The sequence below is a fragment of the Aminobacter sp. SR38 genome (assembly GCF_014843375.1).
GTDB lineage: Bacteria > Pseudomonadota > Alphaproteobacteria > Rhizobiales > Rhizobiaceae > Aminobacter > Aminobacter ciceronei.
In genome coordinates, this window is the sequence record NZ_CP062115.1 from 57672 (window position 1) to 113828 (window position 56157).

Annotated in this window: 54 protein-coding genes and 7 pseudogenes (3 of these 61 only partly in view); 39 read left to right on the forward strand and 22 right to left on the reverse strand. The window is 58.2% G+C overall.

Annotated features, from left to right (window positions below):
* The 8 genes from ureC to IG197_RS31300 all read left to right on the forward strand — a co-directional run.
* Positions 1–1259 carry the 3' portion of an urease subunit alpha gene (gene ureC / locus IG197_RS31265; protein ID WP_192320917.1) on the forward strand. The gene continues 457 nt to the left of window position 1, outside the view, so only the last 1259 of its 1716 coding nucleotides appear in the window; its start codon lies beyond the left edge, outside the window; the stop codon is at positions 1257–1259.
* Between the two features lie 9 nt (positions 1260–1268).
* Positions 1269–1889, forward strand: coding sequence for an urease accessory protein UreG (gene ureG, locus IG197_RS31270; RefSeq protein WP_192320919.1), 621 nt, complete (start codon positions 1269–1271; stop codon positions 1887–1889).
* Positions 1890–1961: 72 nt separating this feature from the next.
* Complete coding sequence (locus IG197_RS31275; protein WP_192320921.1) at positions 1962–2729, forward strand: urease accessory protein UreD; 768 nt, start codon at positions 1962–1964, stop codon at positions 2727–2729.
* 5 nt (positions 2730–2734) lie between these two features.
* Positions 2735–3229, forward strand: coding sequence for a hypothetical protein (locus IG197_RS31280; protein WP_055980179.1), 495 nt, complete (start codon positions 2735–2737; stop codon positions 3227–3229).
* Positions 3222–3929 carry an urease accessory protein UreF gene (locus IG197_RS31285; RefSeq protein ID WP_192320923.1) on the forward strand — a complete coding sequence of 236 codons (708 nt, stop codon included), beginning with the start codon at positions 3222–3224 and terminating at the stop codon, positions 3927–3929. The genes IG197_RS31280 and IG197_RS31285 overlap by 8 nt, the downstream gene beginning before the upstream one ends.
* A gap of 15 nt (positions 3930–3944) precedes the next feature.
* Entirely contained in the window at positions 3945–5141 is a 1197-nt protein-coding gene (locus IG197_RS31290) for a transporter substrate-binding domain-containing protein (protein ID WP_192320925.1), read from the forward strand.
* Positions 5131–5751, forward strand: coding sequence for an ANTAR domain-containing response regulator (locus IG197_RS31295; protein ID WP_192320927.1), 621 nt, complete (start codon positions 5131–5133; stop codon positions 5749–5751). Before IG197_RS31290 ends, IG197_RS31295 begins: the two co-directional genes overlap by 11 nt.
* Positions 5748–7307 carry an ABC transporter substrate-binding protein gene (locus IG197_RS31300; protein WP_055980166.1) on the forward strand — a complete coding sequence of 520 codons (1560 nt, stop codon included), beginning with the start codon at positions 5748–5750 and terminating at the stop codon, positions 7305–7307. Before IG197_RS31295 ends, IG197_RS31300 begins: the two co-directional genes overlap by 4 nt.
* A 17-nt stretch (positions 7308–7324) precedes the next feature.
* Here the strand turns inward: IG197_RS31300 and IG197_RS31305 are convergent, their stop codons facing one another.
* Positions 7325–7504: a hypothetical protein gene (locus IG197_RS31305; RefSeq protein ID WP_192320929.1), complete on the reverse strand. Its 180-nt coding sequence runs from the start codon at positions 7502–7504 to the stop codon at positions 7325–7327.
* Positions 7505–7916: 412 nt separating this feature from the next.
* On the opposite strand from IG197_RS31305, the gene IG197_RS31310 reads away from it, so the two are divergent.
* Positions 7917–8306: a hypothetical protein gene (locus tag IG197_RS31310; protein WP_192320931.1), complete on the forward strand. Its 390-nt coding sequence runs from the start codon at positions 7917–7919 to the stop codon at positions 8304–8306.
* A 151-nt stretch (positions 8307–8457) separates the two neighbouring features.
* Here the strand turns inward: IG197_RS31310 and istB are convergent.
* Positions 8458–9015: pseudogene (istB, locus tag IG197_RS31315) on the reverse strand (IS21-like element helper ATPase IstB); the annotation flags it as partial.
* Between the two features lie 1238 nt (positions 9016–10253).
* On the opposite strand from istB, the pseudogene IG197_RS31320 reads away from it, so the two are divergent.
* Positions 10254–10477: pseudogene (locus IG197_RS31320) on the forward strand (2-oxoglutarate decarboxylase); the annotation flags it as partial.
* A 99-nt stretch (positions 10478–10576) separates the two neighbouring features.
* On the opposite strand, the gene IG197_RS31325 reads toward IG197_RS31320, so the two are convergent.
* A complete protein-coding gene (locus tag IG197_RS31325; protein WP_192320933.1) occupies positions 10577–11977 on the reverse strand; it encodes a short-chain fatty acyl-CoA regulator family protein in 1401 nt (466 codons plus the stop codon).
* A gap of 124 nt (positions 11978–12101) precedes the next feature.
* On the opposite strand from IG197_RS31325, the gene IG197_RS31330 reads away from it, so the two are divergent.
* The 4 genes from IG197_RS31330 to IG197_RS31345 all read left to right on the forward strand — a co-directional run bounded on the left by IG197_RS31330 (position 12102) and on the right by IG197_RS31345 (position 15800).
* Positions 12102–13694, forward strand: coding sequence for an isocitrate lyase (locus tag IG197_RS31330; RefSeq protein WP_192320934.1), 1593 nt, complete (start codon positions 12102–12104; stop codon positions 13692–13694).
* A gap of 60 nt (positions 13695–13754) precedes the next feature.
* Positions 13755–14882: an S-(hydroxymethyl)glutathione dehydrogenase/class III alcohol dehydrogenase gene (locus tag IG197_RS31335; RefSeq protein ID WP_192320936.1), complete on the forward strand. Its 1128-nt coding sequence runs from the start codon at positions 13755–13757 to the stop codon at positions 14880–14882.
* 55 nt (positions 14883–14937) lie between these two features.
* Positions 14938–15510: an S-(hydroxymethyl)glutathione synthase gene (gfa, locus tag IG197_RS31340; RefSeq protein ID WP_192320938.1), complete on the forward strand. Its 573-nt coding sequence runs from the start codon at positions 14938–14940 to the stop codon at positions 15508–15510.
* 122 nt (positions 15511–15632) lie between these two features.
* Positions 15633–15800 (forward strand): hypothetical protein, encoded by a 168-nt coding sequence (locus tag IG197_RS31345; protein WP_192320940.1) that lies wholly within the window; start codon positions 15633–15635, stop codon positions 15798–15800.
* 183 nt (positions 15801–15983) lie between these two features.
* Here the strand turns inward: IG197_RS31345 and IG197_RS36390 are convergent.
* Positions 15984–16298 (reverse strand): annotated as a pseudogene (locus tag IG197_RS36390) (integrase core domain-containing protein); the annotation flags it as partial.
* 236 nt (positions 16299–16534) lie between these two features.
* On the opposite strand from IG197_RS36390, the pseudogene IG197_RS31355 reads away from it, so the two are divergent.
* Positions 16535–17819, forward strand: a pseudogene (locus IG197_RS31355) (IS110 family transposase).
* Positions 17820–18048: 229 nt separating this feature from the next.
* Here the strand turns inward: IG197_RS31355 and IG197_RS31360 are convergent.
* Positions 18049–18636 (reverse strand): annotated as a pseudogene (locus IG197_RS31360) (DDE-type integrase/transposase/recombinase); the annotation flags it as partial.
* Positions 18637–18734: 98 nt separating this feature from the next.
* On the opposite strand from IG197_RS31360, the gene IG197_RS31365 reads away from it, so the two are divergent.
* Positions 18735–18935 carry a hypothetical protein gene (locus IG197_RS31365; RefSeq protein ID WP_192320946.1) on the forward strand — a complete coding sequence of 67 codons (201 nt, stop codon included), beginning with the start codon at positions 18735–18737 and terminating at the stop codon, positions 18933–18935.
* 82 nt (positions 18936–19017) lie between these two features.
* Here the strand turns inward: IG197_RS31365 and IG197_RS31370 are convergent, their stop codons facing one another.
* From IG197_RS31370 to traC, 7 genes and pseudogenes are all read right to left on the reverse strand, one after another.
* Positions 19018–19137, reverse strand: a complete 120-nt coding sequence (locus IG197_RS31370) for a BA14K family protein (RefSeq protein ID WP_192320948.1) — start codon at positions 19135–19137, stop codon at positions 19018–19020.
* 156 nt (positions 19138–19293) lie between these two features.
* Positions 19294–19593 carry a hypothetical protein gene (locus tag IG197_RS31375; protein ID WP_192320950.1) on the reverse strand — a complete coding sequence of 100 codons (300 nt, stop codon included), beginning with the start codon at positions 19591–19593 and terminating at the stop codon, positions 19294–19296.
* A gap of 225 nt (positions 19594–19818) precedes the next feature.
* Positions 19819–20248 (reverse strand): annotated as a pseudogene (locus tag IG197_RS31380) (transposase); the annotation flags it as partial.
* Between the two features lie 32 nt (positions 20249–20280).
* Entirely contained in the window at positions 20281–20562 is a 282-nt protein-coding gene (locus tag IG197_RS31385) for a WGR domain-containing protein (protein WP_192320952.1), read from the reverse strand.
* 144 nt (positions 20563–20706) lie between these two features.
* On the reverse strand, positions 20707–22629 hold the full coding sequence (traG, locus tag IG197_RS31390; protein ID WP_192320954.1) for a Ti-type conjugative transfer system protein TraG: 1923 nt from the start codon (positions 22627–22629) through the stop codon (positions 20707–20709).
* On the reverse strand, positions 22616–22831 hold the full coding sequence (gene traD / locus IG197_RS31395; protein WP_192320956.1) for a type IV conjugative transfer system coupling protein TraD: 216 nt from the start codon (positions 22829–22831) through the stop codon (positions 22616–22618). Before traD ends, traG begins: the two co-directional genes overlap by 14 nt.
* A 4-nt stretch (positions 22832–22835) precedes the next feature.
* Positions 22836–23132 (reverse strand): conjugal transfer protein TraC, encoded by a 297-nt coding sequence (traC, locus tag IG197_RS31400; RefSeq protein WP_192320971.1) that lies wholly within the window; start codon positions 23130–23132, stop codon positions 22836–22838.
* 257 nt (positions 23133–23389) lie between these two features.
* Between traC and traA the strand changes: the two genes are divergently transcribed.
* The 4 genes from traA to IG197_RS36965 all read left to right on the forward strand — a co-directional run bounded on the left by traA (position 23390) and on the right by IG197_RS36965 (position 28211).
* Positions 23390–26701, forward strand: a complete 3312-nt coding sequence (traA, locus tag IG197_RS31405; RefSeq protein WP_192320957.1) for a Ti-type conjugative transfer relaxase TraA — start codon at positions 23390–23392, stop codon at positions 26699–26701.
* Between the two features lie 81 nt (positions 26702–26782).
* The gene (locus IG197_RS31410; protein WP_192320960.1) at positions 26783–27853 is read left to right on the forward strand and encodes a conjugal transfer protein TraB; all 1071 of its coding nucleotides are present in this window, start codon (positions 26783–26785) and stop codon (positions 27851–27853) included.
* Between the two features lie 14 nt (positions 27854–27867).
* Entirely contained in the window at positions 27868–28077 is a 210-nt protein-coding gene (locus IG197_RS31415; protein ID WP_371746601.1) for a hypothetical protein, read from the forward strand.
* A complete protein-coding gene (locus IG197_RS36965) occupies positions 28059–28211 on the forward strand; it encodes a hypothetical protein (protein ID WP_371746594.1) in 153 nt (50 codons plus the stop codon). The genes IG197_RS31415 and IG197_RS36965 overlap by 19 nt, the downstream gene beginning before the upstream one ends.
* Before the next feature lie 157 nt (positions 28212–28368).
* Here the strand turns inward: IG197_RS36965 and IG197_RS31420 are convergent, their stop codons facing one another.
* Positions 28369–28617, reverse strand: a complete 249-nt coding sequence (locus IG197_RS31420; protein WP_371746595.1) for a multiprotein-bridging factor 1 family protein — start codon at positions 28615–28617, stop codon at positions 28369–28371.
* A 142-nt stretch (positions 28618–28759) separates the two neighbouring features.
* On the opposite strand from IG197_RS31420, the gene IG197_RS31425 reads away from it, so the two are divergent.
* The 6 genes from IG197_RS31425 to IG197_RS31450 all read left to right on the forward strand — a co-directional run bounded on the left by IG197_RS31425 (position 28760) and on the right by IG197_RS31450 (position 33659).
* Positions 28760–29464 carry a hypothetical protein gene (locus IG197_RS31425; protein WP_192320729.1) on the forward strand — a complete coding sequence of 235 codons (705 nt, stop codon included), beginning with the start codon at positions 28760–28762 and terminating at the stop codon, positions 29462–29464.
* A 111-nt stretch (positions 29465–29575) separates the two neighbouring features.
* The gene (gene ehuB, locus IG197_RS31430; RefSeq protein ID WP_246765473.1) at positions 29576–30463 is read left to right on the forward strand and encodes an ectoine/hydroxyectoine ABC transporter substrate-binding protein EhuB; all 888 of its coding nucleotides are present in this window, start codon (positions 29576–29578) and stop codon (positions 30461–30463) included.
* Complete coding sequence (locus IG197_RS31435; RefSeq protein ID WP_192320731.1) at positions 30460–31119, forward strand: amino acid ABC transporter permease; 660 nt, start codon at positions 30460–30462, stop codon at positions 31117–31119. The genes ehuB and IG197_RS31435 overlap by 4 nt, the downstream gene beginning before the upstream one ends.
* Complete coding sequence (locus tag IG197_RS31440; protein WP_192320733.1) at positions 31109–31768, forward strand: amino acid ABC transporter permease; 660 nt, start codon at positions 31109–31111, stop codon at positions 31766–31768. Before IG197_RS31435 ends, IG197_RS31440 begins: the two co-directional genes overlap by 11 nt.
* Positions 31769–31856: 88 nt before the next feature.
* Positions 31857–32606 carry an amino acid ABC transporter ATP-binding protein gene (locus IG197_RS31445; protein WP_192320735.1) on the forward strand — a complete coding sequence of 250 codons (750 nt, stop codon included), beginning with the start codon at positions 31857–31859 and terminating at the stop codon, positions 32604–32606.
* 12 nt (positions 32607–32618) lie between these two features.
* On the forward strand, positions 32619–33659 hold the full coding sequence (locus tag IG197_RS31450; RefSeq protein WP_192320737.1) for a succinylglutamate desuccinylase/aspartoacylase family protein: 1041 nt from the start codon (positions 32619–32621) through the stop codon (positions 33657–33659).
* A 252-nt stretch (positions 33660–33911) separates the two neighbouring features.
* On the opposite strand, the gene IG197_RS31455 is transcribed toward IG197_RS31450, so the two are convergent.
* The 5 genes from IG197_RS31455 to IG197_RS31475 form a co-directional block, all read right to left on the reverse strand.
* A complete protein-coding gene (locus IG197_RS31455) occupies positions 33912–35369 on the reverse strand; it encodes an NAD-dependent succinate-semialdehyde dehydrogenase (protein WP_192320975.1) in 1458 nt (485 codons plus the stop codon).
* 377 nt (positions 35370–35746) lie between these two features.
* A complete protein-coding gene (locus IG197_RS31460) occupies positions 35747–36004 on the reverse strand; it encodes an N-acetyltransferase (RefSeq protein WP_192320739.1) in 258 nt (85 codons plus the stop codon).
* Entirely contained in the window at positions 36004–36246 is a 243-nt protein-coding gene (locus IG197_RS31465) for a hypothetical protein (protein WP_192320741.1), read from the reverse strand. The genes IG197_RS31460 and IG197_RS31465 overlap by 1 nt, the downstream gene beginning before the upstream one ends.
* Before the next feature lie 19 nt (positions 36247–36265).
* The gene (locus IG197_RS31470; RefSeq protein ID WP_192320743.1) at positions 36266–36919 is read right to left on the reverse strand and encodes an acyl-homoserine-lactone synthase; all 654 of its coding nucleotides are present in this window, start codon (positions 36917–36919) and stop codon (positions 36266–36268) included.
* 42 nt (positions 36920–36961) lie between these two features.
* Complete coding sequence (locus tag IG197_RS31475; protein ID WP_192320745.1) at positions 36962–37729, reverse strand: autoinducer binding domain-containing protein; 768 nt, start codon at positions 37727–37729, stop codon at positions 36962–36964.
* Between the two features lie 374 nt (positions 37730–38103).
* Here IG197_RS31475 and IG197_RS31480 point away from each other — a divergent pair, with 374 nt between their 5' ends.
* The 5 genes from IG197_RS31480 to queC all read left to right on the forward strand — a co-directional run bounded on the left by IG197_RS31480 (position 38104) and on the right by queC (position 44746).
* Positions 38104–38634 (forward strand): molybdopterin-dependent oxidoreductase, encoded by a 531-nt coding sequence (locus tag IG197_RS31480; protein ID WP_192320747.1) that lies wholly within the window; start codon positions 38104–38106, stop codon positions 38632–38634.
* 12 nt (positions 38635–38646) lie between these two features.
* Positions 38647–41064 carry a bifunctional diguanylate cyclase/phosphodiesterase gene (locus tag IG197_RS31485; RefSeq protein ID WP_246765474.1) on the forward strand — a complete coding sequence of 806 codons (2418 nt, stop codon included), beginning with the start codon at positions 38647–38649 and terminating at the stop codon, positions 41062–41064.
* Positions 41065–42854: 1790 nt separating this feature from the next.
* A complete protein-coding gene (queE, locus tag IG197_RS31490) occupies positions 42855–43487 on the forward strand; it encodes a 7-carboxy-7-deazaguanine synthase (RefSeq protein WP_192320749.1) in 633 nt (210 codons plus the stop codon).
* Positions 43488–43544: 57 nt separating this feature from the next.
* Positions 43545–44027 carry a 6-carboxytetrahydropterin synthase gene (locus tag IG197_RS31495; protein WP_192320751.1) on the forward strand — a complete coding sequence of 161 codons (483 nt, stop codon included), beginning with the start codon at positions 43545–43547 and terminating at the stop codon, positions 44025–44027.
* Complete coding sequence (queC, locus tag IG197_RS31500; protein ID WP_192320753.1) at positions 44027–44746, forward strand: 7-cyano-7-deazaguanine synthase QueC; 720 nt, start codon at positions 44027–44029, stop codon at positions 44744–44746. Before IG197_RS31495 ends, queC begins: the two co-directional genes overlap by 1 nt.
* 521 nt (positions 44747–45267) lie before the next feature.
* Here queC and IG197_RS31505 read toward each other — a convergent pair.
* From IG197_RS31505 to IG197_RS31515, 3 genes are all read right to left on the reverse strand, one after another.
* Positions 45268–46059, reverse strand: coding sequence for a hypothetical protein (locus tag IG197_RS31505; protein WP_192320755.1), 792 nt, complete (start codon positions 46057–46059; stop codon positions 45268–45270).
* Positions 46060–46291: 232 nt separating this feature from the next.
* Complete coding sequence (locus tag IG197_RS31510) at positions 46292–46771, reverse strand: transcriptional regulator (protein ID WP_192320756.1); 480 nt, start codon at positions 46769–46771, stop codon at positions 46292–46294.
* 120 nt (positions 46772–46891) lie between these two features.
* Entirely contained in the window at positions 46892–47599 is a 708-nt protein-coding gene (locus IG197_RS31515; protein WP_192320758.1) for an autoinducer binding domain-containing protein, read from the reverse strand.
* A 757-nt stretch (positions 47600–48356) separates the two neighbouring features.
* Between IG197_RS31515 and repA the strand changes: the two genes are divergently transcribed.
* The 4 genes from repA to IG197_RS31535 all read left to right on the forward strand — a co-directional run bounded on the left by repA (position 48357) and on the right by IG197_RS31535 (position 52493).
* A complete protein-coding gene (repA, locus tag IG197_RS31520) occupies positions 48357–49559 on the forward strand; it encodes a plasmid partitioning protein RepA (protein WP_192320760.1) in 1203 nt (400 codons plus the stop codon).
* Positions 49559–50608 (forward strand): plasmid partitioning protein RepB, encoded by a 1050-nt coding sequence (gene repB / locus IG197_RS31525; protein WP_192320762.1) that lies wholly within the window; start codon positions 49559–49561, stop codon positions 50606–50608. Before repA ends, repB begins: the two co-directional genes overlap by 1 nt.
* 155 nt (positions 50609–50763) lie before the next feature.
* Positions 50764–51972, forward strand: coding sequence for a plasmid replication protein RepC (gene repC, locus IG197_RS31530; RefSeq protein WP_192320764.1), 1209 nt, complete (start codon positions 50764–50766; stop codon positions 51970–51972).
* A gap of 227 nt (positions 51973–52199) precedes the next feature.
* Complete coding sequence (locus IG197_RS31535) at positions 52200–52493, forward strand: DNA-binding transcriptional regulator (protein WP_192320766.1); 294 nt, start codon at positions 52200–52202, stop codon at positions 52491–52493.
* A gap of 93 nt (positions 52494–52586) precedes the next feature.
* Here IG197_RS31535 and IG197_RS31540 read toward each other — a convergent pair whose 3' ends face one another.
* Positions 52587–53990 (reverse strand): site-specific integrase, encoded by a 1404-nt coding sequence (locus tag IG197_RS31540; RefSeq protein ID WP_192320768.1) that lies wholly within the window; start codon positions 53988–53990, stop codon positions 52587–52589.
* A gap of 19 nt (positions 53991–54009) precedes the next feature.
* Between IG197_RS31540 and IG197_RS31545 the strand changes: the two genes are divergently transcribed.
* Entirely contained in the window at positions 54010–55134 is a 1125-nt protein-coding gene (locus IG197_RS31545) for a DUF1403 family protein (protein WP_371746596.1), read from the forward strand.
* Positions 55135–55139: 5 nt separating this feature from the next.
* A complete protein-coding gene (locus IG197_RS31550; protein ID WP_192320770.1) occupies positions 55140–55829 on the forward strand; it encodes an SMC-Scp complex subunit ScpB in 690 nt (229 codons plus the stop codon).
* 116 nt (positions 55830–55945) lie between these two features.
* A pseudogene (locus tag IG197_RS31555) lies at positions 55946–56157 on the forward strand (IS3 family transposase); its annotated part runs 13 nt beyond the window's last position; the annotation flags it as partial.
* On the forward strand, positions 56127–56157 hold the beginning of the coding sequence (locus IG197_RS31560) for a tyrosine-type recombinase/integrase (protein WP_192320771.1). The gene runs 788 nt beyond the window's last position; the window shows 31 of its 819 coding nt (coding positions 1–31); its start codon is at positions 56127–56129; its stop codon lies beyond the right edge, outside the window. The pseudogene IG197_RS31555 and the gene IG197_RS31560, both read left to right, overlap by 44 nt.

Below are 56157 nucleotides of genomic sequence, written 5' to 3' on the forward strand. Positions count from 1 at the left end.
TGGCCAGTGGCATCACTACCCTGTTCGGCGGTGGTCTTGGGGCCACCACCGTTCCGATCGCCTCCACCGGCACAGTGAACCTCGGACACATGCTTCAGGCAGCAGAAGCGTTCCCGCTCAATTTCGGCTTTTTGGGAAAGGCGGCCTCGGATAATCATAAGCCCCTGATCGAGCAGCTCGAGGCAGGCGCCGCAGGGCTAAAAATTCATGAGGATTGGGGTGCCACAACTGCCGCGATCCATTCAGCACTGGTGGCTGCTGACGAGGCGGACGTGCAAATCCAATTGCACACCGACACGCTGAATGAGTTTGGGTTTCTCGAGCGAACCTTGAAGGCAATCGACGGCCGTACCATTCACGCCTACCACGTCGAAGGCGCCGGCGGGGGCCATGCCCCAGACATTATCAAGGTGTGTGGGTACGGGAACGTCCTGCCTTCGTCGACCAATCCGACCAATCCTTACTCGGTTAATACGTTCGACGAGCATTTCGACATGGCAATGGTCAGCCATCATCTCAATCCAAGACTGCCGGAGGATATCGCCTTTGCCGAATCCCGGATCCGCCATGAGACCATTTCGGCCGAAGGTGTGCTGCACGACATCGGCGCCATTAGCGCTATAGGATCGGACTCCCAGGGGATGGGTCGCATTGCCGAAACTATCAGTCGTACCTGGCAGACCGCGTCATGCATGAAGGCGCAGCGTGGCGCACTCGCCGAAGACGCCGGTCGCGACAATGACAACACTCGAATTAAGCGGTTCATCGCCAAATACACCATCAATCCGGCACGCATGTTCGGCGTAGAGAAATATGTCGGCTCGCTCGAGCCGGGCAAGCTGGCCGATCTCGTGCTATGGAAACCTGGGATGTTTGGCGTCAAGCCGGAGGCCGTTTTCAAGTCAGGCTTCCCGGTGATGGCCGTGATGGGCGAAGCGAACGCCTCTCTCTACTGCTGCGAGCCCCTGCGCTACCGGCCGCAATGGGGCTGGTTCGGACGCGCTGCTCCGTCACTTTCGTTGCGCTTCATGTCCCAAATGGCCATCGACCGCGACGTCGCTGGAAAGCTGGAATTGCGAGCGTGTTGCGTGCCCGTGTCTGGAACACGAAAACTCTCCAAGCAAGACATGCTTTGGAACGACAAGGTTCCCAAAGTAACGGTGGATCCGGAAACATACAGAGTGGAAGTCGACGGGGAGCATTGCACGTCGCTTCCGTCCAGCAAGGTGCCGCTGGGCGCCCTTTATACGTTGAAATAGGAGAATTTCATGTCCGCTAAGGCCATTCGTATCGGCATCGGTGGTCCGGTGGGCTCCGGTAAGACGAGATTAATTGAGCGCCTCCTGCCTCTTATCCATGAGGCGGGATTGAAACCCGCGGTTATCACCAATGATCTCGTGACTCTGGAGGACGCCATCCGGGTCAAGGCGAGCGGCCTCATAGAAGAGACTCTGGTCATCGGCGTAGAAACCGGAGCGTGCCCTCATACCGCGATCCGCGAGGATCCTTCGGTGAACATACAGGCTGCTGACGCGCTGGAGCGCGACAATCCGCTCGATCTCATCCTGATTGAGAGCGGTGGAGATAATTTGGCGGCGACATTCTCCTCGGAACTCGTTGACTATTGGATCTTCGTGATTGACTGCGCCGCCGGTGATGACATCCCCCGCAAACGGGGACTTGGAATGCTTCAAGCTGATCTTCTCGTTGTCAACAAGATTGACCTCGCTCCGCATGTGGGCGCTGACCTGGACCGTATCCGTCACGACGTTCTGGTCAACCGCCCTCAAAAGGCTACCATTTACACGAATTTGCGTTCGCCGGAGGGTGCAGCAGAGGTCTTTGCGACCATAAAAAGGGATGCCTTGTTCAGCTGTGCGGAAAAGTGACCAAGTATGACGCACTCGTCTGGCCTTCTTAACCTGGAGTTTGCGGCTGACTGCCTGGGGAAAACACACCTCATGCAGCGGGTTCAAAGGTTTCCCTTGCATTTCACCACCCCCCTTTTTCTGGACGAAAGTCAGCCTGGCATGGCTTTCGTCTATGTACTGAATCCCTCGGGTGCAGTGTTTAGCGGTGACAAGCTGGAACTGCGGATTGTTGCGCGGAACGGCGGAAAACTTCATGTCACGAGCACGTCTGCGACAAAGCTGCACCGGATGCTCGACGGATCAGCGTATCAAAAGGTGCATTTGGAGGCAAAGCAGGGGTCGTACATTGAATACCTGCCGGACCAGATCATACCGCAGGCGCAATCCTCCTACGACCAAGAGACGACGATAGATATCGATCGGGGGTCCATGCTCATTGCGAGTGAAATCATCGCGCCGGGCCGGTTGGCCCGCGGCGAGATTTTCGCTTTCACCCGCCTCAAACTTGCAACTCGGATTAGCGTCGACGGAAGCACGCTCTTCACAGAGCGCATGCTCATGGAGCCGACGACGATTCCGATCAATATGAGAGGCGTTCTCGGCACTTTTCTCTATTCGGGAACGCTGCTGGCACTCGTTCCAGGCGGCAACGCAAAGGGCGTTTACGATGCTGCTTCGTCCCTCGACATGACGGGCGAAGATTTTCGATTGGGTGTAGGGGCCCTGCCCGGGGCTGTCGGCATCATCGTGCGCGTGCTCGCCCTGTCGTCATCAACAACGACGCGGCTCATCGACGACGCATGGTCACGGATTCGAATGCAGATGATTGGGGCGCCAGCGCCGTCTAGGAGGAAATAGGTCCCATGCTTGTCTCGAATGGAATAGTTGGCGCCTTGGACGACGTGGTTCACAGCGCCGCCACATTGGATTTTATCGACATTTCTTGGACTGAGGCCGGCAAGCGGCGGCTTCGGCAGCGCACAAAGCGCGGTCTCGATTTTGCGGTATCGATGCAGCATAGCCAGTACCTTTTTCACGGCGCGGTTCTATTTAACAACGAAGAACACACGGTGGTCGTGTGCAGGCCGGAGGAACTCGCCCTCGTTGTCGACCTCAGCCAAACCAACTCGGTTCCGGATATTATTCGGCAGGCTGCGCTCATCGGCCACGCATTCGGCAACCAGCATGTACCGGTCGAGGTGAACGCCTGCTCCATCCACGTGCCGATGCTGTCGAGTGAGGACCTCATGACGAAGACGGTTCGAGATCTCAAACTTGGCGAACTGTCGTTGCGTTTCGACTACGTCCGGCTGGGCGCCTCCCGTCCCCTTTTTAAAACGGAGCACGCTCATGAATGAAACGTTGGCGGGAAGGGCGATAGACGCGAGTTTTCTAATGGCCCTTCAGTTGGCTGATAGTTCGCTGCCGATCGGGCGTTATGTTCACTCCAGCGGATTGGAAGGCATTCTAGAGGAGCTTCCTAAGAATTCAGCTCAAATCGCGGAAGTCGTGAAAGCGGTCCTGCTCCACGGCGCGGGTCGCTGCGACGCCGTTGCTGCCGCTCACGCACATCGGATGTTTTCGGTCGGCGATCTCGACCAATTGCATTATGTAGATGAGCGTCTTCTGGCCACAAAGTTGTCGGTTCCGGCCCGGAACGCATCGACCTCGTGTGGTCGCCAGCTGGCGAAACTTGCCCTTCAGGTCTGGCCGCACCAAGTGCTGGGTTCATTCTGCCATGAAGTGCAACTGCGCGAGGCCGGAAATCTCGCCGTCGTGGCAGCAGCGGTGTCGGCCTCCCGGGGAATGGGCATTGAGAACACGCTCCTGGCGGAGTTGCGCGGCACGGCAAGCGGTCTCTTTTCGGCAGCCGTACGGCTCGGCCGGATGGGATCGGCCGAAGCGCAGGTTCATCTCTGCCAATGTGTCCCGATCATTGTTCAGGCTGCAGAAAAGGCCCTGGCCTTGGATCTGGACGACATGAGTTCGACCACGCTCGAATTGGAAATTGCGATGCTGCAGCTTCAACGTAATCCACTGCGTCTGTTTGCAACATAGCAGGAAGGCACGAGGATGTCCGGCATTGGCGCACTGCATGAGTCCTATCGTTCGGAGGGTACATGGCCGGTGGGTGTGCTATACTCGAGAAGCGGAATCACGGCAATTGCAGAGATTTCCCAGCTGCAAGGGACCTTGCTCGCAATTTCGGAGATAAATGACGCAGGCGGCGTGCTGGGTAAGCCGATTTCTCCCTTGATCCTTGATCCGGCGTCCGATCCGCAGCGCTACACCCAGCTCGCCAGTTCGCTTTTAATGGACCGCGGCGTGACTAACATATTCGGCTGTTCGGCGTCCTACAGCCGAAAGGCGGTGGTTCCGGTCGTCGAGCATCGCGGAGGCTTGCTATGGTACTCGATCGGCTACGAGGGGTTCGAATATTCCTCGAACGTCATCTACACCGGCCCCGCTCCGAACCAGCTGCACCTTCCGCTCGCTGAATATCTATTCCCACGCTACGGACGAAAGCTGATGTGCGTCGGCACGGACTATCTCTTCCCGCGCGAATCCAACAGGATCATGCGCGATCTTCTTTCTGAAATCGGCGGCAACATCGTCGGCGAATATTATCTGCCGTTCGGCGCTCAAAGGGATGCCTTTCTGGATGCGATCAAGGAAGCGCGATTGCTCGGTGCCGATGTAATCTTCTCGACGGTGGTGGGGCCGGGAATAGCAGCACTTTACGATGCCTACGCGGTCGAGAAACTCGATCCAGCCGTTATGCCGATCGCCTCTCTTACGACTAACGAGGCGCACCTTCAGGAAATGTGGTTCGAGCCCCGGCCGGGCCATATCGTCTCCGCGCCTTACTTTGAAACGGTCCAATCGCCGCGAAATAACAGTTTTGTCGCCAATTATCACCAACGTTTTGGTGCCAAGCGCCCGGCCGATGCATGTGCGGAGGCTGCATATTTTACCGTGCTACTCTTTGCTCGGGCGCTGGAACGAGCTGGGACGCTAGACCCGGAATGGCTTCGCGCGCAGGTACTGGGTCTCGAGGTCTCCGCTCCCCAAGGCGTTGTCATGGTGGATCCGGACAACAGCCATACTTATCTCTGGCCGAGAATTGGCAAGACGGTAGCTGGGCGGAAATTTGAGGTCGTAGCCGAATTCAAGAAATCGATGAAACCGGACCCTTACCTTGTGAACTATGTGGGCCTCGGCCGCATCGACCGGGATCACGGACAGGAGGAAATGGACAATGTCCGGTGAGGCGTTGATCCGGGAATTGCGAAAACTTCGGGCGTGTGTGATCCATCCGCCGGATTCGGCCTGTGATGAACTTGTCCGACATTTGAAGCGGATCGGATGCCAAGTCGACACCTTGTGGCCAGCTCCTGATCGTTGGCCGGCTCATGCCGATGTCGTCTTCTGCATCTTCGGCGGCCACCCATCGCTCGATATGAGCGCGCTGACGGGAGGTCGCGATGGGACCCTCATTGGCATCGTCGAATATGAGAGCCCCACGATCGTCCGCGAACTTCTTGAAGCGGACGTGCAGGCCATCATCGGCAAACCCATCCGCGCTTTCGGTATATTGTCAACGTTGGCGATTGCTAGTTCCCGTTCCCGGTTCGAACAGCGGCAGAACAGTAAGATCGCGAAGCTGGAAGAGACCTTGCGGTCGCGTCGGGTCGTGAACAACGCGGTCCGGCATCTCGCCGCGGAGCGATCGATCAGCGAGGAAAATGCGTATCAATGCATCCGGCGCTGGTCTCTTGAAGGCCGCGCATCGATGACCAAAATCGCCGACCAGGTTTTGGCCTGCGGGTCCGAGTTGAGCGATCCAAATTTTCAAATTAACCCGAAGGAAGCATTATGATTACATCTCAACGCGCCAACGACTCTGTACTTCGCGTCGCCCTTGACTGGGAGGTAGATGCGATCGATCCGCCGGCCTCGTTTGGAGGTTGGAATACAGGTAGAGTTGTCCAGCAGATATTCGAGAGCCTATATGAGGACGATCTGGAGGATGAAGTAGCCAGTCCGACGCGGCTTGTACCCGCGCTTGCCACTTCGGTTGATATCTCCGACGACGGACTTCAGTATCTGTTTCGATTGCGAGAGGATGTGAGGTTTCATGATGGAACTCGGTTCGATGCGGAGGCCGTGCGGTTTAATATAGAGCGAATGTGGAAACCTGATGCGCCGCAATATTCGCCTTTAGCAGCGGATTACAACCGGATCGGTCTCGAAACGCTCAAGTCTGTGGAGGTGGTAGGGCCGCTGGCGATCCTGCTCACCCTGAAGGAGCCCTTTCCCGAGTTCCTCCGCTACATGACGCAGGAGGATGCACCGGGCGCTCATGTCTTCATCAGCCCAGAGGCCCTGACAAAGCTTGGTAGTTCAGGCATCGCGGACCACGCACCGGGCACAGGTCCATTTCGTTTCGACAGTCGCTTTTCGACGCCATTTGGCAGTGGCGTTCGGCTACGTCGGAACGAGGATTACTGGGGTGGGCGCGCCAAACTCAAGGCCATTGAGTTCAAGCCGTATCCAAACCTTGAAGATCGCTATCGGGCGTTGGTAGATGGTGAAGCGGATCTCGCCTATGGCCTTGAGGGGAGCGATCTCGACGAATTGGTGCGGCGCGGCTTCGTCGTCCTCGAAGGCCAGGCGCCTTATGTCTGGTATTTCATTTTCAACATGCGGGATCCGGTCCTGAGCGACATCCGAGTGCGTCATGCGATCGCGCATGCGGTCGACCGCGACAGGCTAAGCCACGACATTTTCCGCGGACACACAGCTGTCGCGTCTGGAATGCTGCCGCCAGCTTCACCGGCCTTCGACGAGGAGTACAGTTTCCCCTACCAATACGATCCCAATCGTGCTCGGCAGCTGTTGACGGAAGCCGGCGTCCCTACGGAGTGGCGATTGCGCATTGTGACGGCCAACGCCGGATCCGGTCAGCTCGTGCCCGTCCGGATCTGCGAGCATCTGGCGGAAAATCTCGAGGCGGTCGGGCTGCGAGCCGAGATCGTCCGGACAGAAGACTGGGTTTCCTACTGCAACGAGTGGCGATCTGGTTTGCCGGAGGGCGCAGGTATGTCACAGATGAGCTGGGGAATGTCATGTGATATGTGGTTACAGCAGGTGTTGCATTCTATGAACAGCTCGCCACGGGGCTTTAATGCGGGATATTACTCCAATCCAGATGTAGATCGGCTGCTGGACGAAGCACGACAAACCACAAACGACAAGCAACGTTGCCGACTGTATCGGGATGCGCATTCATTGATCATGAATGAACTGCCAGTCCTCCCGATGCTGACTTTGCGGCGCGGTTCAGTCTGCTATCATCCGCGGGTCAAGGGCTTCCGGAACCCACGGCAGAATTGGCATTCGTTCAAGAACGTATGGACGGATTCAGACATTTAATCGAACCAGTTAATCCCTCAACGGCGCGAGCCCTTGTCGAACGCCTGTTTGCGCTCTCCGGCCGCCGACACCACGCCGAAAGAAGAGGCGACGGTCATGATCAAAGACGACAACGCGAATGCAAGGAGAATAAAGATGAAAAGAACTCCGATTACCGCATTGACCGATATGGCCGTGCTCGCGGCGGGGTCGACCATATGCTCGCCAGGGTCATGGTCGGTCTGTTCGCCGCCCAGTTGGACGGGCGGGCACTGGTGCCGCTACCTCGTTTCGGTATGGCCTTTGGCGGCGCCGTCGGTTTCGCGGGCACCCCGGTAACCCTTTGTCGAGCTTAGCATCGGCCTGTCGATCTATACGCGGAACCGCAGTCGCGCTTGGCTTTAGGGCCATGGTTGCCGCAGCCATGGCGCTGGTTGGCTTCTTCGCCCCGCTCCGCGTGGCGAAACCCTGGTGCAGGGCCCTTGTTGCTGTTGCATGCGTCGCCATGGTCACCGGCGTTATCTAGACCGTCGAATCTGACTGACTCGAAGGATTGCCGTCGTGTAGCGACGACGTGCTGTCAGAAGATGGATTTGAATGTCATGTTGATTGCTGAAACGGATGACGGAGATGGTTGCCGGAGAACCGAATGACGTGCGACTGAAAACTGTCGACAGCCAATGGATTGTCCAGGTCGTCGAAAATGGCAAAGTAACTCGGCATTTATTCGACACTCAAGCCGTTGCAGAGAGTTACGCCGAATTCCAGCGTGTTCGGCTCGGCATGCCTGGAAAGCCACCAATTTGGGAGGCGAACCCGGTGCGCCCAAAGAGCCTTCGCGAAAGACCAGACTTTATCATCAACGATGTTCTCGACCTCGCCGAGTACTCTGACCGCGGTATTGTCACTACCCTAGTTGATACACACGGAGTTCGTCTTCGTCTCCACCTCACGGTCGTGACCTCAGAATTGCTTTGCGAGCGAATTGCCGACGCGCTGGAGCGCCGGTACGGCGAATAGCGACCTAAGCCAAACTGCTGGCGTGGATGGCAATATCGGTGATCGCGCTATTGCGTATTCCGGTGATGCCGGACGGCTATTCCAATCTGAAGCCGGACAGTTGGTGTGCCCCTGGGTCGTATGTGTTTTTGACCTGAACCGCGTTTCGCGGTCAAGCCAGGGTTGTTTGGTCGGTGATCAGGGCTTTCTGTTTTCGCATGCTCTCGCCGCTGAGTTCGATGCGATAGGCGTTGTGTACGAGCCGGTCGAGGATGGCATCGGCAATGGTTGGATTGCCGATCATGTCGTACCAGTGATCGACGGGCACCTGGCTGGTAACGATGGTGGATCGCTTCTCGTATCGGTCCTCGATGATTTCCAAGAGATCGCGACGCTGCTCGTCGTTGAGCTTCTCCGGGCCCCAGTCGTCGAGGATAAGCAGGTCGGTTCTGGCCAGCGCCTTGAGGACCTTCGGGTAGCGACCGTCGCCGCGCGCCAAGGCAAGTGTGGCAAAGAGCCTGGGGAGGCGATGGTAGGCAACGGAGAGGTCCTCGCGGCATGCCTTGTGTCCCAGCGCGCAGGCAAGCCAGCTCTTTCCGACGCCGGCCGGACCGATCAACAGCAGGCTGTGGCGCTGCCGGATCCAGTCGCAACCGGCCAGCTTCATGAAGAGATTGCGGTCGAGGCCGCGGGCGGCGCGGAAGTCGATATTTTCGATCTCTGTCGTATGTGTCGCATGGTCAGCCTTCTCTTTGACGGCATGAAATTCCCCTCGTGAATACCGAGGAGGTTCATGCCAAGGTTGCTGACCCAAAGGCATCGTTACGACGGAAAAACCGTCCGGCAATTGATTGGAATGCTGCCCGGCTTCAGATCGGAACGCTGTCCGGATTTTGATCGGAATCCCGTCCGGTTAATTCCCGGAATCCGCAGCGCTATGTTCGATTGCTCGCTCTTCGTGGCCTACGGGGACCCTGATCGCGTGACCGGCACGACCTCAACCTCCCAAGCAACGCCGCCGCCTTCCTGCGATGCTGATTCGCGCGCGCCGCCGTTTACGATCGCGTGTTCGTTGAATGGCGGCCGCCGGCTCCCCTTGCTACGGCCATCCCGTAGCTTAGAAGCTGTTTGGATAATCGGATTTTAGGGATTCCGTTTGCGCATGTGGCCTATCACGGGCTCAAGCATATAGATGAGACCTGCGATCTCGACTTCATCGTTGTGATCGTCCCGCTCCAAGGGCCTGAAAGGCTTTAGGGTTCTGGCCGCGGCTCGCTGGGCCGTCGAACGGACGTTCGGATGGATGATCCGGGAGCGACGCCTGGTGGCGGTACGAACAGCGCATCGATATCTCACAGGCCATGATCCTCGTCTCCATGGGAATCATGCTACGCAATCCCCATCCGTGATCGAGCGAACTCTGCGGGATTCAGCTGATGCCTGGGACGGCAAGTCGCACATCTTCGACTGTGTCCGCGTGGGGTATCAAGAGCCAACTTTCTTGAATTTATCGTCGAGGTCATTGGTACCGTAAGGATTCCAGTCTTTCGGTCTCGTACTTTCAGAGGAAAACAGGCCCTGTGCATTATTGCGACACAGATTCACGGTAGGCGTTTCGCAGGTTCACGGTAGGCGTTTCGCTGCTGCCTGATCGGCCCCGTTGCTATCATTGGCGTCCGCAGGGTCGATGGTCGGGTGATCGGCTCCACTGAGCCCTTGCTGACCTGCATCGTGTCCGGGCGCTACGAAGGTGACGATTTAGAAGAGCTGGCCGCTGCGATGTACGAAAAGCGGCAAGCGCAGGCGCCGCTTGTCTTTGGCGGCGACATAGAATCCTCGGTCGGCCGTTCGAAGGCCTTCCCTTTGCTGGCAATTTCTTCGCAGAGACGACTGACAGCCAGACACAGTGGCTCATTGTTGCGACAGTCCCTGGCTTTGAACGTAACCCTATCAAGAAGCTCGATGCCACAGTCGCCGCTTGCGACGCGCGTGCGCACCCACGACATCGCCAAGATCGCGGGGACCTATGCCCACGCGCTGCCACAGCTCTTGTCGCTCGGATGCTGGGGGGCAACTTCGACGTTGCGATGCGCTTCCTGACCGAAGACCCTTGGGAACGGCTCGACAAGGTGCGTCAGCCAGTACCCAACTTGCTGCAGATGCTTCTCCGCAGCGCCAACCGCGTTGGCTATACCACTCGACGCTCCTTTCTGGCGCCCCGTAGGTTTTATACTTGGTCTTGTGGGGGTGGTGGGGATCGATCCTTCGACTTCGCTTCACCAATCGACCTATCAATCGGAGAAGCCGAATGGGGCTTCAGTGCGCCTGTAGTCATCAGCCAATATGCTGCGGCTAATCGGTGGTGCTGATCGGGACGTGCAGGTGGATCTGTGGCAGAGTCGACAGGAGATGCCTATCGGGGTGAAGTGGGGGGGACTATTTCGATCATTGTAAATCATCCGCTCGGCGTGGTGCGCCTCGCAGACCAATGCAACGGCACGAGTTACGCGTGCTGTCGGATATGCCCCTCTTCCCGAACTAACGGTACGAGCAATCGAGAAGAATCTTTGACCATCTGGCAGTTCCAGCCACTGCGTGACTACGACCCTCGGCGAAGTGAATACCTGATGTAAACTCCACAACGGGCATCCCCCCCCATGCCGCGCAAAGGGGAAGTTAGCGCTGTCCAGTCTCTTAGAAACATTGCCCGCGCCGTCCACACGGATGAAGAAGAAGGGAACACACTCCTGGCCCGTCCTTTGCAGCGTGGTAAGGCGATGCGAAGTTTGCTCGAAGCTTGTGTTAAACTGACGCGCAATTGCCTCCACATCATATCGCTTGCCTTCGGCAGAATTTGCGAACTGCGCATAGGGCATAAGCACTGCAGCTGCAAAATACCCAGCCAAAGCCCGATGGGCCAAGTGGCGGGCGTTCTCAGAGGACAGATTACCCGCTTCGACAGTTTTCCGAATTTCGCCGTCGACTTCCAGATAGGCAAGCTGCTGGGCCAATTGGAAATTCTGACTCGCGAGGTCAAGACAATCATCCAGCAGGATCTCTCTCCGATGACGGTCAAGCCTTCTAACCGAGCCCATCATTACGTCCTGGGGCAACCGTCTGACGTTGAGCCCGTGACGCTGTTTGAGAAAAGCTATCAGTCCGCCCGCATTGTTGATGTGCGATGCCGTGGTTTCTGCAGCCGCATCCAGTTCAGGGAAGCAGTTCCGCCGCGCAGCCAGAAATGCTCGAACAGAGGCGACCGGATCGAGGGCAACGTCTGCCATTGCAGGACTGACGGCGAGCTGTTGCTGGTCAGCCAAGGCAAACTGATCGCTCTTGTAGGCAATATACAGACGAAGCATCGCCTCGGTGAAACCTGGAAAGTTGCTGAGAACATCCCCCAGTTCAATCGGTGAAACCTCGATATCGGCGAATATCGGATCCCTCATTGCGGCTTGTAGCCGACTTATCAGACCTGCCCCGTTGTCTTCCGTCAAACTCGAAACATCGATCGAGTAGGCCCTTGCCAAACGGATCAGCACCTCGGCTGTCACCGGGCGCTGATTTCTCTCCATCAACGCAATGTAAGAGGGAGAAATGCCGATGTCGGCGGCCATGGTCGCCTGTGTCAGGCCGAGGTCCTTGCGAAGGCGCCGCAGCCGCGGACCAAGGTAAACACCATTTCTCTCCATTACATCATTACAGCATTACACCAATGGCTTGTAAAGTTTTACAACGTGACACTGCGGGGTCTGGCCATGCTCGGCTCGTGAGGCTAGCTGGGCGATGAAATCCGCTTTCGGACCTGGAGAGACAATGTCATACCGCGCTATCACTGACGAAGCGAGCAATACAATTAACGCCAACAAAAACTGGACGGGCATATCCGCCGAGGCGGTAGCTCGGATGCGACTGCAGAATAGATTTCGCACCGGCGTCGACATCGCCAAGTACACAGCAAAAATCATACGTAATGACATGGCTGCCTACGATCAGGACGCTAGCAAGTATACTCAATCTCTCGGTTGCTGGCACGGCTTCATCGGTCAGCAAAAGGTCATCTCTATCAAGAAGCATTTTGGAACAACAGAGCGTCGCTATATATATTTGTCTGGCTGGATGGTTGCAGCGCTCCGCTCGGAGTTTGGGCCACTGCCGGATCAGTCCATGCACGAAAAAACCAGCGTTCCCTCACTAATCGCCGAGCTTTACACTTTTCTGCGCCAAGCTGATGCTCGTGAACTTGGCATGATGTTCCGCGAAGCGGACCGGGCCAGAGAGAGTGGAGACGTCTCCCTCGAGCAGCAATCGCTTAATGCGATAGACAACTATCAAACCCATGTCGTTCCCATAATCGCCGACATCGATGCCGGTTTCGGTAACGCTGAAGCCACGTACCTTCTGGCCAAGAAGATGATTGAGGCCGGTGCGTGCGCCCTTCAGATCGAAAACCAGGTATCAGATGAAAAGCAATGCGGGCATCAGGACGGCAAGGTCACAGTTCCGCACGAGGATTTCGTTGCCAAGATCCGCGCTTGTCGCTACGCATTTCTTGAGCTTGGGGTCAATGACGGGATCATTGTTGCGCGCACTGACTCGCTCGGTGCAGGCCTGACCAAGCAGATCGCATTCAGCGCCGCTGAAGGCGACGACGGTGACGTCTACAATTCCTTCCTCGATTGCGAAGAGGTTGCGGAAGGCGATTTCTCAAACGGGGATGTCCTCATTAAGCGGGGCTCGAAGGTCCTCCGGCCAAAACGGCTGCGGTCGAACCTCTTCCAGTTCCGTGAAGGCACTGGCGAGGACAGGTGCGTTCTGGACTGCGTCAACGCGCTGCAAAACGGTGCAGATCTGCTTTGGATCGAGACCGAGAAGCCACATATCGATCAGATCGCCGGCATGGTCGACCGCATCCGCCAAGTCATCCCCAATGCGAAATTGGTCTATAACAACTCGCCGTCTTTCAACTGGACGCTTAATTTCAGACAGCAGGTCTTTGATGCATGGCTTTCCTCCGGCAAAGACCTGACCGGCTATGACCGCGCGATGTTGATGAGCGCGGAATATGACAGTTCGGAACTTGGTCAAGAAGCTGATGAGAAAATCCGAACCTTCCAGCGCGATTCAGCAGCGCGCGCGGGCATCTTCCATCATCTCATCACCTTGCCAACTTATCACACTGCGGCATTGTCGACTGACAATCTCGCCAAAGAATACTTCGGCGAGCAGGCAATGTTAGGATACGTAGCCAACGTCCAGCGTCAGGAAATTCGCCAAGCCATTGCCTGCGTCAGGCACCAGAATATGGCCGGCTCCGACCTTGGCGATGACCATAAGGAATATTTCGCTGGTGACACAGCGGTCAAGGCAGGCGGCATCCACAACACAATGAATCAATTCGCCTCATAACATCTTGGAGCTACAACTACCAAAACCTGATAATTTTACTACAATAATCGGAGTATATCCATGAAAACCCGCGCCGCCGTCGCCGTAGGAGCTGGAAAGCCGCTCGAGATCATGGAGGTCGACCTCGAGGGGCCGCGCGAGGGCGAGGTGCTTGTCGAGATCAAGGCGACCGGCATCTGCCACACCGACGAGTTCACTTTGTCGGGTGCCGATCCCGAAGGCATCTTCCCGGCCATTCTCGGCCATGAGGGTGCCGGTGTCGTCATCGATGTCGGCAAGGGTGTGACCTCGCTCAAGAAGGGCGACCACGTCATCCCGCTCTACACGCCGGAATGCCGTTCGTGCCCGTCCTGCCTCAGCCGCAAGACCAATCTGTGCACTGCGATCCGCGCGACGCAGGGGCAAGGCGTCATGCCTGATGGCTCCAGCCGGTTCTCGATCGGCAAGGACAAGATCTTCCATTACATGGGCTGCTCGACCTTCTCGAACTTCACCGTGCTGCCCGAGATCGCGCTCGCCAAGGTCAACCCGGACGCGCCTTTCGACAAGATCTGCTACATCGGCTGCGGCGTGACGACAGGCATCGGGGCGGTCATCAACACGGCAAAAGTCGAGATCGGTTCGACGGCGATCGTCTTTGGTCTCGGCGGCATCGGCCTCAACGTGCTGCAGGGGCTGCGCCTTGCCGGTGCCGACATGATCATCGGCGTCGACATCAACAATGAGCGCAAGGCCTGGGGCGAAAAGTTCGGCATGACGCATTTCGTCAACCCGAAGGAGGTCGAGGGCGACATCGTTCCTTATCTGGTCAACATGACCAAGCGTGGTGCCGACCAGATCGGCGGTGCCGACTACACCTTCGACTGCACCGGCAACGTCAAGGTGATGCGCCAGGCACTGGAAGCGTCGCATCGCGGCTGGGGCGAGAGCATCGTCATCGGTGTCGCCGGTGCCGGCCAGGAGATCGCGACGCGGCCGTTCCAGCTGGTCACCGGCCGGACCTGGAAGGGCACTGCCTTTGGCGGCGCGCGTGGCCGCACCGATGTGCCGAAGATCGTCGACTGGTACATGGAGGGCAAGATCCTGATCGACCCGATGATCACCCATACGCTCAAGCTCGAAGACATCAACAAGGGCTTCGACCTGATGCATGCAGGCGAAAGCATCCGCAGCGTCGTCGTTTACTAGCGCCCCTTTGTGAGGGGCGCGTGTCTCGAATCGTCACCAACAGGAGGAAAAGAACATGGCTTCAGTTTCGATACATCCGGCAGTCGACGGCGGGGTCAAACCCGGCAGCTCAAGCTTCACCGGCGGCACGCTCGTCTGCGCCTGCGCCGACAAACCGATCAAAGTGGCGATCAAGGGCCAGGTCGCCCACAACCATGCCTGTGGCTGCACCAAGTGCTGGAAACCGGAAGGTGCCAAGTTCTCGATCGTCGCTGTCACCGCGCATGAAAACGTGACTGTGCTGGAGAACGGCGACAAGCTTGCTGTCGTCGATGCTTCGGCACTGATCCAGCGCCATGCCTGCAAGGCCTGCGGCGTGCACATGTACGGTCCGGTCGAGCGCGACCACGCCTTCAAGGGCCTCGACTTCATCCATCCCGAGCGCTTCCAGGAAGCGGGCTGGGCCGAACCGGGCTTCGCCGCCTTCGTCTCGTCGATCATTGAGGCGGGAGTCGACCCCTCCGAAATGGACGGCGTGCGGGGCCGCCTGAAGGAACTCGGGCTTGAGCCCTATGACTGCCTGTCGCCAGCACTGATGGACTACATCGCGACCTGGACGGCGAAGAAGGCGGGTGCACTCACGAAATGACCTTAGCGATCGCATTTGCTTGAAACGTTGCGGCTGTCTATGGGTCCATCGCGACTGTCTACTTTTCGTGGTGGACCCTGTGGCAAAACCAATCGTGGTATAGTTTCTTCGATGAGCATCGCATGACGACCCTGTTCGTTACGTCGGAAATTGACGAAGCGATCTTCCTGGCGGATCGGCTGGTCGTTCTTAGTTACAAGCCGACAGTTGTGAGGACCGTAATCGATGTGGATTTGCCGCGACCGCGCAACTTCCAGATGCTGACCTCTGCCACCTATGGCCGGATTTAAGGAACAGGCGCTCGATCTTCTCTACAACGAGGCCCTGAAAGCCTTTGATCAAACACCTGCTGCGGCTTAGGGGCCAGACACATGAAGATCATTCGAAGCTTGTTCGAACGGAAGTCGGTCACCGAGCCTACAGAGCGTGCCGATATTTCTGGAATCTCAATGGGTTTTCGATCGAGGTTCTACCTAGCTGTTCGGTCCCGCCATGTGATGGATCGGGTTTAGCCTGAACCTTTGCGGCTGTTCTGTCCAGATTTTGCAGAAATGCTCGAAGGGGGTGAGACCGCTGAGGCTCTTCAAGCGTTTTGCGAAGTTGTAGGCGCCGAGGAACGTCGCCAGGTGGTCTTTGAGCCGATTATGGCTCTCGTAGTAGTGGCGCCGCACCGTTGCATCCTTGATGGTGCGGTTCATCCTCTCGACCTGACCATTCGTCCACGGGTGGTTGGGCTTGGTCATTCGGTGATCGATGTCATTCTCGGCGCAGGCCAAGTCGAAAGAATGAGCTCGGAAGATTTCCTTGCGCTCGATCATTGCTTTGATCTCGGGGACGCTCCAACTGCCGCCGCCGGGCACCGTGAAGTGAATGCCGTAGCACCTACGGAAGGAATGATGAGAGGCAACCGAGACATCGGTGCACGCAGCTTTTCGCTGCAGGCGCGCACCGGTCGAGGTGGCCATGGCCAGTCGAAGGATCTCTAGAATGTGAATGTTCACAACCCATTCCGGAGAGACCGACCATGACCAGCCCAAATGTTATACCCGCCGATGCGGTGTTGGTAGCGATCGATATCGCCAAGGTGCGCAATGAAGTCTTGATCGAAGCCCCCGGCCATAAACGCCGTCGCCGGCTGCCGGTTCTCAACACCCGCGCAGAGCATGACCGGCTGATCGAGATTCTGCAGGCGTACGATCGACCGGTGGTCTGTGGCTTCGAAGCGACGGGCAATTATCATCGCCCTATCGCATGGCGGCTGGCTGAGGCAGGCTTCGAGGTCCGGCTGGTGTCGTCACTGGCGCTCGCCCGAACCCGGGAGGCCTTGCACAACAGCTGGGACAAGAACGATCCCAAGGATGCGCAGGTGATCCTGCACATGCTCAGGATCCAAGCGACGCAGCGCTATCACGATCCGCTGCGCGCCGGAATCAACGACGTGCAGGAACTGTCGAAGACGCATGAGGCGATCGCCAGGGCCAAGACCGAGATCCAGCACCGCATCCTGACGCATTACCTGCCGCTGTATTTCCCCGAGATCGATCGCTTCAGAGGAAACAGCCGCAGCGATTGGTTCTTCGCTTTCCTCGATGCCTTTCCGACGCCGGCAAGCATCACGGCCCTGACGAAGGAGGAGTTCGTTAAAGCAGCCTGGGATGTCGTCGGCCGCAAGGTCAGCAAGACACAGATTCTCATGGATATTTACGAGACGGCACGCACATCGATCGGACTGCCGTTGCCGCTTGATGCCCCTGCCATTCGTATGTTCCGCATGGTCATTGCCGAAGCGCGCAGTCTGATCCGTCAACGTAACGAGATCGAAGCACAGGCCGACGAACTGCTGCGGCACAGCCAGGATTACCAGCTCCTGCGGCAGATCCCAGGCATCGGGCCGATTAATGCACTGACGATCATCGCCGAAGCCGGAGACCTTCGCCGCTTCCACCATCATCGCCAGTTTCTCAAATTCTGCGGCTTGGATCTCTCGACACAGCAGTCAGGCCAATATCGAGGCCAGACCCGCCTTTCGAAGTTCGGCAATGCTCGGCTGCGCCGAACTCTATGGATCGCCGGGCAGGTCGCCATCCGTCAGCGTGAGAACGGCTTCCGGCACAAGTTCGAACGCTACATTGCAAGAGATCGCGACAATCCCGATCTGCGCCGCAAGGCGATGACCGCTATAACCGCCAAGATGGCGCGCGTCGTACACGCCGTCGTCAAAGGCGGTTCCGATTACCGGCCCTTCGTCGAGGGGCGGGTGCCAGGTGGAAGGACCTCTGTCAGCTAGGGCCGTGAGGGCATCAGTTTGATGACCCTGTAGATAATGTTCGGGTCTTCCACCTGGATCAGAAGCTCGTGTTGAGGACGGTGAGGGCCGCCATCACGCGTACCCTTTGTTTGCTATGGACGAGACCTTTTCCCTTGCCGGTGGAAGCCGCCTGGTTCGACCACGCAACTTGACCAGCGTCATGCGGCGAGAGCATGCTGACGAACAGAGAGACTTTGACCCTCAGCCCCATTTCCTTCCGCTCTTAGGACGTTGTCTGTGAGCACGGTGTGGATTTTGTAGGGGACCAGTTCGATCAGCCTGCGCAGGAAGTCGGCGGCGACCCGTCTAGTGGCGCGTTCATGCAGCTCGGCGAAAGCGAACTTGCTCACCCGATCGATGGCAACGAACATGTAGAGCTTGCCCTCCTCGGTCCAGACTTCGGCGATGTCTATATGGAAGTAGCCGATAGGATAGGCTTTGAACTTCTGGCGAGCCTTGGTGCCCTCCATGGCGGGCAGACGGCTGATATCGTGGCGCTGGAACAGCCGGTGCAGGCTTGATCGGGTCAGATGCGGGATTGTCGCCTGGAGAGCATAGAGGCAATCATCGAGCGATAGCAGCGTATGCCTGCGGAAGGCAACGCTGAGCGCTTCCTCTTCCTTCGAAAGCACCGTCGATCGAACATCTTTCGGCCCCATCGGCGTGTCGTGAACATAATCGCGCTGCTGCCACTTCATCACCGTCTTGGGGTTCACCCCGTGGCGCTCGCTCAGCACTTGGATCGAAGCTTTCGATCACTGTATTGCAGCTCGGACCGCGTGAGTGGTCGTGGCGCTGCCGTGAAGTATCTGTCCCATAGTGTTTCCTTGTCGATGATGGCAGTATTGATACCATCACACCGTGGGACTGAACATCTAGCTCAACGCACTATGCCGCGACACAGGAAATGCAGGTGATGGAGACGGAGCCGGTTAAGGCATGGGCGGTTGTCGATGACACTGGCAAGATTGCGCTCACCAACATTCACGCAAGTGAGATCCAAGCCGCTGCAACAGCAAAACGATGGGGCAAGATCTATCGAGTAATCCCGATCTTTGTCATCCCCATCGGCGACTGGTCAGCTGGGAACGACGAGGGCACTTCCTTCACAGATTGACGGCCGCCGCTGGCTGGTAGGTGAAGTGATCAGTCGACGGTGCCGTTGACAGGCAGCCGTATCACCCTGTCGTTCAGTGGCATTACCTACGAGGGCCGCCATTGTAAGGTTGGTCGGTGTTGTCTTCCAGTCGATATGACCGATACTGGCCGAAGCAATACTCATGATCCGCACTAAGGTAGGCCTGTATGGCGAGGCGCATTCACCTCGTCCCGCACTATAGGGAGTGTAGCTGTTGTCGTCGCGGCGATAAGAAGGGTATCAGCACGAACACCACTCGACATGGGCCTCAATAGTCTCGGCCCCCGTCGTCTTTGGTTGGTCGCTGGCCTGCACGGACGGGAAAGCTGCCGCTGTATCAGCGACATCTGCAGTGACGATGGCCGCGGCGCGTGTCGAGGGATTTTGGCGAGCAATTGCCGGACAGGCCGGGCTGGGACTCGCTCGAACTCTTCCTCTGCAGGGTCACCTTCACGGGCTTGTCAGTCCATACCTCAGTTGCGTTGGCGGCTAATGACAATTGCCGTTCAGGCTCAGTTGTGAAAAACGCAGCAGCAATCAGACCACTGGCGAACATGACGAGCACCAGGCCGACGCCATGTAGGAGCACCTTGTCGAGTGCCGCGGCGATCCGTTCACGGGCAGTATCCTTTGACATGCCGGCGAGACCGTCGGTATCGATTATTGTCCCCGTGTGCCCTCACGCTAATGTAGACGTAAATAGATATTAGCTGTTGCTGATGAAAAGCGTTTTGATATGGTTGCGATGTAGAGTGTGCGCCCCCCCCCAACCCCGCCCTGACGCGCTCTGCCAATAAGTAACACTTTGCCTGCGAGGCCTCATCTAGGCGGCGGTCGTGCGATGAGGTCGAGGATGGCTTGTCTAATAGCCGGCATGCTCGGTTGCGGCGGTGGTCCCCCGACTCTTTTTTTCCGTCCCGCTGCTTTGACGCGGCGGGATTGGAGGAAGGCGTAGGCGATCATCGTCATCAGGGCATGTCGGTGTACCCCGGTCCAGGACCTGCCTTCGAAATGGTCGAGGCCGAGTTCCTCCTTGAGCTGCTGATGCGCCTGCTCACAGATCCATCTCGCTTTGATCGTGGCGGCGAGCATCTTGAGGCTCGTATCGACCGGCAGGTTCGACACATAGTATTTTTGCTCGCCAGTCGACCGTGGCGTTCGCCGACGAGCCAGACCTCGTCGCCCGGCATGCACTGCATACGATTATCGAGCATATGGTGCTTATGGCCGTCCGCAACGCGGACACGGCGAGCTGCAAAGTGGCATGTCAGTCGACCTTTGGTGCCGCGCCGAGCACGCGGTTGCAGTTAGCTGGCAACCGGCGTCATTTTGATTGGTTGCTGGTGAATGCTCGATCTTCCGCGGTCTTTGGGCGATAGCCGCGTCTTCGCTTTTGCCGCAGCAGGTCCAGAAACAGCACCACCGCATCATGTTCACGATCGAAGTGGTGCCTCTTAGCCTGGCCGCACGATCCGATCCGGCCCCACCGCCGGACAAGGCACGCGTCCCCGAATAAAGTCGGCTCGATCGACATGGCGTAGAAACGCGCCATGTTCTTTGAGGAATCGTCGCGTTCGATGTAAAGATGGTAGGGTTGGGCGACCATACGAGCAGAGTCGCCTAACCGGGTTTCGGCGTCCAACGAGACCTTTGAATCAATCGGTGCTTATCGATTCATTTTCGTGAACTATGCAGCGCATAGCTGTCGTCGCTCGCGGCCTCACTACGCCTTTTTGGATTTACAACGAGGTCAGGTCTTCCGTTCCCGGTGGTACCGGTTCGTCCCGACGACCGACCTCATGTCCTTCCGCCGAAACCAGACCGCGCGGCCACATCTCAACGGCGCGTTGCCAGCGGTGAAGACGATCTGCTCGTCGGCGCGCATCAGAAGTACTTCGTGCGGCTGGATCAGCGGCCGGGCAGCAAGCTGGCTCGAGCGCGTGCGTGACGATCCGTTTGCTTGGGACGTACGGCTGACCTGATCGATTTCGACCGTAGCCATGCCGCAGCGCTTCGAGATGTAATCGGCGGTTTCGGGATCGTTGATGGCGGCAAACGAAATCCAGCTTGCACTTTCAAACCACTTGCTCGACGCATCGCGACCGCCATAGGTCTCGCGGAGCTGACCGATCGACTGATAGATCATCGTCAACGTAATGCCGTACTTGCGGCCCGCGTCCCTGGCGGTTTCCAAAATCTTGATGTAGCCAAGACGCGCCACCTCATCGAGGAGGAAGAGAGCGCGGCCGTTCACGGCCCCATCGCGATTGTAGATGGCGTTCAAGAACGAACCAATGATGACCCGCGCAAGCCCAGCATGCGTTTCAAGCGTCTTGAGGTCGACGTTGATGAACACGTCTGTCTTGCCAGAGGCGATATCCTCCGTCGAAAAGGTCGAGCTCGATACGAGGGCGGCATAGTTCGGATAGGACAGCCAATGCGTTTCCTTGATCGCGTTGGCATAAACACCTGAGAAAGTTTCCGGCGTCATGTTGACGAAGGCCGCGACATTCTCTTTCACAAAGTCCGATCCCGAATTGTCGTAGATGTCCTGCAGGCGCTGGCGGAGTTTCGGCTCTGGTTCTGATAGATTGGCGCGAACCTGGCGAAGCGTCTGGTGGTCTATGTCCGTATGCCCGGACAAGCACACATCGGCGATCATCGCGGTCAGCAGTTGCAGGCCTGAAGCCCGGAAGAAGTCGTCGCGCACACCGCTTGCCCGTCCGCTGTCGCTCATGATCCAGGACGCGACAGCGGCGATATCTTCTTCCTTGGTCCCGCCAAATTTGCCGATCCAGTCCAACGCGTTGAAGCCTGTTTGCGGATGTTTGGGATCGAGGATCCTGATGCGTCGGCCCACATCTTCGCGGTGTTTGGAGACCATTGGCGCGACTTCATTTGAGGGATCTAGGACGATCAGCGTCCCACCCCATTTGAGCGCTGTTGGGATCGTCACCGACGTTGTCTTGAAGCCGCCGGAACCGGCAAAGACAATTCCGTGCGAGGATCCGAACGCGCCATCGAAGCAAAGGAGCGGCGACTTGCCACCGGCGCCCCAGGTTTCCGAGCGATCGGCGCGGAACGAATGTGCGGCGACGCTATCGCGGTCGACGCGATAGCGTTCGCCAATGACGATGCCGCCCGCTGCTGGAAACAGCTTTTCTGCTTCGACCAGTTTCATCCAATCTGCCTCTCCGTGCATGGCGCGCTTGCCGCGAATGCGCTTGGGCTCGGTACGCGCGAAGGCGGCATTGCCGATCAGCGCGACACGCAGCGCGAAACATCCGACCATCAATAGCGCGGCGGCGCCGATCATCGTCGCAGGGTCGAGATAGGCGAAGATGGATTTACCTGCGGGCACCTGTCCAGCGAAAGACGCCAGTCGTGTCGTTTCACGTAAGCCCGCGATTAAGATCGTGGTGCCGCTCCCAGCAACGACACCCCATCCGACGGAGCGGATGTTAACCGAGCCGGCAGCAGCGAACAGAAAGATGATGCCTGTTACCGCCGCCAGAAGATAAGGCAAAGCGAGACCTATCTGACCGAGCATGAGCTTGGCAGCGTCGCTCTTCCCGAAGTCTGAAAGCCCCTGCCCCATCCCGGTGGTGAGGATTGTCGCGCCAACCATCAAGACAACGGGCGTGATCGCAACGACGATCCTAGTTGCGCTCATTGCCAAAGGCCTCCGCACCGATAACGGTTAGTCGCGCTCGCTCATTGTCGTCGGATTTCAGACGGCGGTTGAGGTCGATCAGCGCGCCGAGCAGCAGTGCGCGTTTCTCGTATCGAAGGCCTGCCTTGACGATCAGGCCCCCGAGCTCAATCTTGTCGCGCGTATCCTTTTTGCGCGCCTGAGTTGTCATGGTGCGTTGCATCCGCTCAAGCCTCGCTATCGTTGCGCTCAGTCGCACCAGCTGCGATCGGCGCGGTCGATGCAGGGGCTTTGCTGCCAGCCCCTCCCCTCGCCTTTCCGTTCGATCCGGCGCCCCTTCCGCAAAACCGTTTCGCCATGTCCTCGAAGGCTAGTTGTAACGCTGTCTCGTCGATCTCGATTTCGCCAAGACCAGCCTTCAGCGCGATCCGGCCGATGCGCTCGGCCTCGCGCGTTTCCGCCTGTCTTAGCTGGTCCTGCAGGCGGGCGATTTCTTCCCTGATCTTCGATGAGGGCTTTTTCATTCCGGAAGACCCTTCCTTGTCTGGAGTGAGCGAAGCGCCAGACAAAGATCGACCGGGAGGGTGCGACGCGCACTCCCGTTTATTCTGCAGTCGGCGGAACCGACGCTTTGCAAGACGATCCCGCCGTTCCGAAGGAGCGGGTCCAAGGGCGCAATTATACGTCGCTGACGCGACGACTTGCTTAGAGCGTCCTGGCGGGGCCGCCGCTCCTGACGAACTTTTTTGAATTCGTTCCTCTTCAGGAGCTTGGTGTCGTCGTGGCTGTCCCGCATTTCTCTGTCAGCATTGTTGCCCGCGGCGCCGGCCGCAGCGCGGTGCTGTCGGCAGCTTACCGGCATTGCGCCAAGATGGATTACGAGCGGGAAGCCCGAACGATCGACTACACCCGAAAACAGGGCCTGTTGCACGAGGAGTTTGTTGTCCCACCCGATGCGCCGGAATGGCTCAGGAGTATGATCGCCGACCGCTCGGTCTCGGGCGCGTCCGAAGCCTTCTGGAACAAGGTCGAGAGTTTCGAGAGGCGCACTGACGCCCAGCTTGCCAAGGATCTGACCATTGCCCTGCCGATAGAACTGACGGCGGCGCAGAACATCGCGCTGGTCCAAGAGTTTGTTAAGCGACATATCACGGCCAAAAGCATGGTTGCGGACTGGGTGTTCCACGACACTGCTGGCAATCCGCATGTGCATCTGATGACGACACTGCGGCCGCTGACTGAGGAAGGCTTCGGCGCCAAGAAGGTCGCTCTTCTGGACCCAGACGGCGATCCGATCCGCAACGCCGCCGGCAAGATCGTGTATGAGCTTTGGGCAGGCAGCGTCGACGACTTCAATGTTTTGCGTGACGGTTGGTTTGCCTGCCAAAATAGCCATCTGGCACGTGCCGGCCTCGACATCCGCGTCGATGGCCGATCTTACGAAAAGCAGGGCATCGCACTGACGCCAACCATTCATCTTGGCGTCGGCACCAAGGCCATTGAGCGGCAATCGACGACGGCAAGCCAGGACGTTTCGCTCGAACGGCTGGAACTGCAGGAGGAACGCAGGGCTGAGAATGCCCACCGCATCCAGCGCAATCCGGAGATCGTGCTTGATCTGATCACACGGGAGAAAAGCGTCTTCGACGAACGCGATGTGGCCAAGGTCCTGCATCGCTATATCGACGATGCGCGCCTGTTCCAAAGCCTGCTGGCACGGATCCTGCAAAGCCCGCAAACGCTTCGGCTCGATCGCGAGCGGATCGACTTTACGACCGGCCTACGAACGCCGGCGAAATACACGACGCGCGCGTTGATCCGGCTAGAAGCAGAGATGGCCCATCGTGCCATCTGGCTGTCTTATCGGTCGTCACATGGCATTGAGGACGCGGTTCTGAAGGCGACCTTTGCCCGTCACTCGCGCCTGTCTCAGGAGCAGATGACGGCGATCCAGCACATCGCTGGCGGCGAACGCATCGCAGCCGTCATCGGTCGCGCTGGCGCCGGCAAAACGACGATGATGAAGGCCGCGCGCGAGGCTTGGGAAGCGGCCGGCTATCGCGTCGTTGGAGCAGCACTTGCCGGCAAAGCGGCGGATGGCTTGGAGAAGGAAGCCAATATCGCCTCGCGCACGCTGTCGGCCTGGGAGCTGCGCTGGAGCCAGGGACGCAATCAACTCGACGATAAGACGATCTTCGTGCTCGACGAAGCCGGCATGGTCTCGTCACGCCAGATGGCGCACGTCATCGAAACCGCAACGAGGGCCGGCGCCAAACTTGTCCTTGTCGGCGACCCGGAACAGCTTCCACCGATCGAAGCGGGTGCGGCCTTCCGGGCGATTGCCGATCGCATCGGTTATGCCGAACTTGAAACCATCTATCGTCAACGCGAGCAGTGGATGCGCGACGCCTCGCTCGATCTGGCGCGAGGCAATGTCGGCAAGGCGGCCGATGTTTATGGTGCCAATGGCAAGGTAATGGGCTCCGAGCTTAAGGCGCAGGCCGTCAGCAACCTGATCTCCGATTGGAGCCGAGATTACGATTCGGCGAAGAGCTCACTGATCCTCGCGCATCTTCGCCGTGACGTGCGCATGCTGAACGAATTGGCGCGCGTCAGGCTCATCGGGCGCGGGATTGTAGATGAAGGATGCGTATTCAAAACTGCGGATGGCAATCGCAACTTCGCCGTCGGTGACCAGATCGTCTTCCTGAAGAACGAAGGCTCGCTCGGCGTCAAGAACGGCATGCTCGGTAAGGTCGTTCAGGCCACCTCCGGCCGGATCGTGGCCGAGATTGGTGATGGTGAGCGTCGTCGCCAGGTCGCGGTTGAACAACACTTCTACAATAGTGTGGATCATGGTTATGCCACAACGATCCACAAAAGCCAGGGCGCGACCGTGGACCAGGTGAAGGTGCTGGCTTCCTTGTCGCTAGATCGCCATCTGACCTATGTCGCGATGACCCGCCATCGTGAGGATCTCAAGCTCTATTATGGGCGTCGATCCTTCGCCAAGGCCGGCGGTCTCATCCCGATCCTGTCACGCCGGAATTCCAAAGAGACAACGCTCGACTACGAGACCAGCACCTTCTATCGCGCTGCCCTTCGTTTCGCCGAAGCCCGCGGTCTGCATCTGATGAATGTCGCCCGCACGCTCGTCGGCGATCGGCTCGCATGGACGGTTCGGCAAACGCAAAAGCTCTCCGAACTCGGCAATCGCCTAGCAGAAGTCGCGCGCAAGCTCGGCTTGACGCCGCGCGCGATAACCACGTCCACCCACATCGTAGCCAAGGAGGTAAAGCCGATGGTGTCCGGCATCACAACCTTCCCCAACACAGTCGAGCAGACCGTCGAGGACAAGCTTGTCGCCGATCCCGTACTGAAGACGTTATGGGAAGAGGTGTCGATGCGCTTCCGTCATGTCTATGCGCAGCCGGAAGCAGCCTTCAAGGCGATGAACGTCGATGCCATGCTCAAGGAGCAGAACGTCGCTCAATCGACGATCGCAATGATCGCTGGTGAGCCGGAAAGCTTCGGCGCGCTTAAGGGCAAAAGCGGCATGTTCGCAAGCAAGGTGGACAAGCAGGACCGCGATCGGGCCCTTAAAAACGTCGAGGCATTGGCCGATGGTTTGCGCGACTATCTTCGTCAGCGAGCAGAGACCGAGCAGCGCACTCTCGCCGCGCAAATGGCCGTGCGGAAACAGGTCTCCATCGAAATTCCGGCACTTTCGGCCAGCGCGAAGACTGTCTTGGAGCGCGTCCGCGATGCCATCGATCGCAACGACCTCCCGGCCGGCCTCGAATATGCCCTTTCGGACAAAATGGTGAAGGCGGAACTTGAAGGATTTGCCAAGGCCATTTCGGAGCGGTTTGGTGAGCGGACGTTCTTGCCGCTGGCCGCGAGAGACGCGGACGGTGAGACCTTCAAACGCCTGACCGCTGGCATGACCAATACACAAAAAGCCGAGATCCAAAGTGCCTGGAGCACGATGCGCGTTGTTCAGCAACTCGCAACGCATGAGCGCACCACTTTGGCTTTGAAAGAGGCGGACGCGATGCGTCAGACAAAGAGCCAGGGGCTTTCCCTGAAATGACTGAAACGACAGTCGAAGCCAATTCGCTCCATACCCGTCGGCGCAGGCTGGTGAAACTAATAGCTGCGACGGCGGGGCTGATTGGCTCTCCCTTTTTCCATCGCCTTCCCGGCCCTATGGTCGTTGGCGCCAAGCCGCGGGATGGCGGCCTTGGTATCTGTGGCCTATTTTCTTGCGGCGTCGCGTAGACTTCCCCAGGGCGTCGCCGATTTCTACGCGTCCGATCTTTGGCCTGGGCTTCTGCTTTGGCTTTTCGCATCCAGTGCGTTCGTCCTTGTTCATTCTGTCCTGTGGACAAAGCGCGATGGATGGCGGCGGGCAGTTCGCTTTAGCGTCGCCTGCGGGCTTATGACGATCCCGCCCTTCGGTATTGTTGGCTGGGCGCATCCGCTGAACGCGGCGGGCGGTGTCTTCCCGGCATGGAGTTGGGCTGGACTCGTTGCCATGGCAGCCGGCCTTGCGGTCATGACGACCTGGCGTCGGCCGGCTGCCACCATAGTCTTGGCAGGCTTCTGGCTCTGGTCCGTCGCGTCCTGGACCGATGCAAAATTACCCAAAGCATGGCATGGCGTCGATCTCAATCTTGGTTCCTCACTCGGACGCGAGGCTGGTCTTCAGCGTCAGCGTGACCTCATTGCGACGGTGCGTGCGCAACCCCCCGTTGACGCGCGCGTGGCCGTGCTACCCGAAGGTGCGCTTGGCGCCTGGACGCCAACAGTCGAACGACTCTGGACAAGGGCTCTTGCCGGAACGTCACTGACCATCATCGCCGGAGCGACCGTCATCAACGGCGAGGGATATGACAATGCGCTGGTTGCGATCTCTCAAGCTGGTGGCGATGTCCTCTATCGCGAGCGCATGCCGGTGCCCGGATCGATGTGGCAGCCGTGGCGGAGGTGGTTGGGGACAAGCGGCGGCGCGCGGGCGTATTTCTTTGCCAATCCCGTCGCCGGTTCGCGTTTCGCACCGTTGATCTGCTACGAGCAACTGGTCGTGTGGCCTGTGCTGCAGTCGATGCTCTCGGATCCCGATTTCATCGTTGCAGTTGGAAACGGCTGGGCCGGAACCTCGATTGTCGACATTCAGCGCGCCAGCACAGAGGCCTGGGCGCGGCTCTTCGACAAACCCCTCGTGATTTCCTTCAACACTTGAACTTGGAGCCCGTCATGCTCGACGCTGCCTTGATCAACAGTGCCCTGACTCTGAGCGGAAGTCGGCAATCGTCGAACAATTTGTCGCCGCAGTCGGTTCGCCCGATCCGTCAACGTCAAATCCGACGGACGATTGATCCTGGCTCCGAAAGCCAGGGCCGCCAGAAGAGCGAAGGAGATCATATGGCAGAAACGTTGCGCAGGCTGTGGTCCGCGTGGGGCTGACGCAGTTTCCGGCCGGGGTCGGTGTCAACGACGTGTCGGAGCCCGTCGCTCATAGGCCGTCGTCAAGCTGCAACGAGCTTCATCGCAATGCTCAAGGAGGCTTGCCACGCCCTTGCAATGCTTGCTCACTGTAGCGGACCAAAGCAATTCATACTTTGGCGGAAAACCTAAAAGCGTCCCTACATTCTAGGATCAGACGCTAAGGCCCGTGGTCGTATCTTGAACGGCTGAGGCCACTCTCATCAGCTTTCTCTAACTGAGGGTGGCGAGCTAAGTCGGACTATTAATCTATCAATCGCCCAAACTATTTGTTGGCTTTTCAAACCGCAATCCCGCCCCACCACCGTTTTCCGGAATGAACTGAATACCGCCTGCCTCAAATGCCCTGCGGATTGCAGTGAGACTGTTCCGATGAGGGATTCGTGCCCCGCGTTCAAAATCAACTATCGTGGCACGCGAGATCGCCGCAAGACGAGCAAGTTCATCCTGACTCCATCCCAGCATTGCCCGCGCGCCTCTACATTGCTCAACTGAAATCATTCTAATTGTCGAAATTTATCATTTTTGGTTGACATTGTCCGATGGCCGCGCAGTAATGCGGTAAGAGGTCACAAACGGCCGAAAAAGGTGCGTCAACACCTTCTTCGGCCTGACCAAACCCAAGCTGGTTGGAGCTCGGATCATGGCTGATTCCGACAATACCACAGCTTTGCCTTTCGTCACCCGAGGGGGACGAAGGAAGAGCTGTGCTGTGGATGACGAGGCGGAAGGTGACAGCTCGGTTGGCGTAAGACCGGCCGAGAAGATCGCCGCGCGTTTGCTTGGCACCATCGACCCATGCGTGGTCCTGCTGCAGGAATGGGAACAAGCACACCACATGGCCGTGGTTTTGTGCCGGCTGCAGCAGCGTCTGGAGATAAGGATCAGGAATGCCCTGCAGGCTTCTGAACCACGCGTTGGAGCTGAGAAGGACCAGCAGAGCGCATCGCAGCCAGCAGATCACCAGTCGCGTTGGAACGAGCTCGACCAGGAGTTCGGATACTCACGAGCCCGGGCTGCCGAGACGCAGGCCGTTGAGGCCGAAGAAGAGATCCTCGACGCTGTTGCCGCCACTCCCGCCCAATCACTGGCCGGGGTGATCGCCAAGCTGAAGATCATTGCCGGCGGCGGCGAGAACATGGGCGACACATCGGCATTCCCCTGGCCGCAAATTCAGTCGGTCCTGGCGGATCTCCAGGCATTGGGTGACCGCGGCGCGGACGTGCTGCCGGCGGATAGCCGGCGGCAGCACGCTGAGCATCGCGGCCTGGACGGCGAGACGAACCGCCTTCGCTCATCCATGCCCGACGGCACCATAGCCCGCGAAAGCCATCCACGGCGAAGCTGAGCGCATAGCTGCTTCGCAGGAGGCGAGGCAGCGATGCCACGCGGCCACACATCACGCGTGCCCCGGATCGGCGGTTGGGCAGGCACCTTTTACATCAATGGGAGAGAGAGAATGACCTTCGGAAGTTCTGTACGCCTGCGACTTGCATTCATGTGGTGCGGTTTGCTCGCGCTGATCGTTGCCATGCCAGGTGGTCCGGCCTTTGCCGAGACGACGAAGGAGCGCATCCTGCGCGAAGGCAAGATCGTCATCGGCATTCACAACCGGACGCCATGGGGCTTTCGCGATGAAGCCACAGGGGAGGCAAAGGGATGGCATCCTGATCTGTTGCGGGCTGCCTTTGCCGAACTTGGCGTCAAGGAGATCGACATCAGGGTCACCGAATTCGGCGCCCTGATCCCAGGGTTGCTGGCCGGCCGCTTCGATGCGGTGGCCTCCGGTCTCTCGATCACGCCGGAGCGCTGCAGGCAGGTTGCCTTTGGGACACCCGATCTCAAGGTCCACGATGCGGCCATCGTGCTTTCTGGCAATCCAAAGCAGATCCATGGCTTTGACGACATCGTCAGCAAAGAGATCATCATGGGTGCCGGCCGCGGCAGCGTGTCGGTCAGGAATGCGACTGTCGCCGGCGTGCCGGAAAGCAACATGCTGCTGTTTCCCGACATCGAGGCCAACATCTCGGCCCTGCGCGCCGGCCGCATCGATGTGACGGTGCTGTCTTCGCCAACAGTGATCGGCCTGCTTGCCAGCGGCAAACTGAAGGGCTTGGAGAGTGCAACACCCTTCGTCACGACAGATGAACAGGCAACTTATGCCGCCGTCGCGTTCCGCAGCGAAGACCAGGATCTCAGGGCACTGTGGGATGAAAGGCTTGTGGCACTGACGAAGGACGGCACGGTGACCAAGGTCATGGCCAGATATGGCTTTGGCGAGACCGAGACAGTGCCTGATACCGTCACCGTCGAGAAGCTCTGCGGTAGGGCTGGTGCCGGCAAATGACCATCTTCGAAATCTGGCTCGGCATCCTGCAGGGCTTTCGCGTCACCGCTCTGGTGACGCTCTATGGCCTTGTCTTTGCCATACCCTTCGGCCTCATCTTCGGCGTCGCCCAATACATGACCACGGGCCCGGCGCGGTTCGTGGTGACGTCGGTCATCGAGTTCTGGCGCAGCTCCGCCGTCATCATCCTGCTGTTCGTATTCTATTACGCCCTGCCGCTTGCCGGACTGGCGCTGTCGGCAATGACTGTCAGTGCCATGGTGCTTGGCCTCAACATTGGCGGTTATGCCAGCCAGGCCGTCAGAGCCGGCCTGCAGGCACTGGATCGTGGCCAGAAGGAAGCTGGCCAGGCACTGGGGCTGTCGCGTGCCACCATCCTGTTGCGCATCGAACTGCCCCAGGCACTGGTCGCGATGAGCCCGACCTTTATCAACCAGCTTATTCAGTTGGTGAAGGCGACATCGCTTGTCTCGCTGGTGACGCTGACCGACATGACCTTCCGCGCCAAGGAGATCTCTCAGATCGAGTACGATCCGGTGCCGATCTACAGCTCGCTGCTGCTGGCCTATTTCATCGTCTGCTATCCGGTTGCACTGCTCGGGCGCTGGGTGGAACGGCGCATCAACCCGGCAAGGGAGGCGTATCGTGCAGTTTGATATCGCCTTCGCGCTGTCGACGGTGCCGAGCATCCTCAGTGCTATTGGCATGACGCTGCTGGTGGCAGCAATCAGCTGCGTCGGAGCCTCGGCAGTCGGGTTCGGCCTTGAACTCATCCGCCGCTCGGGCGGGCCGGGAGGGCTGTTCGTCCGCTTCCTGATCGACTTTATCAGGGCAACGCCGGTGCTGGTCTGGCTCTACTGCCTGTATTTCATTCTGCCCTTTTACGGCATTCGCCTTGGTGCGCTTGCCACAGGCATGATCGGGCTCAGCCTCTATTACAGCGGTTATCTCGCGGAGGTGTTCAAAGCCGGCATCGATGCCATCCCCAACGGCCAGGGCGAGGCCGCAAGGGCGCTTGGGCTCGGCAGGATCGATATGACCGTCTTTGTCATTGCACCGCAGATGCTGCGCAACATCGCGGCACCCATGGGCAACTACTTCGTCTCGATCCTCAAGGCGACACCTTATCTGGCGGTACTTGCGGTGCCGGAGATGCTGGGACGTGCCTTCGATATCGCCTCCGAGACCTACCGCTATGCCGAGCCGCTGACGGTCGCCGGCCTGATCTTCCTCGGCCTCGCACTGCTCATCTCGCAAGGCATCAAACGGCTTGAAAACAAGTTGATGGGGCCGACAGCCAGATAGCCGACACGCCGGCAGCCCAGTCGGCAGTCACGTTTACACAAAGTCACACACTTAGATCGCTGCCTTCAAGCGATTGCAGAGGTACTTCATGACCCTCACAGACGACAAACCTGCCGTCCAGATCACCTCGCTCAACAAGTGGTATGGCGCCTTCCATGTATTGAATGAGGTCAACCTCACCATCCCAAGCGGATCCCGCGTCGTGATCTGCGGGCCGTCCGGTTCGGGCAAATCCACCCTGATCCGTTGCCTCAACGGACTTGAAGCCTACCAGCAGGGAACTGTCACGCTTGGCACGGTCAGGCTGGGCGACAATGCCAGGGAGACAGCATTGGCCCGGCGGCAGACCGGAATGGTGTTCCAGAGCTTCAACCTGTTTCCGCATCTGACTGTGTTGTCGAACTGCACGCTGGCACTGCGGCGGGTACTTCGCATGCCGCGCAAGGAGGCCGAAAGCCTGGCGCGGCATTTCCTGGAAAAGGTCCGCATTCCCGAACAGGCCGACAAATACCCTGCGCAACTGTCAGGTGGACAGCAGCAGCGGGTGGCGATCGCGCGGGCGCTCTGCATGAACCCGCGCCTGATGCTGTTCGACGAGCCAACCTCGGCACTGGATCCGGAAATGGTCAAGGAGGTGCTCGACGTCATGACCGGACTGGCCCAGGAAGGCATGACGATGATCTGCGTCACCCACGAGATGGGCTTTGCCCGCGAGGTTGCCGACCAGGTCGTGTTCATGGATCAGGGCAGCATTGTCGAACAGGCATCGCCGATGACGTTCTTTTCGACGCCCAGTCATCCGCGCGCCCAGTCTTTCCTCAACACGCTGCTGCATTGAGAGGACGGACCGGTGACGAACGACACACGCATCTGGACGGACGTTGATTTCGACAAAGACGGCAAGCAGATCTCGTGCCTGCGATTGCCGTTTTCGAGTGACCGTTCCGCCTATGGCACCATTCCGATCCCGATCGTCTGCATCAGGAATGGTGTCGGCCCGACCGCTCTTCTGATATCAGGCAATCATGGCGACGAGTATGAAGGCCAGGTTGCGCTGAGCAAGCTCGCCCGGCAGCTCGATGCCGGCGAACTCCGCGGCCGCATCATCATCCTGCCGGCATTGAACTATCCCGCGGTCGACGCAGGCAGACGCGTGTCGCCGCTCGATCAGGGCAATCTCAACCGGATGTTTCCCGGCGACGCCAATGGCTCGCCGACTGACATGATCGCCCACTATGTCTCCGAGGTGCTGCTGCCGCTCGCTGACATCGTCATCGACCTGCATTCCGGTGGCACCTCGCTGCTTTATCTTCCCTGCTGCCTGATCCGCGTGGGCAAGACTGCTGCCGAGACGGCACGGCTCGTCGAGCTCATGCATGTCTTCGGCGCTCCCATCGGCTCGATCAGCGACGGTTCGGGCGGCGGTGGCGCCACAACCCTGTCGGCGACAGCTCAGGCGCTTGGCATTCCTGCCCTGACCACCGAACTGGGCGGCGGGGCGTCACTGTCACGGGCGGGTGAAAAGCTCGCGCGCGACGGGGTGCTGCGTGTGCTGAAGCATATGGGCATCCTGCCCGACGCCATCGTCGAGCCGGCAGGGCCGACACGATCCATGCGGGTCGATGGCAGGCAGGCCTTCACCTATGCGCCCGTCAGAGGGATATTCGAGCCTGCCGTGGCGGTGGGAGACGAGGTTCAGGCCGGAGATATTGCCGGCACAATTCATCCGACTGCTGGGCCGTCGGAGCCTGCCAGGTCAGTTCACTTCGCGCAGTCTGGCCTTGTCGCCTGTCAACGTGCTCCGGCACTGACCGAGCCCGGAGATTGCCTGTTCAAGCTTGTGGTGGACATGCCGCTGCCCCAAGTCCCTCGCATCAATTTAGCCGCATGATTAGGGATCACGCCCAACAGGTAGATCCCATTGGCGTTACATTCCTGGAAAAGATCGACGGAAGGCCCGCCAATCAAGTTGCTGATCATCGGCGGGATCATTAGATTCATCGCCTTTCCACTAGGCGGCGCACGGCTCCAAGACGGCGTCGCGGCGAATTGAGTTTCCGCGAAGTTCATACAGAGAGGCGCTCTCAGCGCACCTGGTGCGTCGCCGGCCAGGTTGCATTTGCCGCCAGAGCCCGCAGCTGGACTAGATGCCGCCCATGCAGAGATACTTCATCTCAAGGTAGTCCTCGAGCCCGTGGCGGGAACCCTCGCGCCCGATACCGGACTGTTTGATCCCTCCAAAAGGGGCAGCTTCGGAGGACATTCGTCCTGTGTTGATGCCCACCATGCCGTATTCCAAAGCTTCGGCCACGCGCCAGACGCGTTTCAGGTTGGAAGCATAGAAATAGGCTGCGAGGCCGTAGATGGTGTCGTTGGCGTCACGAACGACATGATCGGCATCTTCAAAGCGAATGATGGGTGCCAACGGTCCGAAAGTCTCCTCTTGTGCCACTGTCGTGTCTCTGGAGATTTCAGTGAGGATCGTCGGTTGGAAAAACGTACCCTCGCTGCCGATCCGATTGCCCCCGCATCGAACGACGCCACCATTTGCGACGGCATCGGCGATATGGGATTCGATCTTTGCCAGAGCACGCTTGTCGATCAATGGGCCGATCGCTACGCCCGGATCAAAGCCGTCACCGACTGAAAGCTGGCGAACCTTCTTCGTGAATTTGTCGACGAATTCTTCGTGAACGCCCGATTGGACGTAAAGGCGGTTTGCCGAAACGCACGTCTGGCCTGCGTTGCGGAACTTTGCCTGGATCGCGCCGTCAACTGCAGCGTCGATATCGGCATCGTCAAAGACGATGAAGGGTGCGTTGCCACCTAACTCGAGACTGACTTTCTTGATTTGATCCGAGCATTGCCGCATCAGGAGCCGGCCGACTTCAGTGGAGCCCGTAAAACTGATCTTGCGGACCTTAGGGTTGGAGCAGAGTTCGCGGCCGACAGCGTCGCCTTCTGAAGCATAAACCAGGTTGATGACACCATTGGGAAAGCCGGCCTGGTGGGCGAGCGCGAACATTGCGCCAGCCACGAGCGGCGTCTGTTCGGCAGGCTTGAAGACGATCGTGCAGCCGGCAGCCAGGGCTGGTGATATCTTGCGCGCCACCATCGAGGCCGGAAAATTCCATGGTGTTATTGTGCCGACAACGCCGATAGGTTGCTTGATCACCAGCATGCGCCGGTCTGTCGACGGCGCGGAGATCGTCTCCCCATAGATGCGATTGGCCTCTTCGGCGTACCACTGCAGATACGCAGCCGCATGCGCCACCTCTGACCTGGCTTCCGCAAATGGCTTGCCCATCTCTGCAGTGAGAATGGCAGCCAGATCGTCGGTGTGATCGACAATCAGTTGATGCCAGCGCCAAAGCATGTCGCTGCGCTCTCGAGCGGTCAACGCTGCCCATTCAGGCTGGGCGATATAAGCCTTGTCGATTGCGGCACGCGTTTCCTCAACGCCCATGTCGGGAATTTCAGCCAACAACTCGCCCGTCGATGGATTAAAGACCTCGAAAGTCCGATCGCTGGCACGCGTGGGGAGGTCCGACACGTTGTCGACGTCGACAAAGAGGTGGGCAGATTTCAGATGTCGGATCATCGGCAGGCGCAAGGGCAATACCAGCTCCTCCCTAAAGTGGCGTTCTGTTAGCTGGATGTTATGTATGCGGCAAGCGTTCGGCTTGGCATAGAGCCTCCCCGATCGGCAGGTAGACCCACGGTAGCCATTTTTTGGAGAACGGGTGACGGCCCGGTGTCCTTCGCGAGTGTGTGGGAAGAGGCCGGATCCGCAGTCCGTTCTCCGTGTAGCTGCTCGACACGGGATACAGCGCGCAGGAAAGATCTTGGGCCAGAGCTTCGCTCTACATACGAAGCCTGCCGGTGCGTTACTCCTAAAGCTTCGGCCTATTCGAGAAACGATGGTTACGCCGGAAGCGAGCACGGGGAGCGCGATTGAGCAGTTCCGATTGACGGCCGTTAGGCGACCATGGTGGCGATGTCGCCCGTCATGATATTTTCGCGACCGATGCGGCCATCTGATGTAGCGCCAGTGAGACGAAAGCCGCAGCTGTGGTAAAGGGCAGCGGCCGGTTCATTTTCAGCATTCACTGCCAACATAAGCTGCGAAACCGTAGGGCGGCTTTCAGTCACCCATTGTGCAGCCTTCCGAACGGTAGCGGCGCCAATGCCCTGGCGCAGGAACTGAGAGCCGATGCGAAAATTGTGCAACGTCATTACATCGGGCGATGCCCAGCTAGGGAGTGCTGGCGCTTTTGTCTGAGGACGAAGAAGCCAACAGCATTTTCACGGTGGACTACCATGAAGGGGTTGACGGCCTCAGGATATGGACTGCTGCGCAGGTGCTCACTGATCTGCCATGCGTGACCGCCGGAAAACGCCTGTTGGTCTTCGTTCACACATATCGCAGAGGAGAGGTGCGCGTCGGAGAGTAGAAGCTTGCGGAGATGCAGCTGCATATGTGACGCCTCTTTCTGGCTATGGCCCAACGACTTCAGTCGCACGAACTGGCGGGAGCGTGTCGGGCGGATGGAGCACCGATCCCTCAATGTCGTAAAAGCGCTTGGTGCTTTCGAGCGCGGCCTGGGACACCTCGATGAGTGCACCGACTATCTCGCAGTCTTCGCGCTGCAACCGTTCACCAAGAACCTCCACCTTCCAGCCCAGTGTCCTCAGGCGGTCCGGCCAGAACGCTTCGCACACGACGCTGATCTTTCGAATCCCCAACCGCAGGCTTACTTCCAGCAAACCGCAAAGCACCTCCCCTGCTGGGCGTGCGGATTTGCCTGTAGTACGGTGCGGAAATGCGATGAAGAAGCGGGTCCATTCATAGATGTCAGGTGCCCGAGGCGCCGAGCCATTGGCGAGTTGTGGGAAGACATCGCCTAGCAGGTGGGGCTGGGTCGTTGGAACCAACCTGGATCCGCCTATCACGTCGCCAGCGCTATCCAGAGCAAGCAGATAAATGGCATGCTCCGTATCGAACGCGTCCATCTCGATGTCGATGGGACGTGCAAGTGCCTGCCACTTTCGCTCGATGACGTAGATTTCATGACGCAGTTGAAAATGCCGCTCCAGCTGTTCCTGGAAGAGCGCTTTGTTTGACCAATCGACAATGACGATACGACCCATGGCGACCTCCTGCCTGTTTGTAGTGAGCCGGAGCGTTTGTCGCTATCGCACAACGTGGTCATTGCCAGCTTGTATTTCACCAGATGACATCCCTTTTGAAATGGCTCGTGAGACGTTGTTCGCGTCAAGCTTTTCGCGGATGTGGCGAAGATGCGACTGAACTGTAAATTTTGACACGTTCAAGATAATCGCAATTTCTCGCGCCGACTTGCCGCCGGCGCTCAACTGGAGGACTTCGGCTTCTCTTGGTCCGAGGGTCGGCCAGCATTCGGAATCAACGCGCCCTTCAAGCCGACAAATCGTTTGAAAGGCCTTCAAACACAGAGCTTCAACCAGAGGCCGCTCAGACGGAGATAATTCTATTCGGTCCCCCGCTGCGGTCACAACCGCAGCTCCGCGGAAGGGAATATGGATTGGGACGCAGAGCCCGTCTTTCATTGCGAAATCTCTCGCCTCGTCCATCACCAACTTTGCGCGTGGCAACATGAGCTCCGGCTGCAAATCGCTCCAGAGGAAAGGAAAAGCCCCTCGCCTGCATCGGCCGACACAGGGGTCATATTCAAAATGTTCCTGCTCGACATAGCGACAGAACCATTCCTGACGCCACCCATCACAGAGGATCTCGCGGTGCCAGTGTCGATCCTGGGGAACGGGGAGGCCACTGATCAGGAGGTCACTGAAGCCATAGCGCGCAAGATATCCTTGGAGAGATTTGAGGACGTCGGCTGTCGTCTTGGCCTCGGCAATCTCGGAGGCGGCCTGCCCCAGTTTAAGGATTTGCCTTTGTTCTTCGGTTTGTATCGTCGGCATTTGCGCGCCCTGACAGCATTGAAGAAGCAATGATAATTGATCAGATAGCAAGGCACAATCTAACAAAAATTATTATGTTCGGTATGAATTACGGTATGAGAAGTAGAATTGCCGATTAAGTCAATGGCCATTTTTTGTCTTAGGTGATGCTTTCTTAGCAATCTAAGATAACTTAATTTTATGCACCGTGGCGCGGGTCGAGCGTGGCGTCGGCATCGACCATCGGGCACTGCGATCCAGCCCTCAAGCTGCGTGTCAGCTGTGGCCGTAGGCGCTGTTGTGATTGTCATGCATATATTACGTAATGTTAATATGTTCTTCAGCGAGCTCTGTCAGCATCTGGAGTATCACAATAGCATCAGGGAGAGCTCGCGATGTACCACCCGTCTTCTTCGATCATCCGGGCGCTAGCAATCGCATCGTCAATAGTGCTCCTTGCGCTGTCTGGGGCCCAGTCGGAAGACGGTAAACTCCCGTCCCCCAAAGGGCTTCCGATCCTGACAATCGAAGGTAACATTGGTGTCACCAATGCGAGTGGCAGTGCCCAGTTTGACCGCGCCATGCTTGAGGACATGGGGCTGACGTCAATCGACACCAAGACGCCGTGGTTTACCGGTATGCATAAATTTGAGGGTGTGCCTCTTGATCGGATCATGAAGCTCATTGCAGCCCACGGGAAAGAGGTCGTCGCAGTCGCGCTCAACGACTATAGCACGACAATCCCGTTAAAGGATTTTGCAGACTATGGCGTACTCCTGGCGCTCAAACGTGACGGTCAATATATGCCCGTCAGCGACAAGGGCCCGCTTTTCATTGTCTACCCTTACGATCGTGATCCCGAGCTTCAGAGCCAAAAATTCTATTCGCGCTCGGTATGGCAACTATCCCGTCTGATCGTACAATAGGACCTCTACGACATGGGCCCGTTGTTAGCGCTGGGCGCCCGGCGTGTGTTCGCATTTCATCTGCTGAAAACACTCCTGATCACTACCATTGCCGCATTCGCTATTGCCGCCGCCTATTTGTCTTTCGTGATATTTGAACGTCAGGCGTCGATCGGCCAACTCTCCCGCTACGACGTAGCCTGGAATGCCAGCCAAGGGATGAATGAGTATCTGCGGCTATACCAGCGCGTGACAGCACTTGTAGTTTCCCCAAATGAGCCACTCGCGACGGAGGCGCAACTCCGTTTCGATATCTTGAAGGGGCGGCTAGGCCTCTACACAAGCGGTCAATTCCAGCAATTCGTGACCGAGACAGCAAAGCGGGAGGCGATCGTCAGGCGGCTGTCCGAGCTTATCAGGCTGTTGGATGAAATGATGGGCCGCATTGGCGAGCCTGAAACCGCCAGATCCGTATTGCAGTTAATGGCACCACTGGAAGCTGATCTCATTGGCCTGGCCTCGGAAGCCAACCAATACAGCGCCACCCAGATGGCGAAGGTCGACACCGAACTCTTACAGCTCCACAGCACCTTCTCCGCAGTTGCAGTTGGCTTCTTCGTTTGCAGTCTAGCGTTTATCGGCCTGCTTGGATGGCACAATCGCCTGCTAACGCATACGTATGACGCCCTGAACACCGTATACGCGGATCTCCGGCGTACCTCACATGACCTGGAAACTGCAAACGCTGCGGTCCTGGAAGCCAATCACGCGCTTGCAACTCAGAACGGTCTGTTCGACGCAGCTTTAAGCAACATGTCACACGGGCTGTGTATGTTCGATGCCGATCAACGGCTGATTGTGAGCAATGGCAAGTTTGCCGCCATGTATGGCATTCCGCCGGATAGCCTTGCGCCAGGAATGACGCCGGAACAGATCACGAGAGGCTCGGTACAAGCCGGGACCTTGACGCAACAAAGCGCTGAGCTTGTCTACTGGAAACAGCAGCAGCTGATCGATCAGCGCAAGCCCGGCAGCTTGCTGCAGAAGCTTGCCGACGGCCGAATTGTGTCGATCTGCCATCAACCCATGGAGACTGGCGGTTGGGTCGCCACCTACGAAGACATCACCGAACGTCACCAATCGGAAGAACGCATCGCCTATATGGCGCGCCATGATCCCCTAACAGGACTTCCAAATCGTTTGCTACTTCGCGAGCGTTTGGAACAAATCCTGGCGCAAGGTCACAGTCATCAACAAAACACTGCGGTCTTGTGCCTTGATCTGGATAACTTCAAGAACGTGAACGACACGCTCGGCCATCCTGTTGGTGACGCCTTGCTGCGCGAGGTTGCCGTTCGTATTTCCGGTGTCGTGCGTGATTACGATGTGGTTGCCCGTCTTGGAGGCGACGAATTTCTGGTGGTCCAGCCCGCGGTCGAGAGTGATGAGGCCGGACGGGTGGCACAACGCCTGGTCGCGGCACTTGAAGAGCCGTATCAGCTCGACGGGCATTTGGTTGTTATTGGTGCGAGCATCGGAATTGCACTGGCTTCCGAAACCAACTGCGATCCCGACGACCTGGTGAAGAACGCCGATCTGGCGCTTTATCGTGCCAAAAGTGACGGACGTGGAACCTACGCGTTTTACGAGCCGGAGATGGATGATCGGTTGCAGCGTCGCCGTCTGCTTGAACTCGACCTCCGCGCCGCCGATTTCGACAAGGAGTTTGAGGTCACCTTCCAGCCGATCGTTAATCTTCAAAGCAGGGAAGTCACAACGGTTGAGGCTTTGTTGCGGTGGCCTGGCTACCAGCGTGGGCAAATTTCTCCAGCCGAGTTTATCCCAATTGCTGAAAGCACCGGTGTAATTGTGCAGCTCGGGGCTTGGGTGCTGGAAAACGCCTGCCGAGAGGCGATGAGCTTGCCGGGTGATATCAACGTTGCCGTCAATCTATCACCAAGCCAGTTCAGGCGCGGCAATATCGTTGAAACCGTCTCGAATGTGCTTTCGATAACCGGCCTTGCCGCCAACCGCCTTGAACTCGAAATCACTGAGTCCCTTTTGCTTGACGATAGCAGGGAAACCTTGCTTACGCTAAACCGGCTCCGTTCGCTCGGAGTAACGATCTCGCTCGATGACTTCGGGACGGGTTACTCGTCGCTCAGCTATCTCAGGAACTTTCCTGTCGATAAGGTCAAGATCGACCGCTCCTTTATCGCGGAGATCGTCGGAAATCCCGACCACATGGCTATCGTCAGTGCGATTGTGAACCTTGCCCACGCGCTAGAAATAACCGCGATAGCTGAAGGGGTTGAGACCGAGGACCAGCTGTTGCTTGTTCGTGCCACCGGATGTGACGCAGTACAAGGATACTTCTTCAGTCCACCTCGGCCGGCGGCTCAACTCCGGAAATATCTCCAACAGCAGCACGGAGAGTTCACTCTAGCGTGAGCCTTTTTTCCTGTGCCGCTCCCATTGCGGAATAGTTGAACAATTCGGGGCGGGCTTCCACATCCAAAAGCGAAGGCCTGCGGGAGGGCGTTCGCGACAGGCCCCGCTGGTTGAGCGCCCAGGCGGTTCGGGCCGTTGCCGTGCGCTCCGGCAACGGCGGTGAATGTGTGATTTCATGGATGAGGATCCTAATAGAGAGGTGATTTTCGTTCACGAACATCCTGGGTCCCGGGTCCACAGTCATTGACACTCGGGTTTTCGGCTGATGTGTCGGGCGCACTCGATCCATATCGGAGCGATCATCTTCCGAACGCCAGGCGTCAAGAAGCCGTCCGTAAACTGTTCAAGAGCCACCAGAGCTAGCTGCCTTTCTCCGGCCCGAATAGCTCATCGAGAGCTCCATGCCCCAAAGCACAGCGGGTCAAGAAGCGCCGGTTCTCAGCTTTCTCAGTGAGCACCAAGTAGCCGGTAGTTGAGGTCGAGCCATTGCCATGCCGGCGGTCAGTGCTTCATCAACGCTATCCGTGTAGATCGCTGTTTCAGCTTGTCCGCCAAAATGATTGATCCGTACCAGGCCCCCGCGCTTGCTAATCAGCACACCAACTGAACGCAAACGCTCCCGTACCTCTCCGTATGTCATGGTTTCACCCCAAGCTTGACCCAGAAATATAAGAGAAGCCTAAAGTTTTAGCGAAGGCAATACTTCAGACTCTCCGTAGCTTGGCGTTGGGTGGCTGCGAGCAGTAAACGGAAGCCAGACTAAAGGGCGCGCCAGCTGCTTCCTTTGGGGGTTGGCGGGACGCAGCTGGCGCTGGGCTCTGTCAACGGCTTGTGTGATTGGGCAAATCAAGCGGAGAGCTTGCGCGGCAAATTAGTGACGGCTAACGCAACGTCAACCAACGCTTGCGTGCGGTGAGACGTTGTGTGCAACCCTTCATGGCAAGGTTGCACATATTGAAGCCGGCACGACGATGAAAGGATATCCACCGAGTTATCGAGGGTGACTGCAATGTGCGGTTTGCCAAAGACAGATCCCTTGGCCAGGACGGGATCACCGGGAAATTTGTAAGCCTGCCAAAACCTGCAGCCCGGGGCGAGAATGACCAGGCACTTGGAAAGCGTTGTCAATTTAATTGGCCAATCTATCAGCCAAGTATAGACGCCGCAGCCAGCCATATCTAGGCCGATCTAGAGCGGACAACGCGTGCAGCGGTACCAGCGCCTCGGGCGAGTGGCACGTGGTCTTTCACTGCCTGTATATTCGTCTCCCTAGGGCTTTGCCGAGATTAGGTTGGGTTACGCGCGTGAGGCGGTGAACGAATACCCTGCCCGGCTGAAACCTGTAAGTCATGCTTCGGCAGGTCCAGGTCGGCCATCGTGTAAGTGCGAAGTTCGCTGGTCGAAACGTTATCGAGCCTACGGAATTGCCCCTCTGCGACATCGCCTTTGTTCGGACAGCTCGAGCGGTGTGAAACCTCGATTCTCGCGCTCTAGGTTGTCCGTTCGGGATGGACAGACCGTTCAACACCCCATAAGTAGCCGCCCAAGCCCATTTCGCCATCGATCGTGCTCACAGGAACAGGATTGCTGAACCGAAGCTTGGGAGTCACGGAGCCACTGCAACATCCGCGTAGGTCGCGGAGCGGCGGATACCGGCCTCCGTGGACGCTTCAGTCGATGCTTTTTAGCAAACTGGGGCTTTGCTAGCTGGCGTTCGGCTGCGAAAGACCAGTTTTGCCAGCAGTCGTCGAGGCGGATCGGCTTGGCCTCATCGCACAGGAAGCATCGAGTTGTCCTACGCAGTAAGAGAGATCTTCCACACACTCCAGGGTGAGGGCTGCAATGCCGGGCGCGCGGCTGTATTTTGCCGGTTTGCCGGCTGCAATCTGTGGTCGGGGCGCGAAGTCGATCGGGCCAAGGCCATCTGCCAATTCTGCGATACCGATTTTGTCGGCATGGACGGGCCTGGGGGCGGCCGGTTTGCCGATGCGGAGTCCCTGGCCGATGCGATAGCACAGACTTGGGGCGACGGCACGGAGGGCCGCTTTGTTGTACTGACCGGCGGGGAGCCGCTGCTTCAGCTTGACCAGGCTCTGATCGCAGCGCTGCACACGAGAGGCTTTGAAATCTCGATCGAGACAAATGGAACGATCGTAGCTCCCGAAGGTATCGACTGGATTTGCGTTAGTCCCAAGGCGGGGGCGGAACTGCGCCAGCGGGCGGGCGACGAGCTCAAGTTTGTATTTCCCCAGGCCGGGGTCAATCTGCGGGACTTCCTCGGCCTTTCGTTCGAGCACTTCTGGCTTCAGCCGATGGATGGGCCAGATCGCGCCGCCAATACCGCCGCCGCAGTTGCATACTGCCTCGCCAATCCGTCATGGCGGCTGAGCCTTCAGACCCATAAACTGATCGGTATTCCATGAGATCGCTGCTTTCGATATTCCGTGGTTTTTCCGGCAATCCCAGGCGGGACCGCTAAGATGTTCTACACCTCGAGCAAGACCTACGGCCATGCGAGCGGGCTCTCGTGTGCGTTCCGGCAATGGCGGGCCAAAAGCCATTGCCGTTTCCTGCACGGATATGCGCTTGCGGTACGCATCGATTTCGAGGCAAGCGAGCTGGACGAGCAGGGCTGGGTCGTCGATTTCGGCGGGTTGCGTACGTTCAAGGCCTGGCTCGAGCAAACGTTCGATCACAAAACCCTGGTAGCGACCGACGACCCCCTACTTCCATCCTTCCGAGATCTCCATGAGGTCGGCGCCATCGACCTCGTCGAGGTGCCTGCCGTCGGATGCGAGAAGTTTGCCCGGATGATCTTCCATCGCGCCGAAGCCTGGCTGGATGAAAACGGGCTCGCACCGCGCTGCAGGGTTAGTCTGGTGGAAGTCCGGGAGCACGAAGGCAACGCCGCCATCTTTCGACCGTCGAATTCGGGCGTGGCCCATCCACGGGATGATCAGTGATGAGTGACGAAAAAGCACTTGTCCTTTTCTCTGGCGGGCAAGATTCGACGACCTGTCTTGCCTGGGCACTGGACCGGTTCCAACACGTCGAGACGATAGGGTTCGACTATGGCCAGCGCCATCGTGTCGAACTCGACGTTCGGCAACCCGTACTGACGGCAATCGGCAAGCTGTTCCCCAGATGGGGCGAGCGCTTGGGATCAGATCACCTGTTGGAGATGGGGCTGCTCGGTCAGATCAGCGACACCGCACTGACGGAGGAGGCCGAGATTAAGATGCGGGCAGATGGCCTACCCACCACCTTTGTGCCGGGCCGCAACCTGCTGTTTCTCACTTTTGCCGCCGCCCTCGCCTATCGCCGTGGCATCAAACATCTGGTTACCGGGGTGTGCGAAACCGACTTCTCGGGTTATCCCGATTGCCGCGACGATACGATGAAGGCAATGCAACTGGCGCTCAACCTGGGCATGGACACGCGGTTTGTCATGCACACGCCGCTGATGTGGATCGATAAGGCCGAAACTTGGGCGCTCGCCGAGGATCTCGGAGGCCAGGAGTTTGTCGATCTGATCAGGGTGGAAACCCATACGTGCTACACCGGTGATCGTGCCCACCAACATGCCTGGGGACGCGGTTGCGGCACATGTCCAGCATGCGAGCTTCGCCGCGATGGCTGGCTGAAATTTAATCGTGTCGACGCGCACCTTCTTGTCCCCTAAAATTACCCCCAAGCTTATTCACTAAGATTTAACAACTGTCCCGCAAACTTATGTTAGTGGATCCTTAAAAATCCGCCACCTGTGGGAATCGAACCCCAATGCCCCGTCATCGAAAGGTGGCGGGGCGTTTTGTAACGGGATTGACGCAGACCCCACTGCGGCAGAGGCCTTCTCCTCCATTGCTCAAAGAAAAACCCCGGCCAAACAAACAGCGGGGCTTACAGGAAGGATTTCCGCGCCAATTAGCGGGCTGACAATTTGAATGGAAGCAGTGGAATTTATCAAACTTTGAACCAACAGCCTCTCCCGCCGGATTTTACAACGACATACGCTCAGACCAGTCTTTGCATGGTTTTCACGCAAGCCTCTGGCTTCACATCGTGCAATCCTCTTTAATGGCTAGCGTTGCGCCCGCAGCACTGCCCCAAGACCGGCAATGAAAAGCCCGTCACCTCACGATGACGGGCCTCCGTTGCCTGGGCGCTTTCGCGCCGCGGTACTCAATACACGCCCGCAGATGCTCAGGATGCATCGTCAGCAATCAATATTAGACTAAACCAAAAAGCGCTGCCACCTGGCAATGGATGACACCTGACGACAGCACACGACCTAGGGGCCACGGCAGTCGCGCGCCCTACGCAGATGTTCGCCAAGTTTCGATTGGCAGCTATGGGCGCGCCATTCCCAAAAAGTTTCGACACCGCGATGTCAGGGTTACGACGTGCGCCCAGACTAAGTTCAAACCGTCCAAGCATCTGCCTGAGCCGTAAGTTCTGGTCGCTGAAGTGTTCGACCAATTGCTGCTTGAGGCGCTTATTCTCCGTATCAAGCGCGGCAATTTCGTCCAGAGAGACTGGTTCAGCGGTAGTCTCGGATCGCGCGTTTTGATCCTCGCTCTTCCGGGCCGGCTGCGAGCGTTCGACGCGTCTTGGAGTGCGCGTCGATAACTTTCGAGGCTGTGGCACAGAGAGCTTGTCATGCACTTCGGCAACAGATCCCGCTTCTACCCAGTCGACATCGACAGACAGTGCCTTTATGTTCGGACTTTCGGCGAGCGGATTCGCAGCTTGAACAGCGTCGACAACAGCTGCGTCGTTTGCAGAGCCCAAATCAATCGAGCCAGGCGTTGTGATTGCACCTGCACTGACCACATCTCGTGTTCCGCCTGAACGCTTCAAATCGGAGGGCTGATCTTCGACTTCACGGGCGAACGCCTTTAGGTCTGTGTCTCCCCAAATCGAGTTTGTCCGCGTCTTTGACAGTCGCCGCGGCGACTTGAACTCATCAACGAATTTCCGTTGTGGTGTCTTCATTCTCAATCCCAAGCAATTCGCAAAAGGCTAGGCGCCCGTCAGCGCCACTGCAACCTGCGAAGGGCATACAGGGCGTCGCTGCGCGTGACAACCGACAGCATGGCTGCGTCGCTCTTCACTACAGCCACCGCATTTTGATGGTCGTCATGCTTTGGCTGGCTAATCTAAGTCTTGGCTGAAGCGCGGCCAGCTCGCCAGTACGATAGGCAAGAAAACAGCCTGGCTGTGCCTTTTATGCTGATTGTTCCAGGCCCAACCTCTTGCGCAGCTCGACATTTTCCGCCCGCAATTTTTCTGCCAATTGCCCCCGAAGCTTCTGATTTTCCGCTTCGAGCTGAACCAGCTCGGCCAACTCATGACCACCAGAAACGGCCTTCGCAACCTTCTTGGCGGCAGGCGCTCCATTGCGTTTCCACCGATAGTAGGCCGGTACCGATATTCCGGCGCTCTTGATCGCCTCATGCAGGGTGGCCGTCCCCTTGGCGACTTGCGTGCCGATCAGAGTGAGCTTCTCAGCTCTCTCACGTTCGCTGTACGTCTTGCGCTGTGAGCCCTGCGTCTTAGCTGTAGTAGTCGTTGATGCAGTAGGAACAGTTTCGGCAAGTGCCTTTTCACGCTTTGGCGATCTCTGCTTTTTGGTCGTTTTTGCTTTCACACCGTCAACCGCTTCAACACCCGAAGCCGCAGCCACGTTATTATTCTCGTCAGCCATTTGTGGGTTCCTCTTTTGCCATCAGCGTTTCTCGACCGAGTGGCAAATAGAGTTAACACGTCCAAGAAACGGCCTTCAAACCAGAGTCTGCAATTGCGATCGGAGGCTGCGGGCTCTTGGCTAGATAATTCCCTTGTCCTTTGCGATTGAAACGGCATGCGTCAAATTAGTCGCGTCAAGCTTCTTGCGGGCATTATCTAGGTAGAATTGGACGGTTCGGTATTGAAGATTTGTTATGAGTGAGATCTCTCGCATGTACTTTCCTTTCGCTGCCCATTTCAAACAGACCGCCTCTTGAGACCTCAGGGTCAGAGAGCAACTCATCAAGTCGCTATCCGCGATCGCCCGCAGCCGGTGGTGTATATAGAGAACGGCCTGTTCCGCGCGAACGACACTGCCAGGGTTATCGTGGAAATTTCTCGCACTCGCAGATATCAGCGAGGGCATCAGGATGGTTCCATAACTGCCTTGGACGGGAATCGACAGGCCAGAACATACGCCGTACTGCTTGGCCATGGCCCGAAACCGCTTCTCCTCAGCCGTAAGATAACGGCTTGGCCAATCCTGAGCAGACCACGTGAACATCTGCATGAGCCGCTTTGCCATCGTCACGACCGGGTCGATGCGCGCAAATTGGCTTTGCAGATACGCATGCTGCCACTCGTGCGGAAAGCTGTTGATTGTGGAAATCTCTTTTGAATTTATCTCGAAATAGGCGAAGCGTTCGAAGCCGCAGGCAAGCGAGAATGACGTCAACGCACTGCAGATCGAACGGTGGTCATTCGATGTGTCGATAGCATCGATAAGTGCCGTGATCTGTCCGTCCAAGTGTCTTTCTCCGGGATCAGAGCTTGTTGCGTCACAGCGCGTAACGCCAGAAAAACGACCGGTACCGGATGGAAAAAGACATACAATCGCACAATGTGGCTATTGACGTCATATAGGCGGCGGATGCTCCGTGTTTGGCCCATCGCCGACTTCAAGAATTACACCACCCCTGCCCTATCCGCGGCGAATGACCGCGAACTTGGACGCGCCTGTCGTCGTCGTCGTTCCACAGCCGTTGTTGATAACCGTGCCAGGAACTGCCCTTCATGTTGTAGGACTGGGTCCTATTCTGGCCACCGTCTTTTGATCGGTGAAGACTGCAAAGCCGTTCGAAGCGGATAGCCGCAAGCGGGCCTGGACTTGCAATATCGTTCGCCTGCTTTACCAGTTCGGCCCGAACGGACGTGGCGAAACTGGTAGACGCAAGAGACTTAAAATCTCTCAGCCTCGGCTATGCGGGTTCGAGCCCCGCCGTCCGCACCACGTGGCCATGGTCGCGCATTCACAGCGCCAAGCCTCAGCCGGCGCGAAATATTGTCAGGCCTGCCTGTGTAAACGATCGGCCCCAGAAGTCACGCTGCTGTCGGGTCAGTTCAAAGACGAGAGTTGACCATGGTCAACTTTTCGCAGTGCCACCATCAAAAGCTGAGCGTTAACCTTTGATTAACCTAAAAATTGTTGCCGGATCGACAGAATCAGGCCTACATGCGCTTGGTGGCTGAAAAGGGCATTAAAAGCGTATGTGCGGGATTTTTCGATGAATGTGAAACCAAGCATCAGAGACGAGATTTCTGAGGTTGATCTGCTCATCACTCAGCAGGCTAACGAGCTCTCTGCTATGCTTCACGAGCATCGCCTGGAGATGTTCCCTCCCAACGCTCAAAAGACACTGCGGCCGTTTCAGCTTGCCGAGGCTGCACAGTATCTTGGCGTAACAAGCGGTTACCTTAAGAATCTCTCGCTTGAAGGCAAGGGGCCACAACCTCTCGTGACGCCTTCGGGTCGTCGCTCATACACCGCAGAACAGCTACTCGAGATGCGGCAGTTTCTGGATAAGAATAGCCGGTCCGCAGCTAAATATGTCCCGCATAGAAGGGGTATCGATCACCTGCAGATTATTGCTGTCGTCAATTTTAAAGGCGGGTCGGCCAAGACTACGACGGCAGCGCATCTCGCTCAGCATCTGGCAATCACTGGGCACCGCGTGCTTGCGATTGATCTCGATCCCCAGGCATCCCTATCAGCCCTTCATGGCTTCCAACCGGAAATCGATCACAGCGAATCCTTGTATGAAGCCCTGCGCTACGACGATGAACGCAAAGAGCTCTCGGCGCTCGTAAAGAAAACCAATTTCCCGGGTCTGGACATCGTTCCTGCTAACCTCGAGCTTCAAGAATTTGAATATGATACTCCCCTTGCCCTCGCTCAACGAGACGGGTCGATGGGGCGCATCTTCTTTGGTCGTCTGGACGAAGCTCTCGGAGATGTGGCGGATGATTACGATGTCGTCATTATCGATTGCCCGCCGCAACTCGGATATCTGACGCTAACAGCACTTTCATCTTCGACAGGCGTTCTGATCACAGTTCACCCTCAGATGCTGGACGTTATGTCGATGTGCCAGTTCCTGCTGATGATGGGCGAAGTTATGGGCACATTAAAACGCGCTGGTGCCAACATGAAGCTGGATTGGCTTCGGTACCTCGTGACGCGTTATGAGCCTACAGACGGGCCTCAGAGTCAAATGGTGGCCTTTATGCGCTCGCTCTTCAAGCATCACGTACTTGTCAACGAGATGTTGAAGAGTACGGCGATTTCCGACGCAGGGATCACCAAGCAATCCCTCTATGAAGTCGAACGTTCTCAATTCACTAGAGCAACCTATGACCGTGCGATGGAGTCCTTGCACCGCGTCAATGACGAAATCGTCGGTCTGATCCACCGCGCGTGGGGTCGATAATGTCGAGAAAAAATCTGCTGACTTCGATCACGGAACGGAAGTTGACTACAGTCAACTCAGTGCCATCGTCTGATAAGTTTTCGACGGCGCTGCCGCCGGCGATGGAGAGAAATCGCAATCGCGGGGCCTTCGGAGCGATAACGAAATCAATCGACGAATTGGCTGAAAAGGCGCAGGCCGCCAAAGATTTCGAGACGAAGCTTTTGGAGGGCGAGACCGTTGTGGATCTCGATCCGAGTACAATTGATGCGTCCTTCATTGCCGATAGAATGGATGATGATGATGAGCAGGCCTTCGCGGAGCTTGTAGAAGCTATCCGTCAGAGAGGGCAGGATAGTCCAATTTTGGTGCGCCCCCATCCAGAGTTGGATGGTCGGTACATGACCGTTTTTGGCCATCGCAGAGCCCGCGCGGCAAAGGTTCTTGGTCGGTCAGTCCGAGCTGTTGTCAAGGAGTTGGACGACAAGGACCATGTGATAGCCCAGGGGCAGGAGAACAGTGCTCGGGCTGATTTGTCGTTCATTGAGAAGGCTGTCTTTGCCAGCAATCTCGAACACAAAGGCTACGATCGCGAAGTGATCATGATTGCACTGTCGGTCGATAAGACGGTGGTCTCCAAGATGATTTCCGTAACCAACGACATCCCGGCAGAGGTTGTTCGTGCAATTGGACCTGCGAAAAACAGTGGTCGCGATCGATGGTACAGGCTCGCTATCAAGTTCCGAGAGGAGAAGGCGAGCAACAGGTCAGGAGAACTTACTGGGTCCCGTGAGTTTCAGGCTGCTGACAGCGATCAGCGTCTGGAACTGCTTACGCTTCACCTAGAGAACGATAGGCTGAAGACGGTATCCGGTAAGCCGAAGCAACATTCCACAGCTTGGGCTCCTGCCGACAAAACAGTCAGCGTGATTGCAAAATCTCGACCTAAAGGCTTCTCGTTCGACCTTACACAGAAGGATGCGAAGCCATTTGGTGAGTGGATTTCGAGCAATCTGGACGGGCTCTATGAGTCGTTCAGAAAACAAGAAAAAGTAGCTACAGGAGACTAACCCGCAAAAGAAAAAGGCCCCCAACGACCCGGTCGTGGAAGCCTCTCTCGTATTCTCTAGCAAGATCGAGAATCGCATTTCCCCGAATCGCTGTCAAGAGTCGTAACGTCCGTTTGGGCGGCTGGAATTCTTTTGCCTAACTGAAGGCGAAGGAAATGGAAACGCATATTGCCGCGACCCCGTTTGGGGCGCGACCGATGTCGCTTGCCCTTTTGGCGGCGCAACGGGAGTCTCGTAAAAATCTCCCCGAGGCAAAGGCAGTGGATAAATGGCTGCTCTACAAGAACTTGTGTGAGGGCAAAACCATCATTGGTGTCAGCGATCGCTCGCTCGCGGTCCTGAGCGCCTTGCTGTCGTTTTATCCCGATAGCGAGCTGTCTGAAGAAGGTGGTTTGATCGTTTTTCCTTCGAACAAGCAATTGTCCCTTCGGGCCCACGGCATGCCCGATCCAACACTCAGACGGCACCTGGCTGCGTTGTTGACGGCTGGTTTGCTGCTCAGACGGGATAGCCCCAACGGCAAGCGTTACGCCCACAAGGGCAGGGCAGGGGAGATCGAGGAGGCTTTCGGGTTCTCATTGGCACCGCTTCTGGTCCGCGCTGACGAAATCGCTGCGGCGGCTGAACAGGTGCGCGCCGACAATGCGGCGCTGAGGCTGACGCGGGAGCGGGTGACGCTCCAGCGCCGGGACATCTACAAGCTGATTGAAGTCGCCTTCGAAGAAGGCCTGGCAGGCAACTGGAAGGCGCTGTGGAGCCGGTTCCGGGCTGTGGTGGACAGCATTCCCAGACGCGCGAGCCTTGGCCGACTGGAAGCCATCCTTGCCGAACTGTCGATCATTCGGGAAGAAGTGGATAACATGCTGAATTGCAATGATAATGATGAATTTATAAGCGGCAATGATGCTCATATTGATCGGCAACAATCTGAATCAAATCCAGACTCCCATTTTGAATTTGAACCAGCTTTCGAGAAAAGCGGGGCGAGGGTCGAGCCAGGACGAAAAACCATCGAGCCGGCCAAAGGTTTCCCCCTTGGACTGGTCCTGAAGGCTTGCCCCGACATTGAGGAGTACGCCGCGGGTGGCATTTCGAACTGGCGCGAGTTGATGGCCACGGCCGCGCAGGTGCGGGGATATCTTGGCATCAGCCCCTCGGCCTATGCGGACGCTTTGGACGTGATCGGGCAGGAAAATACGGCCGTCGTGATTGCCTGCATCCTGCAGCGTGCCCAGCATATCCACTCAGCCGGTGGATATCTGAGATCTCTGACCGACAAGGCTACGGCAGGGGAGTTTTCGGTTGGCCCGATGCTGATGGCTGCACTGAAAACAAACGCGGGGACGGCCAGGATGACGGGATGAGACGAGCGGATTGGTCTGGAACGACGCCCTATAGCTCGGCTGGAGATCACTGCGGCAAAGACAACGCTCGTCGAGGATAAGTGCAGATTGCCCAGAGCAGGGGTGGAAGGTCCAGCGCATCCCAGGAACTGGTCTCAGGACGAAAAGAACGATCTGGCCAAGGTTCTGCCGACCATTGCCGATGCCTATCGGCAAGCCGCCAGGACTAAAGCGCGGGAGAAAAAGACATGAGCGAGTTTGCCAAGGATTTGCTGGAAAGCGCCCATGAGGCTGCGGCGATTGCTGCAGGTCGGGTTGGCCCGGCGCGGGCCTTTGTGCCTGAAAAGGTCGACGTTGTGGCCGTTCGCCGGAAGACCGGACTGTCACAAGTCCGCTTTTCCGACCGGTTCGGCATTCCTGTCGCGACACTGCGCGACTGGGAACAGAATCGGCGTAGCCCCGATCACACGGCGCGGATCTTGCTGGCGGTCATCGAGAAAGAACCCGAGGCCGTCGAGCGGGCAATTCATACCGCGGGATAGCGACGCGTCCGAGCTTTTCAAAGGAGCAACCCGGAGGCTTGTCCGGGGTTGTGGTCACTGCTCCTGACCTGCCGTCGGCGGGGGAGGGCTCTTTCAGAGCCCGCTCGCTTTGGTCAGGTTGACGCGGAAACGGTCGCGGCGGCGCTGGTATTTGCGGGTCATTTCGGCACTGGCATGGCCGAGCTGCTTCTGCACGTAGCGCTCCTCGACCTCGGCCGATGAGGCAAGGCCAGCACGCAGCGAATGGCCCGCAAAAAGCCCGGTCCGTTCGGCCTCGGTCAGGTCGCCGCGGACGCCGGCGGCAAGGGCGGTACGTTTGACCAGACGGGCGATTTCCTGGTCGTTGAGCCGTTCGGTGCCGACCTTTTTGCCTCGACCGGTCACGCGGCGAAACAGTGGGCCATGGGAAACGCGGGCAAGGTTCAGCCAGGTCTCCAGGGCCACGACAGGGCAGGTGGAGTCGGCCGATCCACGGCCGATCTCGACCTCGCGCCAGCCGGTTTTTCCGCGCAACGTCACCAGCAGGCCTTTGGGAAAAAAGTCGATCCAGCCCGAAGAATCCTGGGTCTGATCGCGGCCGCAATCGAGGCCAACGATCTCCGAGCGGCGCAGCGCTCCGGTGAAACCGAGCAGCAGCATCGCCCGATCTCTCAGGCCGCGCAGGGTCCCCCTGTCGAGCGTCTCCAGCATGGCGATCAGATCTTCGGGCAGGATCGCTTCCTTCTGCCGGGGAGGGCGGGCGTGGGCATTGCGGATGCCGGCCATGACGGTCGCGATGGCACGGTGTTTCCGGTCGAGTTTTTCTGTCCCGCGCTGGGCATAGTTCCAGCTCAGGGACGCGAGCCGTCGTTCGATGGTCGACACGGATTTTTTGTCGCCGATGCCGGCGCCGGAAGCGAGCGCGGTGATGTAGAGCCCGACGGTCTCGGGATCCGGCGGCATGGTGGCAAAACCCTGGCGCCGGGCCCAGTCGGAAAAGTGCTTCCAGTCGGCGGCGTAGGCGCGGCGGGTGTTGGCGGAACTGGCCGCCTTGACATAACCGCGCGCACGCTCGGCCAGCTCATCAAGCTGGCCCGGATGGCGGCGGACGGGCGAGACGTCGCCGGACGCGAGGGCAGGGGGTGAGGAGCGGTCGGCATCGCCGGCGGAAAGCCAACGATTTGGCTTTTCGAGTGACGAACGGTGAGTGTCCGGTGCGCCTTCCGGCGTATCGGAAGGTCCGGTGGACCTTTCGAAGGACTGCGAACGCCCGAAGGGCTGAGAGCCATAGCGGAGGGCCAGGCCGCCGTCGGCACCGACGACAGCGCCGGGCTCGATGGCCGCCTCCGCCTGCTGCCCCATCGCCATCACCAGGTCGATGATATCGGGCAAATCGTCGACCGGAATGTCGCCAGCTGGGCGGTTATCGTCCAGAAAGGCGTTTTCCGACGCGCTCTCTCGTCGAGCAGAAGGTAGCTCGGTATGGTTTTCCGGGTTTTGCGCGACGTGAGAGGCCATTTCGGCAATAGGCCATCAAATGAATGATAAGGCAACGTTATCGGTCATTATTTATACACGACAGGCGCGGCGGTTAACGCGCAATTCAATTGCCAAAAGCGCCGCCGTGATTCATTCTGCGCGTGATGATTCTGTGGCCAAAACCCCTGTTGCGCGTCTCCGCCTGTTCCCCGGCGCCCCTTCGCCCATGCCGATAGCGGCGGTTCCGATTTGGCTGCGCCGGGTGGTTCCGGATGCGCAAAGCCTTGGCGCACAAGGCGTGGACGACATAGCGCTCGCCGCAGGCGCTGCCATCGCTGCGCTCGACGCGGTGGTGCGCCGCGAGGAAAAATGGGCCGGCGCCTGGCGGCAGCGGCTGGCGCTCGCGGCGGCCGCGGCGACGGCCAGGCAGGCGGGCCGCGTCGAGGATGAGACCCAATTGCGCGACGCCGTGCTGCTCACGCGGCCGGGCGACGACGCCGGGCCCGGCGGCCGGATGCTGCTCGCTTGGCGCCGGCTGGCGACGCAGTCCGCCGGGGGGTTGTTGACGGAGGCGAGCATCGCCAAGGTTCTTGAGGACCTTGGCCATGCCCGCGACGATGAGGCTGCGAGCGATCTGGCCGCCGATCTGCGGCAGCTCGGCGCCGGCGTCGAGACGGTGCGGATGCTCACCGGCGCCTTCATCGCCGCGGAACGATACGGCTTGGGACACCCGGTCGGGGCTTGGCTCGCCGATGCTCTGCTGGCTGAGCGGCTGGGCTGGGCCTATGCCGCTCCATTGTTGGGAACCGGGATAGGGTTGAGTTCAGGCCGATCGCGTCGACCGGCAGCCGCCTTTCCGGTAACGGGTCTCGACACAGACACCGACCGGGCCAAAAACCTGCTCGCCGCGGTGGCGCGGGCAGCCCTGCGCGCCATTGATCTTTCAGCCGAGCTCGGGCGCCGCGCGGATCGCCTACTCGCCATCGCGCCGAAACTCAGGGCCAAGGGAGCGGATGCGGTCGTCGACCGGTTGCTGGACAAAGATGCACTCGTCGCCTCGCGCGGCGACGAGACAACCGGCATGAGCGATCGCGGCCTGCGCCGGCTGTTCGACCGGCTGGTGAGCTTAGGCGCCGTTCGCGAGCTGTCCGGCCGCGCCACCTTCCGCGTCTACGGGCTTTAGGACAGATGGCCGAGGCGACGCGTAGGCGCGGGAAGGGTCAAGCAGGCGACGGCCGGGCAAATGACCATTTGTTTGACCGTGAGCTGGAGCACCTGCCGCCGGAGGCGCGCTGGCGCGAATGGATGCACCGGGTCGAGGCTACTATTTTTGCGGCGAGCGAACCGGTCGGCCGCGAGACGCTCGCCCGCATCGTCGGCAAAAGCTGCAGCCTCGATCTCCTCATCGACGACATTCGCGAGGAGCTGCGCGGCCGGCCCTACGACCTTGTCGCGGTCGCTGGTGGCTGGAAGCACCTGACGCGGCCGGCCTATGCCGACGCCATCCGCGCGGCGATCGGCGGTGGCGAACGCGCAGTGGACCTGACGCAAACGGAGGTTCTGGTCTTGAATGCAATCGCCTACTTCCAGCCGATCACGCGTGGAGAACTCTCCTCGTTCTTCGGCAAGGAAATTTCCCGCGACCTGATCGGCCATCTGCGCGGCGCCGGCCTGATCGCGTCCGGCCCGCGCGCACCGCAGCCCGGCGCACCCTACACCTACGTCACCACGCAGGCATTCCTGCTGGAGTTCGGGCTTAACACGCTGCGCGACCTGCCCGATTTTGAGGCGCTCGAGGACGCCGGGCTGTTGAGCAGGGAGAAGCTTCTGGCCGGGGATATTCCCATCGTATGGTCGATCGGCGAAGAGGGTGCCTGACGTTGATTTGTCCGCGTATCATCGAAACTTGTCCGGCGTCAGCACTGATGGGACCAAAGCGGCTTAACTGAGAACGGAGGATTTCTGGTTCATCGTAGCCTTTCAAAGGAGCGAAGATGAGACAGAAATCCGGAACCGGGAAAGCGCCGGCAGAGCAGGTCATCAAAGACATCCGCCGTGCGACCCGCAAGCAATATTCGGCCGAGGAGAAGATCCGCATCGTGCTGGAAGGCTTACGCGACGAAGAGTCGATCGCGGCGCTGTGCCGGCGCGAGGGGATTGCCGAGAGCCTGTATAATGGAAGCTCGCGGCGCCGAGACCATCACCG

Bases quoted from the DNA above. Each gene is read 5' to 3' on its own strand.
- IG197_RS31425 (WP_192320729.1), top strand. From the start codon at position 28,760: ATGGCTGATTCCGACAATACCACAGCTTTGCCTTTCGTCACCCGAGGG.
- IG197_RS31550 (WP_192320770.1), top strand. From the start codon at position 55,140: ATGGCCGAGGCGACGCGTAGGCGCGGGAAGGGTCAAGCAGGCGACGGC.
- IG197_RS31470 (WP_192320743.1), bottom strand. From the start codon at position 36,919: ATGGGTCGTATCGTCATTGTCGATTGGTCAAACAAAGCGCTCTTCCAG.
- ehuB (WP_246765473.1), top strand. From the start codon at position 29,576: ATGACCTTCGGAAGTTCTGTACGCCTGCGACTTGCATTCATGTGGTGC.
- IG197_RS31295 (WP_192320927.1), top strand. From the start codon at position 5,131: ATGTCCGGTGAGGCGTTGATCCGGGAATTGCGAAAACTTCGGGCGTGT.
- IG197_RS31375 (WP_192320950.1), bottom strand. From the start codon at position 19,593: ATGTCAAAGGATACTGCCCGTGAACGGATCGCCGCGGCACTCGACAAG.
- IG197_RS31290 (WP_192320925.1), top strand. From the start codon at position 3,945: ATGTCCGGCATTGGCGCACTGCATGAGTCCTATCGTTCGGAGGGTACA.
- IG197_RS31540 (WP_192320768.1), bottom strand. From the start codon at position 53,990: ATGGCCTCTCACGTCGCGCAAAACCCGGAAAACCATACCGAGCTACCT.
- IG197_RS31460 (WP_192320739.1), bottom strand. From the start codon at position 36,004: ATGACGTTGCACAATTTTCGCATCGGCTCTCAGTTCCTGCGCCAGGGC.
- IG197_RS31285 (WP_192320923.1), top strand. From the start codon at position 3,222: ATGAATGAAACGTTGGCGGGAAGGGCGATAGACGCGAGTTTTCTAATG.
- IG197_RS31485 (WP_246765474.1), top strand. From the start codon at position 38,647: ATGGGCCCGTTGTTAGCGCTGGGCGCCCGGCGTGTGTTCGCATTTCAT.
- IG197_RS31495 (WP_192320751.1), top strand. From the start codon at position 43,545: ATGTTCTACACCTCGAGCAAGACCTACGGCCATGCGAGCGGGCTCTCG.
- IG197_RS31325 (WP_192320933.1), bottom strand. From the start codon at position 11,977: ATGGAGAGAAATGGTGTTTACCTTGGTCCGCGGCTGCGGCGCCTTCGC.
- traC (WP_192320971.1), bottom strand. From the start codon at position 23,132: ATGAAAAAGCCCTCATCGAAGATCAGGGAAGAAATCGCCCGCCTGCAG.
- IG197_RS31510 (WP_192320756.1), bottom strand. From the start codon at position 46,771: ATGGCTGACGAGAATAATAACGTGGCTGCGGCTTCGGGTGTTGAAGCG.
- traG (WP_192320954.1), bottom strand. From the start codon at position 22,629: ATGAGCGCAACTAGGATCGTCGTTGCGATCACGCCCGTTGTCTTGATG.
- IG197_RS31345 (WP_192320940.1), top strand. From the start codon at position 15,633: ATGACGACCCTGTTCGTTACGTCGGAAATTGACGAAGCGATCTTCCTG.
- IG197_RS31505 (WP_192320755.1), bottom strand. From the start codon at position 46,059: ATGAAGACACCACAACGGAAATTCGTTGATGAGTTCAAGTCGCCGCGG.
- IG197_RS31415 (WP_371746601.1), top strand. From the start codon at position 27,868: ATGCTCGACGCTGCCTTGATCAACAGTGCCCTGACTCTGAGCGGAAGT.
- IG197_RS31335 (WP_192320936.1), top strand. From the start codon at position 13,755: ATGAAAACCCGCGCCGCCGTCGCCGTAGGAGCTGGAAAGCCGCTCGAG.
- queC (WP_192320753.1), top strand. From the start codon at position 44,027: ATGAGTGACGAAAAAGCACTTGTCCTTTTCTCTGGCGGGCAAGATTCG.
- IG197_RS31365 (WP_192320946.1), top strand. From the start codon at position 18,735: ATGGAGACGGAGCCGGTTAAGGCATGGGCGGTTGTCGATGACACTGGC.
- IG197_RS31300 (WP_055980166.1), top strand. From the start codon at position 5,748: ATGATTACATCTCAACGCGCCAACGACTCTGTACTTCGCGTCGCCCTT.
- IG197_RS31310 (WP_192320931.1), top strand. From the start codon at position 7,917: ATGGTTGCCGGAGAACCGAATGACGTGCGACTGAAAACTGTCGACAGC.
- repB (WP_192320762.1), top strand. From the start codon at position 49,559: ATGTCGAGAAAAAATCTGCTGACTTCGATCACGGAACGGAAGTTGACT.
- traD (WP_192320956.1), bottom strand. From the start codon at position 22,831: ATGCAACGCACCATGACAACTCAGGCGCGCAAAAAGGATACGCGCGAC.
- IG197_RS31420 (WP_371746595.1), bottom strand. From the start codon at position 28,617: ATGATTTCAGTTGAGCAATGTAGAGGCGCGCGGGCAATGCTGGGATGG.
- IG197_RS31275 (WP_192320921.1), top strand. From the start codon at position 1,962: ATGCAGCGGGTTCAAAGGTTTCCCTTGCATTTCACCACCCCCCTTTTT.
- repA (WP_192320760.1), top strand. From the start codon at position 48,357: ATGAATGTGAAACCAAGCATCAGAGACGAGATTTCTGAGGTTGATCTG.
- IG197_RS31280 (WP_055980179.1), top strand. From the start codon at position 2,735: ATGCTTGTCTCGAATGGAATAGTTGGCGCCTTGGACGACGTGGTTCAC.
- IG197_RS31435 (WP_192320731.1), top strand. From the start codon at position 30,460: ATGACCATCTTCGAAATCTGGCTCGGCATCCTGCAGGGCTTTCGCGTC.
- IG197_RS31370 (WP_192320948.1), bottom strand. From the start codon at position 19,137: ATGCGCCTCGCCATACAGGCCTACCTTAGTGCGGATCATGAGTATTGC.
- repC (WP_192320764.1), top strand. From the start codon at position 50,764: ATGGAAACGCATATTGCCGCGACCCCGTTTGGGGCGCGACCGATGTCG.
- IG197_RS31385 (WP_192320952.1), bottom strand. From the start codon at position 20,562: ATGGTCGCCCAACCCTACCATCTTTACATCGAACGCGACGATTCCTCA.
- IG197_RS31455 (WP_192320975.1), bottom strand. From the start codon at position 35,369: ATGATCCGACATCTGAAATCTGCCCACCTCTTTGTCGACGTCGACAAC.
- ureG (WP_192320919.1), top strand. From the start codon at position 1,269: ATGTCCGCTAAGGCCATTCGTATCGGCATCGGTGGTCCGGTGGGCTCC.
- IG197_RS31475 (WP_192320745.1), bottom strand. From the start codon at position 37,729: ATGCCGACGATACAAACCGAAGAACAAAGGCAAATCCTTAAACTGGGG.
- IG197_RS31480 (WP_192320747.1), top strand. From the start codon at position 38,104: ATGTACCACCCGTCTTCTTCGATCATCCGGGCGCTAGCAATCGCATCG.
- IG197_RS31535 (WP_192320766.1), top strand. From the start codon at position 52,200: ATGAGCGAGTTTGCCAAGGATTTGCTGGAAAGCGCCCATGAGGCTGCG.
- IG197_RS31305 (WP_192320929.1), bottom strand. From the start codon at position 7,504: ATGGTCGACCCCGCCGCGAGCACGGCCATATCGGTCAATGCGGTAATC.
- gfa (WP_192320938.1), top strand. From the start codon at position 14,938: ATGGCTTCAGTTTCGATACATCCGGCAGTCGACGGCGGGGTCAAACCC.
- IG197_RS31445 (WP_192320735.1), top strand. From the start codon at position 31,857: ATGACCCTCACAGACGACAAACCTGCCGTCCAGATCACCTCGCTCAAC.
- IG197_RS31330 (WP_192320934.1), top strand. From the start codon at position 12,102: ATGTCATACCGCGCTATCACTGACGAAGCGAGCAATACAATTAACGCC.
- IG197_RS31545 (WP_371746596.1), top strand. From the start codon at position 54,010: ATGAATGATAAGGCAACGTTATCGGTCATTATTTATACACGACAGGCG.
- IG197_RS31465 (WP_192320741.1), bottom strand. From the start codon at position 36,246: ATGCAGCTGCATCTCCGCAAGCTTCTACTCTCCGACGCGCACCTCTCC.